The sequence below is a fragment of the Streptomyces sp. VTCC 41912 genome, from assembly GCF_045799175.1.
Taxonomy (GTDB): Bacteria; Actinomycetota; Actinomycetes; order Streptomycetales; family Streptomycetaceae; genus Streptomyces; species Streptomyces albulus_C.
In genome coordinates this window covers 1-54,492 of the sequence record NZ_JBJMAB010000008.1, presented here as the reverse complement: position 1 = coordinate 54,492, position 54,492 = coordinate 1, and the positions used below count along the sequence as shown (strand labels likewise).

General features: G+C 69.0%; 58 protein-coding genes and 3 pseudogenes. 36 read left to right on the top strand and 25 right to left on the bottom strand.

Annotation, left to right across the window (positions count from 1 at the left end):
- Nucleotides 1-343 precede the first annotated feature (343 nt).
- The 11 genes and pseudogenes from ACJ6WD_RS14325 to ACJ6WD_RS14275 all read left to right on the top strand — a co-directional run bounded on the left by ACJ6WD_RS14325 (nucleotide 344) and on the right by ACJ6WD_RS14275 (nucleotide 14,782).
- Nucleotides 344-1,486 carry a C40 family peptidase gene (locus tag ACJ6WD_RS14325; RefSeq protein ID WP_376558394.1) on the top strand — a complete coding sequence of 381 codons (1,143 nt, stop codon included), beginning with the start codon at nucleotides 344-346 and terminating at the stop codon, nucleotides 1,484-1,486.
- A 220-nt stretch (nucleotides 1,487-1,706) separates the two neighbouring features.
- Entirely contained in the window at nucleotides 1,707-2,459 is a 753-nt protein-coding gene (locus ACJ6WD_RS14320) for a TnsA-like heteromeric transposase endonuclease subunit (protein WP_407615890.1), read from the top strand.
- Nucleotides 2,456-4,507, top strand: coding sequence for a hypothetical protein (locus ACJ6WD_RS14315; protein WP_407615889.1), 2,052 nt, complete (start codon nucleotides 2,456-2,458; stop codon nucleotides 4,505-4,507). Before ACJ6WD_RS14320 ends, ACJ6WD_RS14315 begins: the two co-directional genes overlap by 4 nt.
- Nucleotides 4,504-5,592 carry an ATP-binding protein gene (locus tag ACJ6WD_RS14310; RefSeq protein WP_407615888.1) on the top strand — a complete coding sequence of 363 codons (1,089 nt, stop codon included), beginning with the start codon at nucleotides 4,504-4,506 and terminating at the stop codon, nucleotides 5,590-5,592. Before ACJ6WD_RS14315 ends, ACJ6WD_RS14310 begins: the two co-directional genes overlap by 4 nt.
- On the top strand, nucleotides 5,589-8,621 hold the full coding sequence (locus ACJ6WD_RS14305) for a TniQ family protein (protein ID WP_407615887.1): 3,033 nt from the start codon (nucleotides 5,589-5,591) through the stop codon (nucleotides 8,619-8,621). Before ACJ6WD_RS14310 ends, ACJ6WD_RS14305 begins: the two co-directional genes overlap by 4 nt.
- 95 nt (nucleotides 8,622-8,716) lie before the next feature.
- Nucleotides 8,717-9,025, top strand: coding sequence for a DUF6112 family protein (locus tag ACJ6WD_RS14300; protein WP_376558396.1), 309 nt, complete (start codon nucleotides 8,717-8,719; stop codon nucleotides 9,023-9,025).
- Nucleotides 9,025-9,711 carry a hypothetical protein gene (locus ACJ6WD_RS14295; RefSeq protein WP_407615886.1) on the top strand — a complete coding sequence of 229 codons (687 nt, stop codon included), beginning with the start codon at nucleotides 9,025-9,027 and terminating at the stop codon, nucleotides 9,709-9,711. The genes ACJ6WD_RS14300 and ACJ6WD_RS14295 overlap by 1 nt, the downstream gene beginning before the upstream one ends.
- A gap of 27 nt (nucleotides 9,712-9,738) precedes the next feature.
- Nucleotides 9,739-11,152 (top strand): annotated as a pseudogene (locus ACJ6WD_RS14290) (ATP-binding protein).
- 141 nt (nucleotides 11,153-11,293) lie between these two features.
- The gene (locus tag ACJ6WD_RS14285) at nucleotides 11,294-12,763 is read left to right on the top strand and encodes an SCO6880 family protein (RefSeq protein ID WP_376558403.1); all 1,470 of its coding nucleotides are present in this window, start codon (nucleotides 11,294-11,296) and stop codon (nucleotides 12,761-12,763) included.
- Nucleotides 12,764-12,797: 34 nt separating this feature from the next.
- On the top strand, nucleotides 12,798-13,250 hold the full coding sequence (locus ACJ6WD_RS14280) for a DUF6238 family protein (RefSeq protein ID WP_376558405.1): 453 nt from the start codon (nucleotides 12,798-12,800) through the stop codon (nucleotides 13,248-13,250).
- 26 nt (nucleotides 13,251-13,276) lie between these two features.
- Nucleotides 13,277-14,782, top strand: a complete 1,506-nt coding sequence (locus ACJ6WD_RS14275) for an ATP-binding protein (protein ID WP_376558407.1) — start codon at nucleotides 13,277-13,279, stop codon at nucleotides 14,780-14,782.
- A 93-nt stretch (nucleotides 14,783-14,875) separates the two neighbouring features.
- On the opposite strand, the gene ACJ6WD_RS14270 is transcribed toward ACJ6WD_RS14275, so the two are convergent.
- A complete protein-coding gene (locus ACJ6WD_RS14270) occupies nucleotides 14,876-15,115 on the bottom strand; it encodes a hypothetical protein (protein ID WP_376558409.1) in 240 nt (79 codons plus the stop codon).
- Nucleotides 15,116-15,293: 178 nt separating this feature from the next.
- Between ACJ6WD_RS14270 and ACJ6WD_RS14265 the strand changes: the two genes are divergently transcribed.
- The 17 genes and pseudogenes from ACJ6WD_RS14265 to ACJ6WD_RS14185 all read left to right on the top strand — a co-directional run bounded on the left by ACJ6WD_RS14265 (nucleotide 15,294) and on the right by ACJ6WD_RS14185 (nucleotide 29,186).
- Complete coding sequence (locus ACJ6WD_RS14265) at nucleotides 15,294-16,001, top strand: hypothetical protein (RefSeq protein WP_376558411.1); 708 nt, start codon at nucleotides 15,294-15,296, stop codon at nucleotides 15,999-16,001.
- 309 nt (nucleotides 16,002-16,310) lie between these two features.
- Nucleotides 16,311-17,081, top strand: coding sequence for a hypothetical protein (locus ACJ6WD_RS14260; protein WP_407615885.1), 771 nt, complete (start codon nucleotides 16,311-16,313; stop codon nucleotides 17,079-17,081).
- 26 nt (nucleotides 17,082-17,107) lie between these two features.
- Nucleotides 17,108-17,605 (top strand): hypothetical protein, encoded by a 498-nt coding sequence (locus ACJ6WD_RS14255; protein WP_376558415.1) that lies wholly within the window; start codon nucleotides 17,108-17,110, stop codon nucleotides 17,603-17,605.
- 44 nt (nucleotides 17,606-17,649) lie between these two features.
- The gene (locus tag ACJ6WD_RS14250; protein ID WP_376558417.1) at nucleotides 17,650-18,537 is read left to right on the top strand and encodes a hypothetical protein; all 888 of its coding nucleotides are present in this window, start codon (nucleotides 17,650-17,652) and stop codon (nucleotides 18,535-18,537) included.
- Nucleotides 18,538-18,622: 85 nt separating this feature from the next.
- Nucleotides 18,623-18,931 (top strand): hypothetical protein, encoded by a 309-nt coding sequence (locus tag ACJ6WD_RS14245; RefSeq protein ID WP_376558419.1) that lies wholly within the window; start codon nucleotides 18,623-18,625, stop codon nucleotides 18,929-18,931.
- Between the two features lie 471 nt (nucleotides 18,932-19,402).
- A pseudogene (locus ACJ6WD_RS14240) lies at nucleotides 19,403-21,191 on the top strand (type IV secretory system conjugative DNA transfer family protein).
- Nucleotides 21,188-21,418, top strand: coding sequence for a hypothetical protein (locus ACJ6WD_RS14235; RefSeq protein WP_376558421.1), 231 nt, complete (start codon nucleotides 21,188-21,190; stop codon nucleotides 21,416-21,418). The pseudogene ACJ6WD_RS14240 and the gene ACJ6WD_RS14235 overlap by 4 nt, the downstream one beginning before the upstream one ends.
- Nucleotides 21,415-22,587, top strand: coding sequence for a DnaB-like helicase N-terminal domain-containing protein (locus ACJ6WD_RS14230; RefSeq protein WP_376558423.1), 1,173 nt, complete (start codon nucleotides 21,415-21,417; stop codon nucleotides 22,585-22,587). Before ACJ6WD_RS14235 ends, ACJ6WD_RS14230 begins: the two co-directional genes overlap by 4 nt.
- A gap of 202 nt (nucleotides 22,588-22,789) precedes the next feature.
- Complete coding sequence (locus ACJ6WD_RS14225) at nucleotides 22,790-23,383, top strand: DUF4913 domain-containing protein (RefSeq protein WP_376558425.1); 594 nt, start codon at nucleotides 22,790-22,792, stop codon at nucleotides 23,381-23,383.
- Nucleotides 23,380-24,147, top strand: a complete 768-nt coding sequence (locus ACJ6WD_RS14220; RefSeq protein WP_376558427.1) for a glycosyl hydrolase — start codon at nucleotides 23,380-23,382, stop codon at nucleotides 24,145-24,147. The genes ACJ6WD_RS14225 and ACJ6WD_RS14220 overlap by 4 nt, the downstream gene beginning before the upstream one ends.
- Entirely contained in the window at nucleotides 24,144-24,620 is a 477-nt protein-coding gene (locus ACJ6WD_RS14215; protein WP_376558429.1) for a hypothetical protein, read from the top strand. The genes ACJ6WD_RS14220 and ACJ6WD_RS14215 overlap by 4 nt, the downstream gene beginning before the upstream one ends.
- Before the next feature lie 156 nt (nucleotides 24,621-24,776).
- Nucleotides 24,777-25,286: a hypothetical protein gene (locus ACJ6WD_RS14210; protein ID WP_376558431.1), complete on the top strand. Its 510-nt coding sequence runs from the start codon at nucleotides 24,777-24,779 to the stop codon at nucleotides 25,284-25,286.
- Nucleotides 25,283-26,116, top strand: a complete 834-nt coding sequence (locus ACJ6WD_RS14205; RefSeq protein ID WP_376558433.1) for a large ATP-binding protein — start codon at nucleotides 25,283-25,285, stop codon at nucleotides 26,114-26,116. The genes ACJ6WD_RS14210 and ACJ6WD_RS14205 overlap by 4 nt, the downstream gene beginning before the upstream one ends.
- Before the next feature lie 23 nt (nucleotides 26,117-26,139).
- Nucleotides 26,140-26,682: a hypothetical protein gene (locus tag ACJ6WD_RS14200; protein ID WP_376558435.1), complete on the top strand. Its 543-nt coding sequence runs from the start codon at nucleotides 26,140-26,142 to the stop codon at nucleotides 26,680-26,682.
- Nucleotides 26,683-26,736: 54 nt separating this feature from the next.
- Nucleotides 26,737-27,579, top strand: coding sequence for a winged helix-turn-helix transcriptional regulator (locus ACJ6WD_RS14195; protein ID WP_376558437.1), 843 nt, complete (start codon nucleotides 26,737-26,739; stop codon nucleotides 27,577-27,579).
- Nucleotides 27,580-27,700: 121 nt separating this feature from the next.
- Complete coding sequence (locus ACJ6WD_RS14190) at nucleotides 27,701-28,627, top strand: DUF317 domain-containing protein (RefSeq protein ID WP_407615884.1); 927 nt, start codon at nucleotides 27,701-27,703, stop codon at nucleotides 28,625-28,627.
- 70 nt (nucleotides 28,628-28,697) lie between these two features.
- Nucleotides 28,698-29,186 (top strand): hypothetical protein, encoded by a 489-nt coding sequence (locus ACJ6WD_RS14185; protein ID WP_376558441.1) that lies wholly within the window; start codon nucleotides 28,698-28,700, stop codon nucleotides 29,184-29,186.
- A gap of 4 nt (nucleotides 29,187-29,190) precedes the next feature.
- Here ACJ6WD_RS14185 and ACJ6WD_RS14180 read toward each other — a convergent pair whose 3' ends face one another.
- Nucleotides 29,191-29,457 carry a hypothetical protein gene (locus ACJ6WD_RS14180; protein WP_376558443.1) on the bottom strand — a complete coding sequence of 89 codons (267 nt, stop codon included), beginning with the start codon at nucleotides 29,455-29,457 and terminating at the stop codon, nucleotides 29,191-29,193.
- A 214-nt stretch (nucleotides 29,458-29,671) separates the two neighbouring features.
- Between ACJ6WD_RS14180 and ACJ6WD_RS14175 the strand changes: the two genes are divergently transcribed.
- The 5 genes from ACJ6WD_RS14175 to ACJ6WD_RS14155 all read left to right on the top strand — a co-directional run bounded on the left by ACJ6WD_RS14175 (nucleotide 29,672) and on the right by ACJ6WD_RS14155 (nucleotide 32,561).
- Nucleotides 29,672-30,013, top strand: coding sequence for a DUF317 domain-containing protein (locus tag ACJ6WD_RS14175; protein ID WP_407615883.1), 342 nt, complete (start codon nucleotides 29,672-29,674; stop codon nucleotides 30,011-30,013).
- A gap of 72 nt (nucleotides 30,014-30,085) precedes the next feature.
- Entirely contained in the window at nucleotides 30,086-30,298 is a 213-nt protein-coding gene (locus ACJ6WD_RS14170) for a hypothetical protein (protein ID WP_376558447.1), read from the top strand.
- 91 nt (nucleotides 30,299-30,389) lie between these two features.
- Nucleotides 30,390-30,719 carry an esterase gene (locus tag ACJ6WD_RS14165; protein WP_376558449.1) on the top strand — a complete coding sequence of 110 codons (330 nt, stop codon included), beginning with the start codon at nucleotides 30,390-30,392 and terminating at the stop codon, nucleotides 30,717-30,719.
- Between the two features lie 373 nt (nucleotides 30,720-31,092).
- Complete coding sequence (locus tag ACJ6WD_RS14160; RefSeq protein WP_407615882.1) at nucleotides 31,093-31,410, top strand: hypothetical protein; 318 nt, start codon at nucleotides 31,093-31,095, stop codon at nucleotides 31,408-31,410.
- Between the two features lie 227 nt (nucleotides 31,411-31,637).
- Entirely contained in the window at nucleotides 31,638-32,561 is a 924-nt protein-coding gene (locus ACJ6WD_RS14155; protein ID WP_376554910.1) for an alpha/beta hydrolase, read from the top strand.
- A 312-nt stretch (nucleotides 32,562-32,873) separates the two neighbouring features.
- Here the strand turns inward: ACJ6WD_RS14155 and ACJ6WD_RS14150 are convergent, their stop codons facing one another.
- The 8 genes from ACJ6WD_RS14150 to ACJ6WD_RS14115 form a co-directional block, all read right to left on the bottom strand.
- On the bottom strand, nucleotides 32,874-33,278 hold the full coding sequence (locus ACJ6WD_RS14150) for a hypothetical protein (protein ID WP_376554913.1): 405 nt from the start codon (nucleotides 33,276-33,278) through the stop codon (nucleotides 32,874-32,876).
- Nucleotides 33,279-33,384: 106 nt separating this feature from the next.
- On the bottom strand, nucleotides 33,385-35,151 hold the full coding sequence (locus ACJ6WD_RS14145; protein ID WP_407615881.1) for a relaxase/mobilization nuclease domain-containing protein: 1,767 nt from the start codon (nucleotides 35,149-35,151) through the stop codon (nucleotides 33,385-33,387).
- Nucleotides 35,151-35,558, bottom strand: a complete 408-nt coding sequence (locus ACJ6WD_RS14140; RefSeq protein ID WP_376554919.1) for a plasmid mobilization protein — start codon at nucleotides 35,556-35,558, stop codon at nucleotides 35,151-35,153. Before ACJ6WD_RS14140 ends, ACJ6WD_RS14145 begins: the two co-directional genes overlap by 1 nt.
- 254 nt (nucleotides 35,559-35,812) lie before the next feature.
- Entirely contained in the window at nucleotides 35,813-36,031 is a 219-nt protein-coding gene (locus ACJ6WD_RS14135) for a hypothetical protein (protein ID WP_376554922.1), read from the bottom strand.
- A 103-nt stretch (nucleotides 36,032-36,134) separates the two neighbouring features.
- Nucleotides 36,135-37,130, bottom strand: coding sequence for a DUF2637 domain-containing protein (locus tag ACJ6WD_RS14130; protein ID WP_376554924.1), 996 nt, complete (start codon nucleotides 37,128-37,130; stop codon nucleotides 36,135-36,137).
- The gene (locus ACJ6WD_RS14125; protein ID WP_407615880.1) at nucleotides 37,127-37,720 is read right to left on the bottom strand and encodes a WhiB family transcriptional regulator; all 594 of its coding nucleotides are present in this window, start codon (nucleotides 37,718-37,720) and stop codon (nucleotides 37,127-37,129) included. The genes ACJ6WD_RS14130 and ACJ6WD_RS14125 overlap by 4 nt, the downstream gene beginning before the upstream one ends.
- Nucleotides 37,721-37,818: 98 nt before the next feature.
- Nucleotides 37,819-38,604 (bottom strand): ATP-binding protein, encoded by a 786-nt coding sequence (locus tag ACJ6WD_RS14120; RefSeq protein ID WP_376554929.1) that lies wholly within the window; start codon nucleotides 38,602-38,604, stop codon nucleotides 37,819-37,821.
- Complete coding sequence (locus tag ACJ6WD_RS14115) at nucleotides 38,604-39,629, bottom strand: hypothetical protein (RefSeq protein ID WP_376554932.1); 1,026 nt, start codon at nucleotides 39,627-39,629, stop codon at nucleotides 38,604-38,606. The genes ACJ6WD_RS14120 and ACJ6WD_RS14115 overlap by 1 nt, the downstream gene beginning before the upstream one ends.
- Before the next feature lie 734 nt (nucleotides 39,630-40,363).
- Between ACJ6WD_RS14115 and ACJ6WD_RS14110 the strand changes: the two genes are divergently transcribed.
- Nucleotides 40,364-41,248, top strand: a complete 885-nt coding sequence (locus tag ACJ6WD_RS14110) for a helix-turn-helix domain-containing protein (protein WP_376554935.1) — start codon at nucleotides 40,364-40,366, stop codon at nucleotides 41,246-41,248.
- 51 nt (nucleotides 41,249-41,299) lie between these two features.
- Here ACJ6WD_RS14110 and ACJ6WD_RS14105 read toward each other — a convergent pair whose 3' ends face one another.
- Nucleotides 41,300-42,568, bottom strand: a complete 1,269-nt coding sequence (locus ACJ6WD_RS14105; protein ID WP_376554938.1) for an MAB_1171c family putative transporter — start codon at nucleotides 42,566-42,568, stop codon at nucleotides 41,300-41,302.
- A 958-nt stretch (nucleotides 42,569-43,526) separates the two neighbouring features.
- Between ACJ6WD_RS14105 and ACJ6WD_RS14100 the strand changes: the two genes are divergently transcribed.
- Both ACJ6WD_RS14100 and ACJ6WD_RS14095 read left to right on the top strand, forming a co-directional pair.
- Nucleotides 43,527-44,186 carry an HAD-IA family hydrolase gene (locus ACJ6WD_RS14100; RefSeq protein WP_376554941.1) on the top strand — a complete coding sequence of 220 codons (660 nt, stop codon included), beginning with the start codon at nucleotides 43,527-43,529 and terminating at the stop codon, nucleotides 44,184-44,186.
- Nucleotides 44,187-44,600: 414 nt separating this feature from the next.
- The gene (locus ACJ6WD_RS14095) at nucleotides 44,601-45,110 is read left to right on the top strand and encodes a hypothetical protein (protein WP_376554944.1); all 510 of its coding nucleotides are present in this window, start codon (nucleotides 44,601-44,603) and stop codon (nucleotides 45,108-45,110) included.
- Nucleotides 45,111-45,506: 396 nt separating this feature from the next.
- On the opposite strand, the gene ACJ6WD_RS14090 is transcribed toward ACJ6WD_RS14095, so the two are convergent.
- From ACJ6WD_RS14090 to ACJ6WD_RS14025, 14 genes and pseudogenes are all read right to left on the bottom strand, one after another.
- The gene (locus ACJ6WD_RS14090; protein WP_376554947.1) at nucleotides 45,507-45,839 is read right to left on the bottom strand and encodes a hypothetical protein; all 333 of its coding nucleotides are present in this window, start codon (nucleotides 45,837-45,839) and stop codon (nucleotides 45,507-45,509) included.
- Nucleotides 45,840-45,911: 72 nt separating this feature from the next.
- Nucleotides 45,912-46,214: a hypothetical protein gene (locus ACJ6WD_RS14085; RefSeq protein ID WP_376554950.1), complete on the bottom strand. Its 303-nt coding sequence runs from the start codon at nucleotides 46,212-46,214 to the stop codon at nucleotides 45,912-45,914.
- A gap of 16 nt (nucleotides 46,215-46,230) precedes the next feature.
- On the bottom strand, nucleotides 46,231-46,449 hold the full coding sequence (locus ACJ6WD_RS14080) for a hypothetical protein (RefSeq protein WP_376554953.1): 219 nt from the start codon (nucleotides 46,447-46,449) through the stop codon (nucleotides 46,231-46,233).
- A gap of 81 nt (nucleotides 46,450-46,530) precedes the next feature.
- Nucleotides 46,531-46,665, bottom strand: a complete 135-nt coding sequence (locus ACJ6WD_RS14075; protein ID WP_376554955.1) for a hypothetical protein — start codon at nucleotides 46,663-46,665, stop codon at nucleotides 46,531-46,533.
- Nucleotides 46,666-47,757: 1,092 nt separating this feature from the next.
- The gene (locus tag ACJ6WD_RS14070; protein WP_376554958.1) at nucleotides 47,758-48,558 is read right to left on the bottom strand and encodes a hypothetical protein; all 801 of its coding nucleotides are present in this window, start codon (nucleotides 48,556-48,558) and stop codon (nucleotides 47,758-47,760) included.
- Between the two features lie 16 nt (nucleotides 48,559-48,574).
- Nucleotides 48,575-49,474: an aldo/keto reductase gene (locus ACJ6WD_RS14065; RefSeq protein ID WP_407615879.1), complete on the bottom strand. Its 900-nt coding sequence runs from the start codon at nucleotides 49,472-49,474 to the stop codon at nucleotides 48,575-48,577.
- Nucleotides 49,471-50,655, bottom strand: a complete 1,185-nt coding sequence (locus ACJ6WD_RS14060) for a cupin domain-containing protein (RefSeq protein WP_407615878.1) — start codon at nucleotides 50,653-50,655, stop codon at nucleotides 49,471-49,473. The genes ACJ6WD_RS14065 and ACJ6WD_RS14060 overlap by 4 nt, the downstream gene beginning before the upstream one ends.
- Nucleotides 50,656-50,674: 19 nt before the next feature.
- Complete coding sequence (locus tag ACJ6WD_RS14055) at nucleotides 50,675-50,815, bottom strand: hypothetical protein (protein ID WP_376554967.1); 141 nt, start codon at nucleotides 50,813-50,815, stop codon at nucleotides 50,675-50,677.
- Between the two features lie 674 nt (nucleotides 50,816-51,489).
- A complete protein-coding gene (locus ACJ6WD_RS14050) occupies nucleotides 51,490-51,708 on the bottom strand; it encodes a hypothetical protein (protein ID WP_407615877.1) in 219 nt (72 codons plus the stop codon).
- The gene (locus tag ACJ6WD_RS14045) at nucleotides 51,705-51,959 is read right to left on the bottom strand and encodes a hypothetical protein (protein ID WP_407615876.1); all 255 of its coding nucleotides are present in this window, start codon (nucleotides 51,957-51,959) and stop codon (nucleotides 51,705-51,707) included. The genes ACJ6WD_RS14050 and ACJ6WD_RS14045 overlap by 4 nt, the downstream gene beginning before the upstream one ends.
- Nucleotides 51,956-52,147: a hypothetical protein gene (locus ACJ6WD_RS14040; RefSeq protein WP_376554975.1), complete on the bottom strand. Its 192-nt coding sequence runs from the start codon at nucleotides 52,145-52,147 to the stop codon at nucleotides 51,956-51,958. Before ACJ6WD_RS14040 ends, ACJ6WD_RS14045 begins: the two co-directional genes overlap by 4 nt.
- Nucleotides 52,144-52,590, bottom strand: a complete 447-nt coding sequence (locus ACJ6WD_RS14035; RefSeq protein WP_376554977.1) for a hypothetical protein — start codon at nucleotides 52,588-52,590, stop codon at nucleotides 52,144-52,146. The genes ACJ6WD_RS14040 and ACJ6WD_RS14035 overlap by 4 nt, the downstream gene beginning before the upstream one ends.
- Before the next feature lie 137 nt (nucleotides 52,591-52,727).
- Complete coding sequence (locus ACJ6WD_RS14030) at nucleotides 52,728-53,963, bottom strand: helix-turn-helix domain-containing protein (RefSeq protein WP_407615875.1); 1,236 nt, start codon at nucleotides 53,961-53,963, stop codon at nucleotides 52,728-52,730.
- Nucleotides 53,964-54,111: 148 nt separating this feature from the next.
- Nucleotides 54,112-54,397: pseudogene (locus ACJ6WD_RS14025) on the bottom strand (DNA-directed RNA polymerase subunit alpha C-terminal domain-containing protein); the annotation flags it as partial.
- Nucleotides 54,398-54,492: the final 95 nt, after the last annotated feature.

The window sequence follows — 54,492 nt, the reverse complement described above, 5'->3', positions numbered from 1 at the left end:
TTCCGTGTTGCCTCGTCCAAAGAAGCCGCGCGGAAGACTGGTTGCCCCCTCGTTCCCGAGGCCGTAAGGAGACGCGGTGTACTGGCTGAGATTACGAGCGCGGCTGGCTGCCGCGCATGACCCGAGGCCGGCGTCCGGGACCTACCAACTCCTCTGGCCCGGGCCCGCCTTGAAAGGCGGATTCACATCGGCGCGGTGCCGACGGCTTTGCATGAGCAGTCGGCGCCGCGCCTCCTACGAACTACCAAGGAGCCGCTGCGATGCAGCATGCCCTCATACCCCCGCGCCCTGGCCCAACACCGTTGCCCGGGCCGCGCCGAAGCCTCGGTGAACGGCGGGGGCGATGAAGAAGACCACCGGAGCCGTCGTCGGGCTCTTCGCAGCCGGTCCGCTGATGTTGGCCGTTCCGATCCTCGCTCTCGCTGCTGGTACTGCTTCGGCCTCCTGTTCGTCCAACGATGCGCAGGCTGTGGACACTTCAGCCGTTGCCGCTCAGGTGAAGGCGATCCTGGGCGGCGGCAAGGGGACCGTCTCCGTGCCGGGGTTGGATGTGCCAGCCGAGCAGGTGCCCAACGCCAAGACCATCCAGGCCACCGGTGTCGCGATGAACATCCCGACTCGGGGGCAGATCGTGGCCCTGGCGACCGCACTACAGGAGAGCGGCCTGCGGAACCTCACCTACGGGGACCGAGATTCGCTGGGTTTGTTCCAGCAGCGTCCGTCGCAGGGCTGGGGTACCGCAGACGAGGTCCGCGATCCGGTGCACGCCGCGACGAAGTTCTACGAGGCACTGCAGAAGGTCTCGGGCTGGCAGTCTCTGTCCGTCACCCAGGCCGCCCAGGCTGTGCAGGCGAGCGGGTTCCCCGACGCGTATGCCAAGTGGGAGCCGCTGGCCACCGCCTTGCAGAAGGCGATCGCGCCATTGCTGGCCAAAACCGACGGTGGGACGCCGAGCCCTTCGCCGTCCGACGCAGGCAGCACCAGCAGTCCTTCGCCGAGTACCGCGGGGGGCTGCACGAGTGGTGGGGACGGCACCGACTTCGGAACCATTCCGGCCGGCGCGGTGCCGGCCGGATACAAGATTCCAGCCGGCGCTCCGCCGAAGGTGCGCACGGCGATCCGCTGGGCGCTCGGCCAGCTCGGCACGCCGTATCAGTGGGGCGGGAGCTGCACCAGCTCCCATGGGCCCGACCCCATGGGGCGCTGCGACTGTTCCTCGCTGATGCAGCAGTCATACAGGGCTGCTGGGATCAGCCTGACACGAACGACGTACACGCAGGTCAAAGAGGGCAAGGCGGCATCCGTCGATGCTCTCCAGCCGGGTGATCTCGTCTTCACCGAAGGTACGGCCGAAGTTCCTGAGCACGTAGGCATGTTCATCGGCCAGGGCTTGATCATCAACGCCCCGCACACCGGTGACGTGGTCCGCATCGCAACCCTCGCGTCCTGGAAATCGCGAATTCTCGCGGCCCGCCGAGTCGTCTGACCGACGCTGTAGATTCTCATTGGAGATGTCGTTGTCTCAGCGTTTTGTCATCAACTTGTCGCCCAGAGCCCCAGATCCACGGGCCTGCTGTACGTGACCGACGAACGCCACCTCGGTTCGAGAACCAGCCTTTCGCTTGGTTTGCCGTGCCTTTCCCGCAGGTTACCGCTGGCCGCAGGCCATTGTCCCGGTGTCGGTATCACCTACACAGGGGGTCTTCGTGGCACGCGCTTCAAGCAGGAACGGCACGACAGAAGGTGAGACGGTTTCCGCCCGCTATCGGCAGGCGGATGGTCAGCTCGTTGAGACGGGCCTGGACCGGCTCGTCGTCGCCGAGGTGACCGGCGGTCTGCCGGTGCGGGATTTCCGCTGGTACAAGGGCCGTCGTCATTACTCGGGCTGGTACTACGCCGCCACGGTTGGTCGGCTGGTGGCCTACGAGAGCCTGCTGGAGCTGGCTCGCATTCTGCTGGCCGACTTTGACCCCGGGGTGGTGGAGATCGCCTCCCAGCCCTTCCATCTGGCCGGCCGCGATGGCGACCGGCTACGGCAGCACGTTCCTGACCTGCTGCTTGTCCACGCCGACGGTCTGGTGACCGTCGTTGATGTCAAAGCCCCCTCACGCATGAAGGACCCGAAAGTGACTGCACAGTTCGCATGGACGCACCATGTGTGCGCTCGCCGCGGCTGGGCCTATGAGACCTGGTCGGGCGGCGATCCCGTCGTGGTGGAGAACGTGCGGTTCCTCGCAGGCTTTCGGCGCCCTGAGCTGCTGGAGACGGACCGGATGCCCGCGGTCGTCGCCGCGGCCCGAGAGCAGTCGACCATTGGCGGCATCGAGGCAGCGTTGGCCGACGAGATGCCGCAGGAAGCGGTGCGTCCGCTGGTGCTGCACCTGATCTGGTCAGGATCCCTGGTCGCGGACCTGCGCCGGCCGATGGGCTCGGCGACGACGTTCGAGGTGGTGGCATGAGCGACCGGGCAGTGACCGTTTTCCCTGGAGTTCAGCTGCTCTACTGCGGCGACGTGGTCGAGGTGGTCGAGCTCGAAGGGCTCGTCGCCACGCTGCGCAATGAGCGGACGGGCGAGTTCAGCACGTTGCCTCTCGGGCGGCTGGCCGCCGGCGCCCGGTCCCTGGACGAGGGGACAGAGCCGGAATGTCAGGAGGCGTCCGTCCTGCTGGCGAATCTGTCTGCCGCCCAGCGCGCGAAGCTGCGGGAACGGGCCCGGCACGTGAGGGAAGTGCTGACCGGCTATCGGTCCGGCCACCCGGAATGCGCTGGGGCCAACGAGCCGCACCCACAGTTCCATCCCGATCTGCCGCTTGGCGACCGGACGGCGGCCAAGGCCGCTGAACTGGAGGTTTCGCACCGGACCATCGACAGGTGGGTGGCTGCCTACCGCGAGGCCGGCGAGGCCGGGTTGGTGGACACCCGGGCCCTCAAGGGCCGCGGGTCGCGGGTGGATCCGCGTTGGGAGGAAGCCCTGCGCCGGATGCTGGCCGAGTCGGTGAACGCCTCGACGCCGACCCGCTCAGCGGTTCTCCGCCGGGTTGAGGACCGGGTGGAGGAAGAGTTCGGTTGCTGGGTGCCGTTGCCGTCCCGCGCTACGGCCTACCGTCGCCTGGCCGAGCTGACCAAGGGCACAAACGCGGTCTCCGGCAGCGCCAAGGCCCGTCGTTCCATCGCAGATCGCCCACGCGGCACCTACGGGCGGCTGCGGGCGACGCGACCGGGTGAGTTCGTGGTGCTCGACACGCAGGATCTGGACATCTTCGCCATGGAGCCGGTCACCTGCCGATGGGTTCCGGTCCAGCTCACGGTTGCCCAGGACCTGTTCTCCCGTTGCATCGTGGGCCTGCGGGTGACCGCGTGTTCGACCAAGGCGGTCGATGTCGCCGGGGTGCTGTTCGAGGCGGTCTGCCCGCCGATGGAGAATGCCGCCCGTCCCGAGCTGGCTCCTTATCACGGGCTGTGGGACCAGGTGGTGTTCACCGAGGAAGACCTGGTGCCGGGAAGGGGGCTGTGTCCGCCGGAGACGCTGGTCATCGATCACGGGCGAGCGTTTATGTCCGCGCACGTGATCAGCGTCTGCACCCGGCTGGGCATGTCGATCCAGCCGGCCCAGCCGAAGAAGCCGACCGACAAGCCGACCGTCGAGCGGTTCTTCCGCACGCTGCGCGAGGGGCTGATCCAGCACCTGCCCGCCTACAAGGGCCCGGACGTTCACAGCCGCGGCGAGGGCATCGAGGATCAGGCGTTCTTCTACATCCACGAGGTCGAGGAGGTCATCCGCGAATGGATCGGTGAGGTCTTCCACCGTCGCGGGCATGAAGGGCTGGTCGTCCCGCAGTGGCCGAAGCTTCAGCTGTCGCCGCTGGAGATGCTGCGCATCGGCCTGCACCGGGCCGGACGGCTGCGGATGCCCGCCACTGCCGAGCTGGCCTTCGAGTTCTTGCAGGTCAAGCCGCGCACGATCCAGCACTACGGTGTCGACGTTGACGGGCTGCGTTACAACGGGCCCGCGCTGGACGGCTTGCGCGGGGCGACGAGCCCCTACGGCGGCCGGTTCGCCGGCCGGTGGCCGTTCCACGTCAACCCCGACGATGTCCGCTTCGTCTACTTCCAGGACCCCGACGACAACTCCTGGCACGCCCTCCAGTGGGAACACGCCCCAGGGCTGGAGTCCGCCTTCAGCGCGGAAGCCGCCGCCTACGCCCGGCGGTTGGCTGCCCGGAAAGGCCGGCACATCAACGCCTCCGAGGCCCTGGGAGATCTGCTGGCTCGCTGGGACCAGGGCATGGTCACCGGCCGGCGCGAGCGCCGCATGGCGGTGCGGTTGTCGGCCGAGCGCAACGTGCTGTCCTTGCCCACCCTGCCCGAACAGGCCACGGCCAGTTCGCCGCCCGAGCTGACAGTGGTGCCTGATCCGCCGGTCGGGGACAGCGACGACGAAGAGGAGATCTTCGATTCGCCGGACGGCGAGGACTACTACGCGGATGCCTTCGAGGTGATCGAATGAGGCAGCCGAACCTGTTCAGTCTCTCCCGCAAGGAAGGCTGGCGACGCTTCGTCGACGAGGCACCGCGGCTCCGGCCCGAGACGCTCACTCTGCGCCAGCTATCGGCCCTGGGCCAGGAGGCGGCCGAGGACTACAACGACGCCCGGCACGACTGGCACGCCAACTTCGGCATCGTCGCGACCCCGCAGCTGTCCGCTGTCCACGATGAGCTGGACCAGATCGTCGCATCCAACCGGCAGGACGGGGACCGCATCCGCTCGGCCGCGGTGATCGACGCCCTGCCGGGGCTGGGCAAGACCACCATCGCCAACCTCTTCGGCCGCACCTTCGACCGGGGGCAGATGCGCCGCCTGGGCCAGGTCACCACCGCCGGGCACGAACGCATCCCCGTCTTCCGTGTCGGGCTGACCTCCAACACCACCCTTCGGACCTTGAACCGGATGATCTGCGAGTTCTACGGCCACCCCGCCACCGACCGGGCCAACGCCGCCACCCTGGCCAGCCACGCACTGGACTGCGTGCTGTCCTGCGAGACCCAGCTGGGCATCATCGACGACGTCCACTTCATCGACCTCGACCGCCGCGACGGCCTCGCCGTCTCCAACCACCTGAAGTGGCTGGCCAACGAGCTGCCCGTCACCTTCGTCTATGTCGGCGTCGGCCTCGCCGAGCGCCGGTTCTTCGCCGACGGCCTGTCGGGCAAGAACGTGGTCCTGGCCCAGACCGCCCGCCGCTGGACCCGCCTGGGGGTCGCGCCCTTCAGCCTCACCGACGAGACGGGGCGCCGGCACTGGCGGAGCCTGCTCAAGGCCACCGAACGGCAACTCGTCCTCGCCGAGCACCGACCCGGCCAGCTGACACGCCTGGAGGGCTACCTCTTCGAACGCACCAGCGGGCACATCGGGTCGTACTTCACGCTGCTGATGCGGGGTTGCTACCGCGCCATCCGCACCGGCGGCGAGGCTCTCACCCGCGACCTGCTGGACGAGGTCCGCCTCGATGAAGCCTCCGAGCAGGCCCGCAAACAGCTGGCCGCGTCCCTCGCCCACCGGCGACAGAACGCCGGGACGGAGGCCGCGTCATGACACCGCTACGCGTGCTGCCTTTGCGCGTCGCTCCCCTGCCCGGGGAGGGCCTGGACAGCTGGCTGGAGGCGCTCGCTCGCCGCAACGGGCTGCCGATCCAGGCCCTGCTGAAGGTCCTGCACCTGCCCCCGTTCCTCGCCACCCGCTCGCTGGTCACCAGTTTGGAACCGCACGTTCTGCGGCAGTTGGAGCACGTTGCCGCTCTGCCCGCAGGGCGTCTCGATGCGGCGGTGCTCGACGGCGGATTCCCGCTGGGCCCGCAGCGCGAGCCCCGCTGCCGGTTCTGCCCGCAGTGCCTGAGCGAACGCGACGGCCGCTGGCTGCTGCACTGGTGGCTGCCCTGGACATTCGCCTGCACGACTCACCAGGTGCTGCTGCACGACGTCTGCCCGCGCTGTCACACCGCGCCTCGGCGAGCGATGCCGCGGCGGACGCACCGCAATGCTCCCGGCAGCTGCCTGCACACAGGCAGGGACACCTCGACCTGCGGCATCGTCCTGAGCACAGCGGCCGCGGTCGTGCTGCCGGCCGGGCATCGGCTGCTGGAGGCGCAAGCTTGGATCGATGGTCTGCTGGCCCAGCGGGACCGAGCCGAAGCCCACGCGGTCTTCTCCGACTTGAACGCCTGCACCACCTGGCTGCTGCGCTCGATCAGCACCACAGACCTTCACGGCCTGGGAGCCATGGTGGTCGACGACTGGAGCCGTCAGCCGCCACCGTCCCACAAGGCCCGCCTTCGGCCGTTGTCCGCCACGGTCCGCGGCGCCCTCGCCCACATCGCTCAGCCGATCCTGGCCGGCACAGACTCCGAAGCCGTCACGGCCATCCGTCACCTGCGCCAACAAGGCAAAGCTACGCTGGCTCCCGCGCCCCGGGGAATGGACTTCCAACCCTGGCATCAGCTGTCCGCCCGCGCCCACCGACGGTTCTTTCAGGCTGCCGACCCGGAGATGCGCCCGATGGACCGGCTGCGTCTGCGCTCCGCCACAGACCGGGCCGGCTATCCGTCAGCCGACTCCGAGGTCTCGACCAACCGCCTCCGGCACCTTCCCCAACTGCTCTGGTCCACCTGGACGGTTCGGCTCATTCCGCACGAAGGCACGGACGAAGACTACTTCCGGGCTATGGCCTCTGCACTGCTGCTCTTGCCCGGCCAGCCTCAGCAGAGCACCCGCGAGATCACCGACCGCCTCCACCCCTACTTGTCCGACACCATGGGCCTGGTCCTGCGACGGAGCATCGAGAAGCACCCAGACGTGCTCACCGCGCTCAGCCGTCTTGCCGACTTCCTCGATGACGACGGCAGCGCCATCGACTACCAGCGACGCCGGGCTCTCATCCCAGGGGAGCCCATCACCTGGGACGCCTGGAAACAGCTCTGCTTCGACACCGGGACACAACCCGGCGAATCTCCCGCCAGCACCTCCCAGACGCCCCGCTTCGTCCAGGCCCAGCGCTACCTCCACCAGCTGCTGACCGGCTCCGCCCTCGCCGACCCCGCCCACCCCCTGGCCTGGCAATCAGCCGGCGACCGCAGCCGTTACCTCGCGTTCCTACTCACCCTCACCCTCGATCAACGCCATGCCCTACACACCCACGCCCGCTCTCTCCTCGACCAACTGGACATCGTCGAACCCCTCACCTGGGAGCCGCCCGACCAGTGCGCCGCCGACTTGTCCCTGCCCGGCCGACCACTCGCCGACGTCGACCTGGGCGCCCTTGAGCGCATCGTGTTCACCGAGCGACGCACTCCCGGCGATGCCGCCCAGCAACTGGGCACGACCATCACTCACGTCCGTTTCGCCCTCGAACGCCTCGGCGCCGAGCCGCGGGAATGGACCAGCCGCACCTCGCCGCTGGTCTCCTGGCGACTGCGCGAACGAGCCCGCGCCATGCTCACACCCGAGTTCTTTAACCGCGAATACACCCAGCAGGAGAAGACCCTCACCCAGATCGCCCAGGAGATCGACCTCCCTTGTCACATCGTGATCGAACAGGCCGAAGCCGTCGAGCTGACCATCTACCGCTCCCGCCGCCCCTTGCCCATCGACGAAGCCTGGCTGCGCGAGCAATACCTCACCCACCACAGCTCCACCTTCGCCATCGCTCAGCAGGTCGGCACCGAAGACGAGACGATCCGTCGCCGACTCCAGCAACTCGGCATCCCCCTGCGACCGCAGGGCGTTCACAGCCGGACCGTCATGGTCGCGAAGCTCGCCACGTCCATCCCACGCGACATCCGCGCCGCAGTCGAGGGCACCCTTCACGGCTGGCTTCGGCTGCACCGCTTCCACATCGCCATGGCCTTCCCCAACCTCACCACCGCTGGCGACTACCTCGGAGCCATGCAGACCGCCCTGACCACACAGTTCCAGCGCCTCGAAGACGACATCGGCCACCGCCTCTACCACCGCTCCGTCCAGACCACACCCCAACGCCTCACCGCACGCGGCAAGTCACTGCTGCGCAGCATTCAGCAGCCCGACGTCCAGACACTGATGCACGATGCCCTCTCTCCCGCCCAGATGCTCCCCCCACCCGACGCGGGCACGATCGCCGACGCGACAGCCGCATTCCGCCGCCGGCGCAAGCGCGGCCCCCTGAAGCCCTTCGACGGCATCGCCGCCCAGCGCATTCACATCCGCCGGGAAACCCTCACGCTTCTCCACGACCTCCTCGACCACGCCGACGAGGAGTTCTACGGAGCGCAGGTCCACACACGGACCGACCTGCCGCAGGGAACCGTCTCAGACCAGCTCCGACGACTCCGACGAGCCGGCTGGCTGACCAGCCGCCCCGAAGACGACGACAGCTGGATGCGTCGAGCAACACCCGGACGCGGCCCTGGACGTCGCATCACCTACTACTCGCTCACCCCCGAGGGCCGCAGCGCCGCAGCCTACGAACTCCACACCCGCGGGTTCCCGGCCCCTAGGAATTCGACAGAACGGTGGGACGAAACCGCCGACAAAATGTCGAGACACCCGTCCAAAGCCGCAGGTCACCCCGACCGCGGACGACAGAAATAACGGGAACCTACAGACGCTTCCCCTCCTCTCCCCCTTCTCGCACCGCCGCTTCGCCGACGGGCTTCAGCGTGCAATAGATCGAACTGGAGTTCGTAATGTATCTCGCCGACAAGGTCGTCCAACTCGCCTACGACCCTGGGATCAAGCCAAACGAGGGCGGCCTGCCCGGCCTGCCGGTCCTCAAGCATGTGATGGGCAGCGTCAACCTCTTCGGAATCATCGCCGTAGTCGGCGCACTCGCCGTCAGTGCAGGCGTGTGGGCATGGGGCCACCACTCCGGCGGCCACCAGGCCGAGGCCAACGGCAAGAAGGGCGTGCTGGTCAGCGCCGGCGCCGCTCTCCTGTTGGGTGCCGCGAACGGTGTGGTCGCGTTCTTCAGCACGCTGGGATCCCAGGTCCACTGATGGCTTCCCGCTCCACGAACCCCCGCGGCGCATCTCGCGTGCGCCGCCGGGTGCTGCTCGGCACCGCCGTCCTGGTGGTGCTCGTCGCCCTCGCCGGCCTGGCCGCCTACCTCACTCGCGATAGCAGGCAAACCTCCAAGACCAGTGAACCGCATCAGAGTTCGATCGCTGCCTCCTCGGCCGCTTCACCCGCCGAATCGCCCTCACCGAGTAAACGCGCTCACGCCCTTCCGGTCCCGCCGAACACCCACGATCCGATCGCGTTCGGGAAGGCAGCTGCAGCCGCGCTGTGGTCCTATGACACCCGCGCGTACTCGCAGGCCGAGCTGCTGACCGCCCTGCACCGATGGCTGACCGCCGAGATCAAGTACGCCGACCCTGCCTCGGTCGACGCGGTTGTCCCCTCGCCTGTGCTGTGGAAGGAAATGGCCGCCAACGGCCAGTTCGCCACCGCCAAGGTGACCGAGGGGCACTTCCCGGACTCGTTCACCCGGGCCCTGCAGGCGGATCCCGGAACGGTCACGCAGGCGTATGTCTACGCCGTGACGGTCTCCGGCAAGCAGTCGATCGCCTGGAAGGGCTCGCCTGCCGGCGGTGCGGAAAACCGCGTCACCACCCTCGCGGTCCAGTGCCGCCCCTCCCATCCCTGCGCCCTGGCCGGTGTCATGCCGTCCGTCGCGCCCTGACAGCCAACCCAGAAAGGAGGTATCGCCATGGGAGTCTGCGACTTTCCGCTGATGGACAAGGTGTGCGGTGCTGTTAACTTCGCCACCAACCCGGCCGGGGCCGTCACCGACGGCATCGGCGCATGGATCGCGAAGTCGGCGGGCGAACTGGCCGCCAGCGCTTCAGATCTCGCCGCGAAGGCTGTCAACAACACCACCGCCATCGATCTCAACGCAGGATGGTTCCGGGACAACTACCAACTCCTGCTACCCATCGGGCTCGCGCTGACGGTTGGCACGTTCTGCATCCAGTTGATGTTCGCTGCCTGGCGGCGGGACGAACGCGCCCTGGCTCAAGCCGCGATCGGCACCATGACCGGCGTCCTCTTCAGCTTCTGCGTCGTCGCCTTCACCACCGTCGCCATCACCCTCGTCGATGTCTTGTCCGACGGCCTTTTCCAAGCAGCCAACACCTCGGTCGACGACGCGATTCGCCGTGTGGTGAAGGTCAACGAACTGGGGGCCATGTTCGGCCTCGGCTGGGGAGTTCCAGCTCTTGTCGCCCTGGGGTGCGCGATCGGCGCGTTCATGTACTGGGGCGTGATGGTCGCCCGTAAGGTCGGTGTCCTGATCCTGGTCGCCCTCGCCGTCTTCGCCGGATCCGGCGGAGGCTGGGAGGTCGCCAAGCGATGGCGGCGCGGCTGGATCGAGGCCACTGCCACGCTGGTCGTCTCGAAACTCATGATGACCGTCGTCTTCCTCATCGGCGTCTCGGCGATGGGCAAGTCGGATGCTCACGACGGCATGTCCGCGCTGTCCGACGCGCTGGCAGGCATCGTTGTGATGGTGCTGGTCCTGCTGTGCCCGTACGCCACCTATAAGTTCGTCCACTGGGCCAGCGACGGGGGCGGCCACGACGACCTGCATCGCACCGGCGTTGCCGGCATGGCGGTCGCCGCGGGGGCCGCGAAGACCGCGGGCAGCCTGGCCATGCAGGCCAGCACCGGCACTCCTGCACCGCAGGGTCCGAGCAAGGTCCCCGGGGCAGGCAGCGACGGCGTCGCATCCGGGATCAGCCCCTCTGGTGGCAACCTGAGCAAGGAGGGCATCGATGCCGGATCGTCCAAGCCGCAGACCCGGTTCCGGTACGGCGAAGACGCGAACGCCTCCGGTGACAAGGGCCGATCCCTGATCCAGCGTCCCGGCATCGCGGCCACTCATCACGCGGCCGGGCGAGGACCAGTCGGGGGGCACCGAAGGGGCCACCCCGGGTGGTCAGTTCGTCGGTGCGTCGGCTCCAGGCGTCAGCATGACCCGCGTTGGCGCCGCGCCGCCTGCCAGCCCTGCACCTGGGCGCACGGGCAGCCCTGCCGCACCGCCACCCTCCACCGGTCCGTCGCCAACCGGTTCCCCGACGCCGACGAGCTGGGTGTTCCCCAAGCAGCCTCCGTCGGGGTCCTGACCAACCACAGCAGGGGCGGGCTGCATCCTGCAGCCCGCCCCGTCCCCCGCACCGCGGATCACAGAAACGGAGCCTTGCCATGGCCTCCAGAAGAGCGCCGCGCGCCTCGCCCTCCACCCGCTCTCACCTTCTGGAACCACCATGTCTGATAAGCCTCAGGCCGAAGCCACGGCCACCGTGAAGTTCCCACACCGCAGCAAGCGAGGCATCCTGCTCGGCCTGACCGCCCCGCAGCTGCTCGTCGTCAGTCTCACCGGCCTTCTCCTGCTCGCCGTGGTCCTCACCCGCGGCGTGGTCGGTGCGCTCGAACTCATCCCTCTCTGGGCCGTCATCGCGCTCCTCACCTTCGTCCGCCACCGAGGCCGCGCCCTGGCTGACTGGGCTCCGATCGTCGCCCGGTACGCCCTGCGCCGGATGCGGGGCCAGCTGATCTGGCTCACCCGCCCCTCCCGCCGTCCAATCCGCGAAGGTCTCCTCCACCTGCCCGGCACTGCGGCCAGCCTGCGGGTGGTCACGGCCCCCGATCGCCGATACGGCGCGGTCCACAACCCCCACACAGGCACCCTGACCGCCGTCGTCAAGGTTTCCTCCCGAGCCTACGCACTGCTCGACCCCGGCACCCAGAATGCCAACGTCAACGGCTGGGGACGCGCGCTGGCCGCGCTCGCCCGCACCGGTCAGGTCGCCCGGATCCAGGTGATCGAACGCACCGTCCCGGACTCCGGCGACGCGCTGCGCCGGTACTGGGAGGAGCACGGCCAGCCCAACGCCCCTGTCGCTGGCGCGATATACAGCGAGCTGATCCAGAGTGCGGGCCCGGCTGCGGCGCCGCATGAGGCATACGTCGCGGTGTCTCTGGATGCCAAGGCCGCGCGGCGTCTGATCAACCAGGCCGGAGGCGGCCTGACCGGGGCCTTCAGCGTCCTGGCACAGCTGATATCCACCTTCGATCAGGCCGCGCGAACCGCCGGGCTCAACCCCACCGGCTGGCTCACCGACCAGGAGATCGCTGCCGTCGTGCGAACGGCGTACGACCCCAAGGCCCTTGCAGCGCTCGACCGTTGGTCCACCGCGGGACGCCCCGCGGCCGCCCCCGGCGCTGCCGGTCCCGTCGTGGTCGTCGAGAAGTCGGACCACATCGCGACCGACTCGGCCGTCCACTCCACGTACTGGGTGGAGAACTGGCCCCGTACCGAGACCTCGGCGGGCTTTTTGCACCAGCTCCTGTTCACCGCCGGGGTGCGGCGCACGCTGTCGCTGTCGTACGAGCCGAAGGGACTGGACGCCGCCCTGCGTGATGTCCAGCGCAAGAAGGCCAGCGTGATCGCCGACGCTGCCGAGCGAGCCCGGCGCGGCCAGGTCGACTCCGAGGCGGACTCGATCGAGTACCAGGACATCAAGTCCCGTGAGCGGCAGCTCATCGCGGGCCACGCGGATGTCGCCCTGACCGGCCTTCTGACTGTCTCGGCCGACTCCGAGGAGGAGCTGCGTTCCGCCTGTGCGGTCGTGGAGACCGCGGCCGTCGGTGCCCAGATCGACCTCCGGCCGCTGACCTGGCAGCAGGCCGAGGCGTTCACCGCCGCCGCTATGCCGCTCGCCCTCGCCGCCTGACGCCGGCCTTCCTCCCCTCCGAAAGAGCACCCCCATGTCCCGCACCATAAGCCCGACCGCGCAGGACTTCGTGCCCTTCGCCACCGCCGCGCTCGACTTCCACCGCGCGCTCAACATTCCAGGCGGCCCTCTTGTCACCACCCGCGCCGAGCTGGACGCCCTGCACGCCCATCTCGTCTCGCTGCACGGGCTGCTCGATGCTCATGCCGCCCGCACCGGCCAGCTTGTCCCGACCGAGGGCGACGAGCTTCGCGCCGCCCGCACCCGAATCTGGCAGGCCGCCGATCACGTCCACACCGCGTACCACGCGGCGCCCCGGCCGGACTCCGGCGAGGTTCCCGGACGCGAGACGTGCCAGGCCGGCCTGCCCGAAGGGGCGCCAGAGCTGACCATCTGCCAGCGCCACCAGCGAACCGCGCACCTCGTGCGCCGCCGCACCACCCCGGCCGACCTGCACGCGCCGTTCACCGGCCTCATCCGCCACTGACCTGCCTTCCGTCTGGAGAAACCTTCATGCCCCGCACCCGCGCCAGCGCCTCCCACCTGTTCGTCCCCCGCAAGACCTCACGCGCCGAACAGCGAGCCGCCCGTGCCGGCTTCGCCGAGGCCCGCCGTCAAGCCCGCCTCGCCGGCGCCCCACCGAAGCACCGCGCCGAGGCGAACCTCGACCCGGAACTGCGGCCGACGTACCCGCCGTCCGGACGCCCCGGCGCCTCCTCCGCTCGGGGTGGCAAGCTCAGTCTGCCCGCCCACCGGATGACCACAGCCACCGTCAGCGGCGCCTACCCCTTCCTCGCCGAGGGCGGCCTGGGCGCCGAAGGGATCTTCATCGGAAGGGACGTGCACGCGGAGGCAGCGTTCTGCTACGACCCGTTCTCGCTGTACAGCAGCGGGCGGATCGAGGGCTTCACCAATCCCAACGCCGTCCTGGCCGGGATCATCGGCATGGGCAAGTCCGCGCTGGCCAAGAGCATTGCCACCCGGGCGATTGCCCATGGCTACCGGGTCTACGTTCCCTGCGACCCCAAGGGGGAATGGACAGCAGTAGCGCAGGCACTCGGCGGTTACAGCATCGCGCTGGGACCAGGGCTCCCGGGAAGGTTGAACCCTCTGGATGCTCCGGCTCGGCCCGCCTCGGTGAGCGAGGGCGACTGGGCGAACGAGGTCCGAAAGCGCCGCCTCCTGCTCCTGGCCGGCCTGGCTCGCACCGTACTGAAGCGCGACCTTCTGCCGATGGAGCACACAGCCCTGGACCTCGCTCTTGACCTGGTCGTCGCCGAGGCCGACGCCAGTGGCACAGTGCCGCTGCTCGGCGAGATCGCGCACGCCCTCGGCACGCCCGAGCGCCTCGACCGAGCCCTCGGCGACCAGGCCGGACACATGGGGACCGCCGCACAGGACCTCGCACACGCCCTGCGCCGTCTTGTGCACGGCGACCTGAGCGGCATGTTCGACGCTCCCTCGACGGTGGCCTTCGACCCGACCACCCCGATACTGTCCATCGACCTCTCCCGCCTCGGCGGCTCCGGCGACGACACCGCCTTGGTCCTGGCCATGACCTGCGCTTCGGCATGGATGGAGAGCGCGCTCGCCGATCCGAACGGCGGCCGACGCTGGGTGATTTACGACGAGGCGTGGCGGGTGATGCGGCACGTCGGCCTGCTCGAACGTATGCAGTCGCAGTGGAAGCTCTCTCGCGGGCTCGGCATCGCGAACCTGATGGTCATCCACCGCCTCAGCGACCTGCTCAGCGCAGGCGATGCCGGCTCGCGCGGCCGGGTGCTGGCCGAGGGCCTCCTGGCTGACTGCTCCACCCGCATCATCTACCGCCAGGAGCCCGACCAGCTCGCCGCTGCCGCATCGCTGCTCGGACTGACCGGCGTCGAGACCCAAGCGGTATCCGCCCTGACCAAGGGCCGGGGCCTGTGGAAGGTCGCAGGTCGCAGCTTCATCACACAGCACATCCTGCACCCGGCCGAACGCGAGCTGTTCGACACCGACGCCCGCATGTCGGCATAGACCAACTGGCCATATTCCACTGCGAGTTAACCAATGCCATCAACCGTATTGCGACCAGGCCACCGAGCCCATGAAGGGGCCCTTGCCCCGCCCTCAAGTCCGGGCGCCGTCGCATCGGCCGTCGACTGGAACGACCGTCTCGCCGCCGCCCGACCCGAGGAGTTCACCGAGCTGTTCCATGAGGCAGTCACGGACGACTTCGGTGCTGTGGCCCGGCTGCACCAGATGCTCGAAACCGCCTCGCAGTGGTGCCGCGCCCGCGGCGCCCGGGGCAGTACCTCCGAGCTGGACATCCTCGCCAGCCGTCTGACCGACCTCGGCGAGGAGCTGCATCTCGTGAGGGAGAGGCTGGGCCGCGAGCTTCACTCCCGCTCGCATCGCACGACAGCAGCGGCTCGCACCTCTACAGCCATGTCGGTCCGTGCGTCTTCCGGCGGCCGGCAGAACACCGCTCCTGCCTCTCCCCCACCCACCGTCGGTTCGCTGTCGCGTTCGCGGTGAGCACCAGCACATGAACGAGGACTCATCATTGCCCCCTACTCCCCCTTCTCATGAAGGCCAGCCAGCGGCACCCATAGATCAGCCGGCCTGGCAGCAGCGCGTCCCCGCGCTGGCCTCCGCCGCCGCCGGTATCAGGCAGGCGTCCGACGCCTGGGACACGCTCTCGAACTCCCTCTGCGGCCAAGACGGCTGGCCCATCGATCGGAAGGGCTATGCGGACGGCAAGGTGAAACGCAACGCCGAAGCCTGGAAACACGTCGAGGTCTTCCTCGACTACGGCCCCGAGGTGCTGACCGGTGTCCGCGCTGCCGCCACCGGCGCCGACTACGTCGAGGGACCGGTCAGCGAGGACCTTCGACGACTGCGCGGAATCGAGACCACTCTGGAACGTGCAGGCCAGATCCAGCACGAGTGGGATCAGGTCATGGCACTCATGGACGCGTCACTCCCCGGATCACGGGATCTGTACGCGAGCCGGGCGCAGGAGATCCGCAACTCCGAGGGCTGGCGCTACGCGGATGAGTTGTCGTTCCAGGGCCCGGCCCTTGCTCGGGCTGCCGACTACCTGGCCAGCCGGGCGGACCCCGATCAGGCCGGTCGGGCCGAACGTACTCAGGTGGCCCTTGCTCGGTCCACCTCCGGCAACCGCGGGGCCGCACCCGTTTCGCCTCCCGCGCCGGCAGCGTCGAATCCGCCGGCCCCGCGTCGTTCGCGCTGACACCTCTAGCACCGAGTCCCGGCCCGACCAAACCGGCCGATCGCCGGATCCTCATGGAGCCCACTACCCCCAACGCCCCACCATCCTGCGGATCGCGTCGTCGGTGCTTGGGGCACCCGGCACAGCGTATGGCCCCAGCACCACTGCCAGCGGCTTCGTCCGTACGGCCTGCGCTGCCGCCGGCCCGCCCCTCGTCCGTTCCCGGTCGCTGACCGCTTCCCGCCTCGGAGCGCTCCATGTCCTGCACCAGCAGAACCATCCCGGCCCTCGACCGCCCCTCTTCCCAAGCCTGCACCGGATGGATCTGCCATGCCCACCCACTACGACTCGCGTCCGGACGTCGCAGTCGGCCGCCACCCCGACTACGGCATCGTCGCCGCGAACCCGAAACAACTCGCCGCCAGCACATGGATGTTGAAGGGACTCGACTTTCACCCCGTCCCAGGCCAACCGACGCTGTACGCACTGGCCGACCAGCAGCGTGACGGGCAGGACCGCGCGACCCAGGCCGTCGCGATGCTGCGTAGGGCCGGCTACCAGGTCGACGTGGACTCCGCGTTCGACCCCTCGCTTGCCTCGGATGCGGCTCCCGCCCGGAACCGGCTCCCGCGCGTAGATCCCGACGTCGCGTTCGCCGAGCATCCGCAGCTCGGAATCGTCGCAGCCACCGATGACCGTTCCTCCGCACTCGGCGGCCGGCTCATCCTGGAAGAACACGGCTGGCGGCACAACCCGAACCTGGACATCTACACGCTGCCCATCACCACCGACCGCAGCGAGGCCATGGAGAAGGTCGCCAGCGCCACGGTGTCGATGCACCGATCCGACCTCCAGGTCGCGGTGCAGCCCCGCCTCGCCCACGACATAGCAGCTCGTCGCCCTCCTGCAGCCACAACAGCCGTGCGCCACCAGCGCAGTCAGGGCTTCACCGCCCATAAGTCCCCCATCAGCGCCGCCGCGCTCGCCGCTAGCTCAGCCCGCACCCGCATTCCGGGCAAGGCGCCGGTGCCCGCCCCCGCCTCCTCCGTTCCGACCACCCGGCCGGTCGACCCTCGCATCGCGTTTTCTCGCAATCGCTAACCCAACTCCCTTAAGGAGCAGTTCCCATGGCTGTGAAGACCATCTGGCAGATCACCCACTCCTGCGGCCACCGGGCCGAGCGTGACCTGTCCAACCGGACGGCCGATCGTCGCGCCGGCTTCGCCGAATGGCTCGCCCGGAAGGAGTGCACCGACTGCTGGCGGGCAGCCAAGGAGGGCGACGAGCAGGACAAGGCCGCCTGGCTGGAGGCCAAGCAAGCCGAAGAACAGGCCGAATCCGAAGCCTCGTCAGAGCAGTACCGGATGCCTCCTCTGGAGGGCACCGAGCGAGCCGTCGCCTGGGGTGTGCGCTGTCGCCATCAGGTTCTGGCCGCTGCCTACACCGCCCTGGTCCTCGAAGGCGAAACCAGCGAGACGCAGTGGGAGGAGATCGAGGAGGCCGCTCGCACCATCACACGCGCCGGCTGGTGGCTCGACCAGCGCTCCTCCGAGCCTGAAGACCTCACCGAACTGCTCCGAGCCGCTACCGAGGCCGACCGGCCCACCGAAAACCCCCACTTCTGACTGCTCGGTGCCGCCCTGCGCAACCAGCCCCGACAGTCCACGTCGTGGCGACCCTCGTTCGTGAGGACGGCAGCCTCCACAACGCCTACCGCGACGCCTTCCGCCTCCAAACCGAGCGCCGTCGCCTCGCCGCCGAACTGGTCCACCTGCCCACCGCTCCACACCCGATGCCCCGCGACCAGGAGACCCAAGTGCCTGCCCCTGCGATCACCATCACCTCAGAGCTCAGCGGCAGCGTCGTGGCACAAGGTGCCAACGACGATCTTTCCGCCTTGATCCTCAAGCACGCTGGCTTCCAGCAGATTGAGGACTGGTACGGCCGACGCCATCGTCTTCCCACCACCACCCCGATCACCGACAAGGTCGCCATCGCCACCCACGCCGCCGAGATGCTCCGCACCGCCCACTACCGTGTCGAACTCGCGCCTTCCCTGGACACAGCCAGGATGAGCGCCCCGGCACACCTCGTCGGGCCTTACCCCGCCGGGGCGGAACTCCTCCAACTCACCGACCGGATCAGGTCTGCCGAGAACGGTGAGGACCTTCGACGGGCGGTCGACCACCTCCTTCATCCAGAACACGGCGCACTGGAGCGTGTCCGGGAAGCACTGGAGGCAGCAGGCGAACAGATCACCGACCTCGACGACGAGGCGTACCAACTCGCCGACCAGTTCGGCTTCGCTGCGGACTTCGTCAGCTCGGCGCAGTCGGAACTCGTGGACTCAGAAGCCAAGTTGCGCCGCGTCGGCCGCTCGCAGCAGCCCGCGGCCATGACACGAACGCACCGGCCAAGGCTCCCCGACTCCCGAAGCGCCGCTCTCACCACCTCGCCTGCAGCGGCAAAGGCCAAGGTCTCCTCGGCCTCCGCCGGGGCGACGGAGGCCACCGTGGCCGTACGTCCGCCGCAGGCCCCCGGTCCTCGGACGCGGTGACTCAGATGACCTCTTCGCGCGCTCTCACCTCCAGTCTGCCGCGTCCCCCTAGCTGGAAATCCACCACAACGACCGAGGAGCCACCGTGCCCGAGTGCTGCCCGAGTAACGGCGATGCCGTCGGCGCCGCGATGCAGCACAACAACCGGCTCGCCCATGGAAGCGAGGCGCCCCGCTCCGAGAAGCCGTTGCAGGTCCGCTACCTGTCCCACCCTCCTTCCGACCCGCACTCCGTTGCCGGGATGATCGCCCGGCTCACCGAGATCGCGACGCCCGACGAAGTGGCCGGCATCACCGAGGAGGTCAAAGGTGCACTTGTTGGGGCTCTGCCGCAGCTGACCGAACTCGTCGCCGCTGCCGCCGGCTGGACCCGCGCCCGTCTGGGCGTTCGATGACCCGAACCACAACCCCGCCTTCGAGACCTGGACGCGGCTGGCTGCCGCCCACGGCATGCTCCGCGACGTCCAGGAACAGTTGGAGATCGCCGAGGACGGGATCGCCGCGTGCCCTGCCGAACTCCCCGATCCCAGGAACCACGAGCCGGTCAACGTCCTGCGGACCAGGGAGCTGCTCAGCGACGTCCTCGGGGCCGACCCGGTCGCCCCAGCCCGGACAGCCTCCAATGGCAATCCTGAATCGAACCGCCAGCGCGCTGCCCGTACCTCTTCGCCGCATGCCGCCGCCCGGCGCACGACGCCCCGGACCAGTCCCGCAGAGACGTCGCCGCGCACTCCGCCGCACCGGGCCCCCCGCTCCCGATAACCCTGCCAACCCCTCTCCCGAACAGGAGCTGCCCCGATGACCAGCAGAAGAGCGCCACACGCCCCGCCCTCATCACTTGCCTGCACTCGCTTCCAGGACCCACCATGCCCGCACCGCGTACCAGCGCGCCCTCGACCACCACCGGGTCGGACGTGCTCCTCTACCTCCTCTTCGGCATACTCGGCATCGCGCTCGCCTTCGGTTCGCTGGCCTGGCTGAGCGGCAATCTCATCAACTCCTTCTTCGGCAGCGGGCCTTGGACTTCGTTCCGGACCGTCGACGCGCTGCTTCACCCCGATATGCTGTGGCCGCACCTGAGCCCCATCGCGCTGCTGGTCGGTGCGCGAATCATCCCCGGTCTGCTGTCGGTTTGCCTCGCCGTCCTCGGCCTGGTGCTGTGGATGCGGCTGCGTGGCGGCCCGCAGAACGGCCTCGCCCGGAAGGCCGACCTCGCACCGCTGCTGGACAAGGAGATCACCACCAAGGCCAGGAGCCTGCGGCCGTCCTTGAGCGGCCGGGAGTGTAAAAGAGGTCGCCCCTGCCGACCGCGGCATCCTGCTCGGTGCCCTCTCCCCGGGGCGGGCCAACGTCCGTGCGTCCTGGGAGCACGTGATCGTCGCGATCATGGCTCCGCGAAGCGGCAAGACCTCCGGACTCGCGATCCCCGCGATTCTCGCGGCGCCCGGCCCCGTCCTGCTCACCAGCAACAAGGCCGCGAACGATGCCTTCACCGCGACGGTGGACGCACGCTCGGAGGTCGGCACGATCTGGACTCTCGACCCCCAGCAGATCGCCCACCACCCGCGCGAGATGTGGTGGGACATCCTGGCCGATGCCCGCGACCTGGCCGGGGCGAAACGTTTGGCCGGACACTTCGTCGCCGCGAGCGTGGACGACTCGAACGGGTCCGACTTCTGGTCCACCGCGGCAAGTAACACGCTCGGGGCTCTGTTCCTAGCTGCCGCCAGTCACCGACGTCCGATCACCGATGTCCTTGCCTGGCTCGCCTCCCCCGCCGACCGGACCCCGGTCGACCTGCTCACCGATGTCGGCCACCACGCGGTCGCCGCCCAGCTCCAGGGCACCGTCTCCGGCGCGACCGAGACCCGCGACGGCATTTTCGAAACGGCAAGGCAGTACGCGAGCTGCCTGCTCGACCCCGACGTCGCGGCCTGGGTCACGCCCAGCAAGGACCTGTGCGAGTTCAAGCCCTTCGCCTTCGCCACGTCCCACGACACCTTGTACCTCCTCAGCAAGGACGGCGGAGGCAGCGCGAGCGCGGTCATCGCCGCGGCTGCCGACGCCGTGATGCGGGCGGCCGTGGTCGTCGCCGAGCGCTCCGGCGGACGACTCGACCCGCCCGCCCTGTGCGTCCTCGACGAGGCCGCGAATGTGTGCAAGATCAGCGATCTCCCGGACCTGTACAGCCACTTGGGCAGCCGCGGCGTCATCCCGATGACGATCCTGCAGTCCTACCGGCAGGGCCAGCGGTGCTGGGGCGATGCGGGAATGGATGCCCTCTGGTCCGCCGCCACCGTCAAGATCGTCGGTAGTGGCATCGACGACTCCGACTTCGCCGACCGCCTCAGCAGGCAGATCGGTGACCACGACGTCCAGACCACCTCGGTGTCGACCAACGACGACGGTAAGTCCACCTCGGTGAGCATGCGCACCGAGCGGATCCTGCCGCCCGACGCGATCCGTGCCCTGCCCAAGGGCAAGGCACTGCTCCTGGCCACCGGCATCCGGGTTGCCATGCTCGACCTCCGGCCCTGGTACAAGGGGCCCTCCGCCAAGGTGCTCGGACCGGCTTCCGCCCGTGCGACGAAGGCCATCACCGAACGGGCCAATGCGAAGGCCCACGGCCGCGACGACTTCGGGCTGTCGGCATGAGCGCGGCCACGCCGCGTCCCGGTCGGCTCGGACACTCGCCGGTCGTTCTGCACGACGGTCAGTGGCGGTTGGTCAGTGGGCCCGGCTCGATAGTCGTCACGGACCCCACGTTCACCAGCCTGCTGGGCGAATTCGCCCAGGCGATGGCCGCTGCCGACGAGACGGTCGCCGACCTCCGTGACCGCCGCAGCGAACCACCCGCTTCCAAGGCAGGGGGTCAGCGATGAACCCGCTGCTGGGCGCTGAGCAGGCGGTACTCGGCTCCGTACTGCTCGACCCGGGCCAGCTCTCGCATCTTGACTGGCTCACGCCGGATCACTTCTACCGGCCGGTCCACCAGGCGATGTTCGCCGCGCTGCGCAAGCTCCGAGACGACGGCCACCCGGCGTCGGCAGCCGAGAAGTCCGTGCCATTGTCATGGGTGACCGACGCGGTCGCTGAAGCCAGCCTCCACGTACGGGGACTGACCACGACGTACGCCCACACTCTGGTCTCTGTCTGCCCGCGTCCCGCGCACGCGCCCGTGTACGGCCGCATGGTGCTGGAGGGCGCGATCCATCGCAGCATTACGGAACACGCGATCCGCCTTCATCAAGCGGCTCGCGCCGACGCACTGCAGGGCGGAGTCGAGGGAGCCCTGCACCACGCGGACGTACTGACCGGAGTGCTCAGCGACCTCGCACAGCGGTGGGGAACCGAACCGCGCCCGATCGAGCCTGCTGCTTCGCCGGCCACCGCCCCGGTCACGCCGCCGCCGGTTCGGGCCGATCGGGTCGCCGAGGACGAGCGGTTCCTTCTCTCCGTCCTCGTTGAGCAGCCGAAGGCCATGGGCGAGGTAGTCGGCTGGCTGCGGCCGGGCGACTTCGCCGACCCAGCCCACGGACAGCTCTACCGCTGCCTCGGCGCGCTGCACCACCGGGGCGAGCCCATTGATCGCATCACCCTGCTCTGGGAGGCCCAGCGCCGTGGTCTGCTGGCCGACGACACACTGTCCGGCGACCAGCTCGCCGCCATCTGCGACGGCGTGGGTCCAGGCAGCGCCGAATGGCTCGGCGAGTCGGTGATGCGCTCCTCGGTCACCCGCACCGCGGCAACCTCTGCGCGCACCATCCGGGCCTTGGCGGAGGACGAAGCCCTGGCACCCGGGCGGCTCATCAATCACGCCCTGCACGCGCTCGGTCCACTCGACGAAGTGCGTACCCGCTGGCAGACCGCGAACGGCCATCCCGCTCCGCCGCCGAAGGCCCGGGTTCCTTCGCCGAACGGGCCTCCCCCTGCGCAGGTGCAAGCCGCCCTCACCCGCAGCAGGCCGCGCCCACTCTCGCCGCCCTCGGTTCGGCCCGGCTCTGTGCCCAGCCCGGGCGCCGTTCGACCGCCCTCACGCAGCCACGGCTGACCCCTCTGCTGCCACCGTCGCGCAGGCTCTCCAAATTCCGCAACAGGTCCTCCAGGCAGAGGAGTTATGGCGGGCCCTTGTCGCGTCGCCTTGCTGCATGGCGGCGCAGCGCCTCGCTACCGGATTTTTCCGGCCGGGCCAAATCGCAGTTTCTCCGGATCCTCTTCCCCATGTCGCCGTCCCACAGATGGAGCACGCCCCCATGTCCGACACCAGCAAGACCGCCCCCGTCCCTGAACCGTTCCGCGTCCCCGACGAGGACCTCGACGACCTCGCCAGCACCCTCGCCAAGACGATGGCCGAGGTCAGGCAGCACGGCGTCATCCTCGACCGTCTGCGATCCGAGCCCGCCGCACCCCAGACGACCGGCAACGTCCCAACCACGGAGGCGGCCGACTCCGCACAGGAAGACGGCCCCACCTCGGCGTTCATCCTCGCCTTGGGCGGTGAGGCGCACGCCGTCGAACTGGCCGCGCTCAGCGACTGGGTGAACTACCTCTTCCTCCCGGTGTATGGCCGAGAGATCAGTACAACTCGCCCGTGGTGCGCGCAGTGGCGCGAACACCCTGAGGCTGTCGCCCGGCTGCATGCTCTCTGGCTCGCGTGGCAGCAACTCACCGATGCCGAGGCTGGTTTGTCTGGTCCTTCGACGTGGCATCGCGATCACCTGGACCAGGCACTAGTTCATCTCCGTGCTCCCGACGGCCCCTTCGCCGCGTGCACGACGAGCCCGACCCGACCCAATCACCGCGTGCTGACCACCCCCGCGCCCGAGCAGTTGGCACTGGCAGCATGAGCAACGAACTCGACTTCTGTCTGGATGACTTCGAGCCCGCTGATGCGGCCTCCGAGTATGCGGAGCAGCGGTTCTGGGGCGATGACCTCACCGTTCTAGCCGAGCACCACACCGCTCCCAACGGCTCTCACAGCTTCGTCCTCGCCCACCACCGCTCGGTCACCTGGGGCCCTCCCGGCGAACCCCAGATCCGCGCGATCAAGGTCGCTCGGAATCTCAGCCAGAACACTTTCACGTTCGAGTCGGCCTATCACCCGACCGTGTCCTTGGCTCAGAACTGGCTGATCGAGCGTGGTTGTCCGCCCGAGCGGATCTCCCAGATCGACGACGGCTTCATGAAGCCTGCCGACGATCTCACCGCGCGGATCGAGCAGCGGCTCCGCACGTCGGGCAACCGGTACGCGGTTCTCGACAGCTATACCTCGGACTTCGACCCGTGCGAGACGTGGACGTTGACCCGCGACTCCATCGCCGCTCAGGCGCCGATTCGCGTCTTCCTCGAAGAGGGGGACTTCGACTCCCACACGTACACGATGCGCGAGGGCGCCTTCGCCGACGAGGCCACCGCCAGGCACTGGCTGGACAACCGCAGCAGCCCGCTGCCGCGGCCACCGGCCCACCTCGGCGACGCCGCCGCCATCCGGGCCCGAACCGCCCTCACCCGGTCGGCCGGCGCCTCCGGGATACGGAAGACCAGCCTCGGTGACCACAGCGCGCCGTCGACGGGAATGCCCCAGCGGTCGAGCCTTGGGAGGTCGGTGTGAGCCGCGCCCGCTTCGCCTTCGCCGCACACCCCGACGCCATCGCGGATCTGCGAGAGCTTCCGCATGAAATACGCGACTTGGCGCTTCTGGAGCTGCAGAACCTGGTCCATGGCAGCGACGACTGTCTGCCGCTGAAGGGCCGCCTCGCGGGCTTCCACAAGGTCTACGTCGACCCGTCCGTCGCCTACCGGATGGTCATCCAGTTCCGCCCGGCCCCGGCCGCCTCGCACCACAAGCGCGAGATCTACCTCGTCGCCGCCGGTAGCCGTCAGGACTACGCGGTCTACCGCACGGCACACCTCCGCACCGGCCCCCGCCAGGACGCCGAGACGGCCCCTGCCGCCGAAGCGCGCGTGCAGGCCGCTCGATCCCGCTCTCCCCATGCGGTCGACCAGCCGACAACCGCCCCAGCAGCTCCTCCAGCAACAGTACAGCCCACTACCGCCACTCCCCGAAAGGCTCCCCAGCGATGACCACCAACCGCACCCCTCTGGCCCGTACCCAACTGGCGGCCCTCCTCACCGATGCCGCGCAGAGCGTCTCCGGGATTCCTCACAGCCGAGTACCTGACGGCCGCCAGCCGCTCCTACCTGCGCCCCGCGCTTGGAGCACTCTCAGCCGGACCCCGAGTGGTCTGCGAACTGAACCGCAGCCTCGAAGACTTCGTGGCCAACGAGCCGCTCCCCGCGACGCCGGCAGGGCTGTTCACCCTGGCCTCCTACGCCTCCGCGCTGGGATGGCTCACCGCGTCCGTCGCCGAACTGACCACCTCGGTCGATCAGATCTGCACGCGTGTGGGCATCCCCACGGAAGCGCCGGACCCGACCTTCGCCGCGCCGGCAAGCGTGAAGCAGGGCACCGAGTTTGACTTTGCCTTCAGCGCCTTGGAGTTGGCGGCGATCCGTACTGCGGCCGAGGCCGCCGGTCTCGCACCGGGCGACTATGTCGAGGTGCTCTCCGAGTCCCTGCTCGCAGCCTCCCAGATCACCGATGCCTGCATGGAGATTTCCAACGGTCTCCTCGAAGACGCCGCGTACGTCCGCGGCAAGGCGACCGATCGTGTCTGGACCGGCAACGGTCCAGACAGCCTGCCCACTCTGGTCCGTTCGCTGCTCGCTCGGATGGAGGCGACCGAATGAATCCCCACGACCCGGCCAAGCGACCCGGCGCACACCTCATCGCCGAGGAGTTCGGTGTTGCGGACCCCTGGGAACTGAGCGGCAACCGCCCGCTGCGCGAACCCCTCGGCCTGGTCGGCACGATGGTCGCCGAGGCCGCCCGTGATGTCGACGAACTCCACGGCGAACTGGCCCGCTCCGCCCAGTCCGCCATCAACCTGCTTGTGCCCGTTGCCCAGGGCGATCCCGCGGGCATGCACGGTCGGTACGGCGTCCTGCGTACCACCGGGCCGCAGATCGAGCTGCTAGTCGCCCGCCGGGGTGCGGCCTATGAGCAGCTCACTCGGTCCATTTCCGCCTTCCGTCGTCTCCTGCCCGAACAGGAAGTCGGGGCCCCCTCGAAGGCGGCAGTGCATGACCTGGGTAAGGAGCAGGAACAGGGTCCTGGCCGGGACGATGACTGGGCCATCTCGGATGATCGCCCGCTCAGGGCCCTTGAAGCCGTCGAGGCCGGCGGACTGCGATTCCACCAGAGCGGGGTCTACGGCTTCATCTACCTCTCCGACGGGCGAGGCCAACGCCCCAGCCCGGAGATCTGGCCCGAAACCGTCCAGCGGCTGGTCGCCGACGGGCTTTTGGACCAGGACACCAGCGAGGGACTGTACCGACCGGGGCAGCTCCTCTCGCTTACGCCTCAGGGCGAGACGGTCCTTCGTGCCGCTCGTACGGCCACGCCGCGCGTATCCGCCGCCCTCAGCCGCAGCAACTCTGCGGTGATTTCAGGCGACACCGCCGTTCCATCTGCCGCACCCGTAACAAGTGTGGCCACCCAGCCTTCCCGTTCCCGCTGATTTCCGCAGAAAGGACCTCCCTCATGTCCACCGCGATCTACACCCGCCGCCTTGTCGAGCACCGTTACGGCCGCCCCTTGGAGGAACTACGGCGGGGTAACGCCTCCGATCGCTCCGACGACCCTGTCCTGCCGATCCTGCTGCGACGGCTCGGCGGCCTCTCCCAGACCGGCGCCAACGCCCGATCTGCCCGCCGCAACCTCGTTGCGGCCTGGCAGCAGTGCCGATCCGGCGAGCACACCCTCAACGACCTCGTGATGCCGTACGCAACCGAAGTCGGCGACCTCGAACGCCAGGAGCAGACCGAGGCGGAAGCGGTCTGGGACCTGCTGGATGTCCGCCTCCTGCTGGACAGCCCTTCTCCTCAGCGGCCCTCAGCCCATGGAGCGATTTGCGCTCCTGACAATCAGGGTCTGTTGGCCATCGCCCGCGAGGTCGCCGCCGGCCTACAGCGCCTCAACCGCGAGGCGCTACGCCGGGGCCTGCGCGACCGCGGCATCCGCGCCAGCAACCGCCGCCTCGGCGCAGTGCTCCAAAGCCTCCGAGCCGAGAGTTCCTCCCGCTGACCACTCGACCTCACCACATACCCGCACCCCCTTGTCTCCACCGGAGTTCGCACCATGCCCACCACCGCGCAGCCCTCCGTCGCCTCCATCGGCTCGGTCGATGCCCAACGCGTCGAGCACGCGCTTTCCCTGATAGCACCGAAATGGACCACCTGGTCGGCGCAGACCCTGGCGCAGCAGGGGCGCCCCATGCGTGTGCATGAGGTTTCCGCCCAACTCCCCTTTGTCAGTGCGCAGTTGATTGGGAAGCGGCTGGTCCAGATGCACTCTGATGGGCTGGTCACCCGCGCCGACGATCGCCACGGGGCTCCGTACCAGCTCAGCGCGTTCGGCGAATCGCTGTCTCGGGTGCACCGTGCCCTTTCGGTCTGGCCCCAGACCACCCTGTCGCCCGGCGAGGTAGCCGGTGCCGAACGCGTCGAGGACGCTGTGCGCCGTCTGCACCTGCGGCATTCGACCGCCGTGATCCAGGTTCTCGACGCGGGCGGCCCCATGCGGTTCGTCCGCATCACCGAGGAGGTCGGCCTGGACAACAGCGTCGCCCAGCGACGGCTCAACCGGCTTCAGGCCGATGGCCTGGTCGCCCGTACCGGGCCGCGCCACGGCGACCCCTATGTCCTGACCGACGCCGGGCGGGCACTGGGCCCGGTCTACGCAACCGTCGAGCGCTGGAGTAATCCTGTCGCCAAGCGGGAGCACTCGGCGCCCCCGGTCCCCGTCGCCTCGGCACCCCGTACTCACACCGGCACCTCGCTGGCCTCGGACAGCATCCGCACCACAGTGGCCCTGCGCCGGAGCACCGCCACGCCGAGCGCCCTGTTCAGCCACGCACCCCAGCCACAACCACGGGTGCAAGGAGCCGTCACCGCCCAGTCGGCCCCCTCTCGGGGCCGGTGATCGGGGTGGCACTGAGAGCCCGCCGCGTCTCCCCATCGCCATGGCGCCCGCGTGCCGCCGAGCAGCCTGTTGCGCTGCGCACGCGGGCGCGTTCCCCTCCTACGCGCTCGGAGCCTTGACTATGACCACCCAGCAGTACCAAGAGGTACTGGTCAGCCCCAGGTACCTGGCCGGCTCCAACGGGACCGGCGACGCCGGCTTCGCCCCCGTCGCTCACTGGCCGCACCACTACCTCGACGAGGGCCCCTGCCAGCTCCTCGTCACCTCGCCCGACCAGAGGATTCGCATCGGCTGGTTCGGCGACGACTTCGAGCTGTGGAAGAACACCGCAGCCGAGGACGCCGTCTCCGCACCCCGCTGGACGGCAACCTTCAACCATGTCATCCCGGCCGAGCTCGTCGCTGGTCTCACCACCGCTCTGGCCCACGACTACGCCGAAGCCGACGCCTACGACGACAACGCGCGCTTTCTGGCGAACCCGTCGTTGCACTGGGCCGACACCGTCCGACCACTGACCGATGCCGGCTGGACCCGCGACGGCGGGGCCGAGCGCGGCACCGTCGAGATCATCGCCCCTGACGGACAAGCAGGCATCCTGATCGACAACCGCCTGTCCGGCTGGGACGACGAAACCGTCACGCTGTGGGCCGGTCCACCGGGCTGGGGCACCCGCGCGGAGGCGGTCTTCACAGCCCGCACCCCGTCCCACTTGATCGCCTCGACGGCGGCCGCCATGGTCGATCCAGCCCCGGTGATGCGGGAGCGGCACCAGCTCGATCGCAAGGTGGAGAAACTGGTCACGCTCACTCCTGTCGGCCCGACCGTCCCCCAGGTTCCTCGGGCTCCGTCCCCACTCGACGTGCGCCGCACTGCCGTCACCCAGGCCGTCCAACGGGCCACACGTTTCCCGCAGACAGCCGCCGACCTCCGGGTCATGGCCGCCCGCAGCCGCGCAGCGCCTTCGGCACAGAGGCGGTCGAGCAATCCCGCACCCGCTCTCGGGGCCCGGCCGCTGGCCAGCCCGTCGACCCCACGCCGTAGCCGCTGACCTCGGCTCCGAGCCTTCCGGGGCATCCCCTCTGACCGAAGCACCATCTCCGAGTGCCAGGAGTTCCGCCATGCCCGACGCCACCGCGCTCGACCAGGCCACAGCCCTGATCGAGAACGCCTGGGGCCGCCCTATCGAGGCTCTGGAATCCCTCGCGGCCCGCCGCCCCAGCGACGACCCGCTCCTGCGCTCAGCCATGCTCATCCGCTCGGCTCTGGTCGTCACCGACAACGCCGTAGCCGTGCACCGGGACCGTCTGCACGCTCTTACCCGGCCCGGCCACGTGCCGGCCCTCTACGACCTGGAACGGATCACCAGCTCAGCGGCGGACCTTCGCGTCGCCCAAGCGGAGACGCGCACTTCCTTGCAGGCCATCAGCCACGTGATCGAAGCGCGTAAAGCCGCCGGGATCGCGGACCGGGTCCCAGCAGTCCGGCTGGCGCAGGCCGCTGTCGCCCGCTCCGGGCGCGCGCCACGCACCTTGGGTCAGGCGCCCGATCAGCCTGCTCCTTCGGCCGCTGTCGGCCCGCAGGTGGCGGGTCTGGGGCCGCACCGCTGATCGGTCAGGTGGGGTCGTCGTCGCAGTGGGCATCCTCGGCATGGGAGCCCACTGCGCGGGCCAGCTCCTCCAACGTCAACTCGACGCGACGCCCATCCGCGATCCGATCCGCTACCATCGCGCCCTCATCCTGCCGTCCGTCGGACTGCGCTCCGACAGCCCACTGGCCGTCGGCGACCATCGTGATGTCGCCCACCGTCCACGGCCGCCCGGCGGCGCGGATCTTGCACTCCAGCCCGGCTCCGTCCCAGTGTCTGTTCGGCTCCGCCATCCCTGCTCCCCCTTCGGTCCCCTGCGGCCCGTTGCCGCAACTCAGTTAGGACAACCGCGCCCGCCAAGCCATTCCCGGGCTGCGGATTCTCTGTTGTCGCCTGCCAGTTCGCCCACGGCAGACGCCGCCGGGAAAGGACTACGTACTTCGGCACACCTCATGCCAACGTACGGGGGTTGGGAAAACTGCAGGTCAACGAAGGGTTCGTCCAACCGTGAACGCCGCTGCCGCTCTCCTGCCCGCCGTCGTCCGCCCAGCCGTGGAAGACCGTCGCTGGCTCTCCTCCGACCACTGCGCAGACCCAGTGCTCGACCTCCTCAACGCCCTCGGCTGGGCAATCGTCGACACCCCAGAAGCCAACGTCCACGCTACGAGCCCGGACGGTCACGTCTACGTCGGCTGGCTCCCCGAGGACACCGCCGCCTGGAAGCGCGGCATCGTCTGGCGAGTCCGGGTACAGCCCGCCGGAGACGCCCCGTGGGTCCAGGAGTTCGGCCTCCACACTCCCGCCGAGGCCGTTGCCGGATCCATCGTCGCCCTCGTCACCCACTGCTAACCGCACCTCCACACCGCCTGTTCCGAACAGCACCAAACGCCTTGCCACCCCATACCGCTCTCGGAGGTTTCCGTGCCCCACTACCTGACCGTCGGCCACCTGCTCAGCCAACTCCAGGACCTTGACCCCAACCTGCCGATCCGCCTCGCCATCAACCCTGACTTCCCCTTCACCCACTACTTGGGAGCGGAGGTCGTCGTCCGGAACGGCAGTGCATTCATCGCCGACGACGGCCAGGAGGGCTACCTCCCGGCAGCGGTCAGCGACGCCCTCGCCTGGGCCTGACCTAGTTCCGCAACACACCCCGGAGGCTGCTATCTCGTCGCGATCCCACCCTTCGCACGTCCTTCCTCTACACGGCCTCGCCATACGGCCCATGCCGAGCGGTGTGCGCGGCGCGCTCGTGCAGCGCGTCTCCGCCCTGCCCGACGGCCCATTCGGCGTCACCTGGCTCAACGCCGGAACTCCGAGACTCCCCCTTGGCCGCATTCAGCTTCGCTGGGAGCCAGCGTCCCCCGCCGGCTGGGACGTCACCGCTCACCTGAGCCTGGCCACCACCGAGGTGCATCTCGCCTCGTGGCCTGCCGCCCCGGACGACTGGCCGCGCCTGGTCCGCCCGACCGTCCACGAGGTGCTCGGCCTGTCCACCGCCCTCGCGGTAGCGACCGCCGCCCTCGACCTCTCGAATCGCCTCGCCCAGATCTGACAGAACCGCAGAAGGCCGCCCCGCGCCGGACAGGTGAGGGCGGCCTTGCCATACGCCCCGGCCCGGCCGCGCGTTGCGTACGCTCATCACCGGCGATCGAGGAGGACTCGATGGTCGACGACCAGCAGTTCTGGGGGTATCCGGAGGTCGCCGCCCACCAGGGCATCAGCGTCCCCGCTGCCCGCAGCCGAAAGAGCAGGGGGCCTGCGCCTGACGACACCACCGTGCCGGACCGACGCCGTTGGAGGCCGGCCACGTTCCAGGGCTGGAAGCCGGTCGGCCGAGGATTCCGGAGCGACCTGCGCGGCTCCTCCTCGCCCGGGATCTCTCCGTCTGGCTGACTGGGGCTCGTGCCCGCCCGGAGGCTGCGGCCATGACGTTCGATTCGCCGATGCCGTCCACGCCGTTCCCCTCACCCGACAACGCTGCGCTCGGGGTGGTTGTCGGCAACGCCATCGCATCGGTCCGCAACGGCGAAGCCACGGTGGAGGAGGCGATCCTGCACGCGGCCGTCCACGGCTGGTACGAGGGTCATATCCAAGGCGAGGACGCGTGCCCCGGCTGCGACTTCCGGGGTGGGCTGCCGAAGAACAGCAACCGCGGCTGCCCCCTTCCACGACCGAGGAGCGCCACCGACATGTCGGTGGCGCTCCTCGGCATTTGGTACCTCGCTCGCCGGACGTGTCAGTGACTTTGTGTAAGTCGTTGGAATTTACCTGGCGTTGAGTCGATCCTCGAAGTAGTAGCGCAGCAGGCGCCGGGGCGTGTCGGTTCGGTGTGCCAGCTCTCCGATGCGCATGTGAGCGAACCTACTGCGTCAGCGTTTGACCTTCACATTGATGTGAGCGTTCGAGACTCGCGGTGTTCGTCGGCAGTCGGCACGAAGCCGCTGTTCGCCTGTGCGCGAGGAGGACCGTTGTGGTCTCGATACATGTTTCCGATTTCTACAAGGAGTGGGCGACCCGCAGTGGTGATGTCATCGACGCGGCTGCAGGGGAGGGGCCCGACTCCCTTGAGGACGCACGGCTCGCTTACCGGAAGTTCTTCCAGGACAGCTTTCCCGCGCCGGACGGGGTGGCGTTCCACGCGGTGGACGCCGACGGCGTCGCCGCCGAGCGCGTGATCACGACAGGTGCGGTCGACGGCCGCTACATGGTCTACCTCCACGGTGGCGCGTACCTCGCGGGCGACCCGCAGGGATACCGCGGGCTGGTCGGCCACCTCGCCCGGCGCCTGCGCGCGCATGCACTCGTGCCGGACTACCGGCTGGCGCCCGAGGCGCCCTTTCCGGCCGCGGTCGAGGACGCGGTGACGGCCTACCGCTGGTTGCTGGAGCAGGGCGTGGAGCCGGAGAACGTGGTGTTCGCCGGTGACTCGGCCGGTGGCGCGCTGGCGGTCAGCGCCCTGGTCGCGGCCCGCGACCAGGGTCTTCCGATGCCGGCAGCCTCGATCGCCCTCTCGCCCTGGGCCAACCTGGAACACACCGGAGCCACGATGTTCTCCCTGGACGGCGTCGACCCGTCCGTCGGCCGGGAGGGGCTGCGCCGCGCCGCGGGAATCGCCCTGGGGCAGGCTGCGGCGAACAGTCCGTTGGCCTCGCCGGTTTTCGCCGACACCCGCGGTCTGCCTCCGGTACTGATCCAGATCGGGGGGCACGAGGTGATGCTCAGCGACGCCCTCCGGCTCGCCGCCAAGCTGGCGGAGGACTCCGTGCCCACGCGCCTGGACGTCGCCCCGGAGGCGGGGCATGTGTGGCATCTCCTCGTCGGGCATCTCCCCGCCGCGGACAAGGCCGTCTCCGACGCCGTCGCCTTCGCGCTGGAGCATCTGACAGCGGGGTGAGACGCCGAGGGTCGGCCCAGGCCCACCGCTACGAGACCGGTGCGCCGGAGCCTCGACCGTGCCTTGACTACCAACGTGGTCGGCCACCTGGTGCCGACCGGCCGCCTCAAGACCGGGCCCGCCCTGGTGATCCTGCTGTCAGCTGTGCTGCCGCTCGCTGCCGCCCTTGCCGTCCATCTTGGCGCCACCACCAACGCGTACCGGGCCGAGGCCGCAGATGACAGCGGGGAACGGCGGGTCGGCGCCACCGTGTTTCCCACCTCCGCCACCTCACTCACCTCCTGCGATCACGGACCCCTTGGAACAGATCATCTAGTCCAGGTAGGTGCCGGCGAAGGCGCCGTCGAAACCGAGCGCGGCGAGTCCCTGCTCGACGCTGGGGTACGTCGTCCCGTCCGGGGTGGCAATCAGGGCGTCGAAGTCGGCCCGGCTGATTTCGGGTTCGGGCCACTGGTTGCTGCATCGGCAGACGATCCAGACGTTGCGGCCGTGGTTGATGAGCAGCCAGTCGCGCCGTGCACGGCAGGCCGTGCACATCACCGGGATCCCACGGAGGGCCAGCTCGCGCGGGTGACTGAGACAGCGCGTCACGCCGGGGCCGCTGGGCGGCTGCGTCTCGTATTGGAGTTGCTGTAGAGGATCGGTGCCGACGGGGAGGGCAGGCAGCACGGGTGTCGGCTCTGCGGGGCGGTCGGTGGTTCTGAGCACGAGCGTCATCTCCCGGTCGAGGTCCTTCTGTTTCCATCCGTAACAGCCGGTGGAACCGGTTGTCCACGGGTTTCGCGGAGTCGGGCGGGCCGTTGACTGACCCGCCCGACTCCGGTCAGCGGCGGGGTGGGCGGTTACGCGAGGTGGAGGCGGCGGGGCGATCTGCGGCCGTGGGCGCCGTCCGGTTGTTGGTGCGGTTGGCCGGGGGCTTGGGCTGGTTGGTGCCGGCCTGCCGGCGGCGGGTCGCTTCGCCTGGGTGGGCAGGGAGATGGGCGAGACGGCGCAGTCGCCAGACCAGGACGTCGTTCACGTCTTCGGCGGTGTCGAGTTCACGCATGTCGATCGCTTGCTGCAGAAGGGCCTTGGGGTCGTGGCCTGCCTCCTCAGCCTGGGCAAGGGTGGCGGCCAGGGCGTCGGTCTTCGTCGATGTGCTGTCTGCTCGCAGCCCCTCTGCCGACAGGGCTACACGGATGGTGGCCTCGTGAGTTCGGCGTTCGGCTTGGGGTAGAGCGCGCCCTTGATCGCGCAGTGCCTGCATGGGCGTGGCGGCGGCCTGGCGGTAGGCGGCTCGCAGATGCGCGGCGGCCTGTCGGGAAGCGTGGGCCTGCTGGGCATGGCCACGAGCGGAGTGCCAGCGGGCGGCAGCCAAGGCAGCGAGGATCAGGGTGGAGACGAGCATTGCGGTGGTGCCGCCATCCTCGCCCCGGCCGAGGGCGCTGCCAGCTTGGATGATGCCCCGGGCCGCCGAGCGGATCGCCCGGGTGTCAGCGCGCTCTGCTCGCACGTGGCTGCGAGTGGCACGCTCGAAGGCGCGAGCGGCGGCACTCACCTCGGCGCGGGCGGCGGCCGGGGAGGTCTGTGCGACCGCGTCCAGGAGTTCGCCGACCCCTACGAGTTGAGCGGCGGCTTCGTCGTCGTCGCTGTCGAGCAGGATGGCGGCGCGCTCGGCGGTACCGGTGGCGCTCCGGCGGGCGCGGGCGGGCGGTGACCAGTCCGGGTTGCCGCTGGTCAGGGTCGACGGCTTCGTCGGGTCAGCGATGCTGTTGGCCAGACGAAGGCGGATCTTCGGCAGGGAGAGGTCCGGGGCCAGCTTGGAGCCGGGAAACCAGATCGGCTTGCGGTCGCGGTTGCGATCGCCGGGGAGGGCGACGTTGTAGCCGATGGCATCGCCGGATGGGGCGTTCCGTATTTTTACGCGTAGGCCCGCCTCGCGCAGCCGGGTGAAGAATTCCTCTTCGGTGGCGGCCCCTGTGAGGGCGTGGCGGACGGCTTCACGGAGCGTCTCCCGTGGAGCCTCAGGTCGGCCGGTGCGTTCGGCCTTGAAGCGTTCGGCGCTGGTGGGGGCCTTGGCTCCGGTGCCATCGCCTGGCTTGAGCTGGCGCAGGCCCCACTCCTTTTCGATGCGGCGGCATTCGGCCTGGGCCTTCTTGAAGTCGTAGTTCATCCTGGGCCGGCGTAGGTCGCCGCGGACCATGGTGGCCACGATGTGGATGTGGTCGTCCGCGTGCCGCACGGCGACCCATCGGCAGCCGTCCGGATCGCTGTCGGGGGCGAGGTTGACTGTTTGGACCAGGCGTCGGGCGACGGTGTTCCACTCGGCGTCGGTCAGGGGCCGGTCGCCGGGGTCGGTGCGGACCGAGCAGTGCCAGACGTGCTGGGCCGGGGCCGCCTCGCCGGCCTGCTTGACGCGCAGGTCCAACGCGGCGGCGAGGCGGGCGAGGGTGGCCTTGGGGTCGCGGCTGGGGTCGCGTCCGGGGTCGGGGGCGAAGCCGTCCCAACTTCCGACGAGGTGTGCGTCGACGTGTTCGTCGCGTTTGCCGGGGCCGTACAGGTAGACGAGCAGGCCGTAGGTTCGTGAGCCGCGTCGGATCTTGGGGACCATCAGAGTCGCTTCTTCACCAGGGTGTCGGCCGTGTCGTCGATGCGGGCCAGGGTGTGGGTCAAGGTCGTGAGCGCGTGGTCGAGTTCGCCGGGGCGTGGCTGCCCTCCGGCGTTGTGGATGTAGGCGATCTGGTTGATGTTGTTGCCGATCCGGGAGAGGGCGGTGCGCAGGGCTGCCAACTCGTCTATGGCGGTGTCGAGTTGTTCGTTGAGATGCAAGGTGGTGGAGCCGCGGGCGGCGGCGAGGCCAGCGGCGGCGAGGAATCGGGCGACGGTGACGCCGCGCTGCGCAGCGGCGGCGACGATCTCTGCTTTCTCGGTGTCGGAGAGGCGGGTCGTCGTCTTGCGGGTGCGCTCGCTCAAGTTGCGGCTGCGGCGACGCGGCTTGCGGTCGGGAAAGGTGGGCATGCTCGGGCTCTGCTGCTCGCGTCGGTCGTGGCAGTCTGCTTCTCCCCCTGCGACCGGCGCCCCCTGGTGCCGGGGGTCCGGCTGATCCCCGAGCGCCCTCGCTCGGGGACCAGCCGGGCTTCCCCCGCCCTCCTGGGCGGGGGCAAGTGCGTGCGACGGGCCGTAGGACCGTCGTATGCGACAACTTGCTCCGCTTCGTGCCGGGCAGTGGTCATCTCCCAGGTCAGGTGGTGTGCTGGCGGTCTCGTCGGCAGTCATCGGGGAAGCTCCGGGGCGTTACGACGCACCTCCCCCTCGGCGACGTAGTCGAGGGCGAGGGCCGAGTAATGGAAGGTCCGGGGCTGGCTGATCGCGGTTCGCTGCACCGTCCAGGCGCCTTCGGGTCCGGGTTCGGCGCTGTGCAGGTGTCCGTGGTCGCGAAGCACGGTGATCCAGGCGTCGACCTCGGCACGGGTGGCCGGTGTGGTGGGCATCGTGGTACCTCCGCTGTGTGGAGGGTTGGCTGGTGGGGTGTGCGGGGGCGGGTGACCGGGCGGTACGAGCGGGGTCGGGTCACCCGTCGACGGGTCGGTTCGGTCAGCCCGTCCTGCTGAGCGGGGCTCGGCTGGCCTCTGTGCGGAGTTGCTGCATCAGGCCGGTCAGCCGGTCATTGGCGAGGGGAAGGTTCTGTCCGCGGATGGCGTCCGCGACGACCTGGCGGGTGACCTTCCCCGCCTCGGTGACCGCCTGGCGGGCGATCAGTAGGAGATCGTCGGTCACCGGATTGGCGTCCGGAGTCCCGTTGTCCGAGGCGCCCGGATCAGTGACCGGGTAGGTCTCCGGCTGTTCGGAGGGAGGCGCGACCATGCGCGGAGGGGTGGCCGAGACGGGGCTGGCGACTGGCTGTCCGGCCGGGTCATCCTTTCGGTCACGGTGCTCAGGCTCTGGCTCAGTCAGGCCCTCCTGGTCGGTCAGGTCATCCCTGGCCACGGTCACCTGGCTGTCCCGACCGACCGTGACCGCCGGACGGCTGGCATGCGGTTCCGGCAGCGGGGCCAATTGGTGCTCGCCCTGCCGGACCCTGGTGTCCAGGCAGTCAGCGGTGCTCCGGTCAGTTAGGACACCGTTGGCCTCCGGACGTCCTGAGACGGAGGTCCCACGGGCCCGGCGGGCGATGAGGATGTACAGGTGGACGGCTCCGGCCAGGGCCAGCGGAGCGATGGTGGACAGAATACCGACGGTGATGTCGCCGAGCCGGAGAGTTGCGCCTTCGGCCTGTTGCTGGTTCAGGCGTACGGCGTGCAGGGCGTTGGCCCAGATGCTCGCGGCCGTCGCGGTGCCGAACAGCGACCAGACGTAGCAGCGTGCGGCGAGCGGTGCGGTACGCAGGACCAGGAGGGCGCGGACGCCGTAGGCGATGAATCCGTCGATGACGAGGGGGAAGAGGTAGGTCAGCAGACCGCGGATGTGGATGGCGGCGGCCATCTGCTGGAGGGCATCGTAGGAGAGGGCGCACCCGGCGCCGCCGAGGGTGACGATGGCGGCGCGGTCCCAGGCGGTGATTCGGGCCGGTGTCGGCGCGAGGTGTTTCATGCAGCCTCCCCGAGGTCGTCGCGCGAAGGGGCGTGCACCGACGGTTTCTTCAGAGCCGCGGTCCGACCCTGCGGTGTCTGCTCGCCTGTGTTGGCCTTCTTCTGCTGGTCGATCGCTCGGTCGCGGAGCTGGCGGCGGGTGCGCCGGTAGAGCTTCTGGGCGTGCTCTTTGGTGACCTTGAGCATGCGGGCGAGCTCTTCAGCCGAGGTGCCGGCCTGGTAGGCGGCGCGGGCGGCGGCCCGGCGTTCGGCGGCGGTGAGGTGGATGTCGCTGCCTGCCAGGACGGCGTTGACGCGGCCGTAGTCGAGGCGGAGCTGGAACTTGCGGTGCACGGAGTGCCGTTCCTCTTCGGTCATGCCGCCGCGGATGCCGTCTTGGTCGCCGTTTTCCAGGGCCGAGTCGAGGCAGGTGGTGCGGACGGGGCACCGGTCGCACAGCGCCTTGGCCACGCGGATGCGATCCATCTCGTCCGGTTCAGGGAAGAACAGGTCCGGGTCGGCCTGGTCGTGGACAGTGAAGCGGCAGGCGGCGCGGTCATGCCAGGAAACGTTGCCGAGGGTGCGGGGAGTGGGCTTCTCTGTGTTGTTCATGGGGGGGGTGTCTCCGATCGCCCCAGGTGCGTTTGGGCAGGCGCGACCTGGGGGTTGGTGCGTGAAGGCGATCCGGTGGCGGCGGTCTCGAAAGGCCGCTAGCGGCTGCGGCGCCGAGTTGAGGATCCGGCCGTAGGGGCAGCCAGGTCGGCCAGTTCGGTGAAAGGCGGTGTCTCAACCGTGGCGGCGGGGCTGCGGCGTTGGGCTGCGAGGGCACGTCTACGGTCGGGGCCGTCGAGGATGACCTTGTCGCTCATCTCGGTCAGGCGGGAGGCGACGCGGTCACCGATGTGTGCGCGCAGGTCGGCCATGCCGAGGTTGGTGGTCACCAGGGTGGGGAGCATCTCGTTGTAGCGGCGGTTGATCAGCCGCGTCGTGATCTCCTCGGTCCACTCGCTGCTCTTGGCCGCGCCGAGGTCGTCGATGATCAGCAGTGGGCAGCGGGCCAGGTCCTTGAGCTCCCGCTCGCCGTCGTGTCCGGCGCGGGGCCGCAGTTCGGCGTAGAGGTCGGCGGCCGTGACCGCTTTCCAGCGCAGCCGGACTCCGGCCAGCAGCAGGGAGCGGACCGCGCCGTACGCCTGGTGGGTCTTGCCGGTGCCGGTGGTGCCGACGATCAGCAGCGAGCGGCCCTGGGCGATGCCCGGAGCGCCGTCGGGCCCGGGGCGGCCTGCCTGGGCGACCTCGCTGACCCAGGAGGCGATGGCGGGGTGGTCGGCGACGGCGTCCTGGTAGCGGGCCGGGATGCGAGCTTGCGCCGCCTGCAGGGCGGGGATTGGCTCGGCAGCGTCGGTGACCGTGTCCGCGGGGTCGATGCCGCGGGAGGTGAGGATGTGGGCCAGGCGGCGGGCGATGCCGCCGACGGGCTGGGCGTCGTGGTCACGCATCACAGTTCCTCGGCGTAGGCGGCGGCAGGGTCGGCCGGGTTGGCCCAGGCCCGGTGGCCGGGCAGGTTAGGCCGCGAATCCGGCCGCACCAAACCGGCGGGCGAGGCGTTCATGGCCTCGTTGACCATGCTGGTCAGCACGCTGGGGTGCTTGGGGTTGGCGGCGAAGCGCTGTAGGCCGCCGCGGACGTGGTCCGGGGAGATGCCTTCGCCCAAGAGTTTTTTGACGATGCGTCCGAGGTGGCCGATCACGTCACCCGGCGGACGCTCGTTGCAGGCCGCGAGGTACTCGCGAACGAGGTCCTGCGCAGAGGGCGTGGGTGTGGGTGTGGGTGCTGTGCGCCCCGTAGGGAGAGGAGATCCAGGATCCAAGATCCTAGATCCAGGCGCCGAGCCCTCGGGGAGGGTTCGGGGAGCCTTCGGGGAATCCGCTGCGACAGGCTTGTGACCTGCATTTTTCTTCGTTGCACGCAGGAGGTCCTCCGTTGTGCCTTCCGCGGTGGTCTGCGGGTCGGCCTTACTCCCGGACCGGCCCGCGGGAGGTGTCGCGGGGGCCTTCGACGGCTGATCGAGGGGTCGCGGAGCCTTCGAGGAATCGTCGGCGAGGGTTCGAGGGGAGGGCGGCGAAGCCTCGCGGAGCGAGGTGCACTCGCCTTGGCAGACACCGCACCGCGCCCTGGCGTGGTGTTCCGGGCAGGCTGGGACGCGGGACTGCGAGGGCTTGTCGATCTTCTGGTGCTGGAACCAGGTGACGATGTGGAGGTACCGGCGGCCGTCGCAGCCGGTGTACCGGCAGATGAGGCGCGCGTCGGCCAGCTGTTGCAGGTCGTCCTCGACATGCACTGGAGTGTGCTCGGCGCGCAGCGGCCAGAGCAGTCCGGCGACGATGGCCGGGTTGTCGCGGAAGCGCCCGTGGTCGTCGGCTTGGGTCAGGAGGCCGAAGAAGGTCCGCTCGGCGTGAACGCTCACTTCGGCGAGCGACTCGCTGGTGAACGCTTCGGGCTTGATGGTGCGGATCCTCGCCACGGTCAGCAGCCCCCGCCGGTAACAACCTGGTGCTCGGCGGGGCGAGGCACGAGGTCGGCGAGCGCGGTCATCAGTCGGTCCCGCCGAGAGCGGGAAACGTGCCGGATGGTGCCGCTGGGCGGGGCGCCGACGGCGGTTTCGCTCCGGTACTTGGACATGCGAGAATTCCTCACTCGTAGGTGGGGTGGTCGGCCGTTCTCGTCGAAAAGGTCAGCCGACTCATCCCGGTTATGAATCCGCCCTACTTTGAGGGGCGGTCTTGGCGCCCGGAAGCTGCAACTTCTGGGCGCCGTTTCTTCTCCCGCCGGAGATCAGGCACTTGGTGTTGGCACGTCACTCCTCATGGCCGCTGGACCGGGCAAGTCCCGTCGAGGGACGACGAACATATGCGGAGGCTGCGGCAAGATCCAGCGCTGGCTCTGGGCCTCCCCCACAGCGCTTGCCGACCCCGCAGACGAGCCGGCGACCGCGGCCGGCGTCGCGGGGACAATCGCCTCACGGAGGCCGAGCTGCCCGTGAGAAGGCGTCTTGCGAAGCTCATCGGGTCTCCAGGGGCGGAACGGGTCCTCGTCGGTGCGCGAGCAGTCATCGCCGAATCCGCCGACAGCACCGCTCGCCACGACAGGCGAAGGTTCACGCCGCCGCGATGCGAAAACCTACGCCAGGTAGACGAGCGCATCAAGTCGGGCGGTAGACTGCCTGGCATCCGACACCCACCACCGAGGAGCAGCCCTGTGCCGGTTCGCCAGTTCGACGGACGGCGGCTCTTCGCCGCACGACGGGCGGCCAACCTCACCCAGAGCGAGCTCGGCGCGGGACTCGGGCTAAGCAAGACCCCGGTCAGCGAGTGGGAGGCGGGGAAGAGCGCTCCTCCCCCGGAACGGTTTCCGGCCGTCGCACGCGCCCTCGGACAGAGCCTGGACGCCCTCTTCCCGCGACTGGGACCCCCTGATCTCAAAGACCTGCGGTGCGATGCCGGCTTCACGCAGGCACAGGCGGCAGAAGAACTCGGCATCAGCCGCGTCCCGCTGGGGAACGCCGAATCCTCCAAGCGCAGACTGAACCACACCTACGTGCAGCCTCTGGCGGATCTCTTCGGAGTGAGTCCGGACGATGTCCTCGCGGCTCAGGACCGGTCGTTCGGATCGCCTGCCAGCGATCCCGCGCCGGCCGAACCGGCTCCCCGGACCCTCGGCGAGAAGATCACCTACCTTCTCAAACACAGCAAGGCCCTCTCGGACCAGCAGCTCGCTGACGCGATCAACCACCGAGCTGGCTTCACCGCCATGAACGCGGCGGCCGTCGAAGCACTCCGGACGGACTCGGAGACGGCCACCCGAGTACAGGCCGCGCTGCCGCCGGACAGTCTGCACCACGGCCTCGGGGACGCCTTCGACGTCAAACCCTTCTTCTTCGCCTCAAGCGAGGAGATCGAACAGCAGATCCTCGACCGCCTGGATTTCCTCAACCTTCTCCGCAGCGAGGGCGTCAGCGTGGCGGCCCGCGGTGCCACCAGAGGGATCTCCTCCGAGATGCTGGCCACTCTCAGTGAGGTCCTCCTACGGCACGAGAGTGCGGTCGAGGAGCAGGACAAGCAGGGTCCCGACTCCGCCGCGTAGGCGCCTTGAGTCGCCGTCCCTCACCAGGAACCGGTCACCGCGAAGCACCGGTCAGCGGGTGTCGGCAGGCTCACCAGCGTGCACCGGACAACGGACCGCCTCACCTGCACACGGGTAGCCGGCGGTGGCACACAGCCTCCGCACCTGCTGAGGACTGATCTTCGCGTACACCGCCTGGACCCGAACCAGCCAGAAGGCTTCCCCCTGGCTCGTAGCGAAAGGTTTGTCGGGCAGGGGCCGGACTGGAATAGTCGCTCCGCACGACTGCCGCGCCGACTCCAGGGCGCCTTTGACCCAGAGTGCCTCGGCAGCCGGCTCCGGATCGGAGTACCAGAGCCCTTCCCGCTCCGCGACAGCCCACAGGTCGTCGGTCGCGTGGTGGCGCAGGATATCGACGGCGTCACCGATCTCCTGGGTCCACCTGTCGAGTCGTACGTCCATAGGCGGCGACAGGCGCGTCAATTCCCTGATACGCGAACGAACCTGCTGAAGAGCGACTTCCGGGAAAGCGGTCAACAGATCACGCCGAAGAGAATGGAGGCGCCAAAGGCATCGCCATGTCCGACCGCGTTCCGCGACGACATTGGTGGTGGGAAGGCTCGCTCCCGTCAAGAAGAGGAGCGCGACCAGCAGGTTGAGCGCATCACTCAGATTCTCGACCGCCCGAGTGAGCGTCGCCGGAACAGCAAGGAACATCGCAGTCCACATGTACGCGAAACGCACCGCTGCGTATGTGGCATAGAGCCAAGCAGCGGCAGCCCCCAACGCCAGCCCGATGCGAAAGACCCGGGAATCCGCCCGGCGGCTCACGTGGGTCCACTGATAGGCGACGGTCCACGCCGAGGCTCCGAGATAAAGATAGAAGCAAGACATGAACAGCGCCGCGGGCCACTCCCCCGCATGTTCATAGGCGAAGTCATGACTGGGCCGACTGCGATCGATGACGAAGAAGAACAGTGCCACCATCAGCGGCACCACGACGAAGGTGGATCGTTGCGCGAAGTGCGCCACCCTTCGCGAAATGGCAATGTGACGAGGTGTCTGATCGCCGGCCAACAGATAGCCAGTCACCGAGTAATTCGCCATCGAGAGTGCCGCGGCGATCGAGATCAGGTACTTCACCAACGCGTCGAGATCGACGATGCCGAGCGCACCGATCGCTTCCCTCACAGGGGGATACCGGGACCACAACGCTATGGCGAAACCAGTGCTACAACCCCACAATGTCCGTCGAAGCGGATCTCCATGGCGTGCCCCCGGCAGGCGCCACAGGGCCACAACGCTCATCGCCACGGCGATGGCGAACATGATGGTCTGCACGGCCTGTCATCCCTGCCGACGGCGCAGAGAGGCCAACGGGTGAGTAAGGCTGGCCTCGACCATGCTGATGAGATCCGTCCCAACGGGCTGCCGACGCCAAGCCATGCTCTTGATGAGCGAGGCCGACAGTTCGGCTTGACGCTCCTCCTGGGTGGCGTAGTACGTGCGCGCCTGAACAGTCCCCCCATGTCGGTGCTCGGCGATGAAGTCACGGAACAACGGTGCGAGCAGCTCCCGCTCCTGCGCCTGTGACAGAGACCTTCCGTGCCCGAGCCAGAGGTGCGCCAACTCATGGAATATCGCGTGCTCAGTCTGATTAGGCGTGGGACGCGGGCGGTAAAGAATGAACGTCGTGTTCTTCTGCTCGACAGTGACACGGAGTGCGCAGGCAGTGCGCGTATCACCTCGTGGGTCAGCCACCGGAACAAGATGGATTCGGCAGCCTCGCGCTCTCTCCATCTCAGCAACCATCCCGGAAAGGCTGAACGGAGAGGGGACCGGCAGATCCGCCAGTTTCCGCTCACAATCCCGACGCAGGTATCGCATTTCATCGCGCCTAAACCGCAGCAGTCCGGCCCTCATCGCTGCACCTCTCCAAGCCCAAGGCTGCCGTTACACGGAATACAGCGCCGACAGTTCGAGCCTCCGGCCCGCCGCCGACAAGTAAAAGAATCTTCGTCCCGAGCAGATCACGAGCATAGGGCACACAAGCAGCGGCCGATCACGAACGCCACTGCACACCATTCGTCACACAACGTGGCGTCAGGCCCGGGAACTGCAGGATTACCGCCCACCAACGACGCCTAACCCTCCCCTCGTTGAGGAAAAGTGTGCGATACGCCTCATCGAAGTCGTGATCAAAACACGCTTCCCCCGCACTGACCTGCGAGTTGACGACCATCTGGGCTCGTTTTTCTCCTGTCGCTCGAACTGCGACGGACCGGTAACCTCGATGGACATGAGGTTTTCGGTCGATGCTCTCCTATTCGACAGCGATGAAACGTTGGTTTCTTCACTGGCGTCCGTCTCCCGCTGTTGGATTCGCTGGGCAGCCGACCACGGTCTCACGCCAGCGGAGGTCCTGGCGGTCCAGCCACACGGCCGGCCAGCAGCAGCCATCGTCGCGGATCTGCTGCCGCCCGAGCGGGTGCCTTCGGCACTGGCCGCGCTGCAGCAGGCGGAGGTCGACGATGCGGCCAACGGAGGAGTGGTTGCTGTGCCGGGCGCGCAGAAGTTGCTTGCGTCGCTTCCCCCGCACCGTTGGGCGGTGGTGACCTCAGGAACCCGTCGTATCGCCGGCGCACGCCTGGCCGCTGTGGGCGTCGAGCCGACGCATCTTGTGACGGTCGACGACATCACGAACCACAAGCCACATCCGGAGCCCTTCCTGGCCGCTGCCCGACTCCTCGATGTCGCCCCTGAGCGCTGCATCGCCTTCGAGGACGCGCCCGCTGGTCTCGAAGCAGCCCGCGCTGCTGGCATGCGGACGGTGGCCGTCACCACCACGCACAGTGCCCGCGACCTGGCACCCTCAGCCGACGTGGTGATCCCCGATCTCTCCGCTGTAACGGCCTGCCTTACGGATGCCGGCGTGGAAGTTTCCGTCACAGTCCAATAGGTCGCCAGCTCTGGAGCCACGCGCTACCACTGCCCGCATGTCTGAGGGGCACTCCTTCACCGTCCGCGCCCGCCAAACCGCCACGCCACCAGCTTCTCCGACGCGTCCACGAACGGCTCCGGTGGCAACTGGAGCCTGTTCACCTCTGCCAGCAGGCTGTCCAGCCCAGCACGCAGGGATCCACCTTCGGCTCGGTGAGAGGATGCCCCGCAGCCCGCGCTCTGCGCGTCCGCATCGGTGTCCTCGGCGATCAAAGTCGTCCAGTCGGGACCGTGTAGCCGCCGACAACCAGCCCACGGTGCCCAGGCAGAGCCGCTCCTCGAAGGTGCTACGCCCTAACTGGATGAAGGCATGTCCACAGCTGCACGGTTCGCCTAGGCTTGGCTGATCGGCCCCTCGGAGGACCCTCGCTTCATGACCACACCCATCACCGACCTCCTCTGCGAGGAAGCGGTCGTCTCCTACCTCCGAGAGGTCGCGAGGCTTTCCGAGGGCAACTACATGACGGGGAACTGGGTCTTCCCGACCCAGTACCACCTCCTGCTCAGCCACGGCCGTCGCTTCACCGCAACCCCGCCCCCGTCAGACTTGGTCGGCATGCCGGACCGGTACTGCTACAGCAACGCTGCCCAGTACGCACTCGAACACCGGCACACATGCCTGGTCTACGCCGAGGGCTACGCCCTCCCGTACGGCGTTGAATTCCCCCTCGCGCACGCCTGGTGCGTTCGACCGGATGGGACGGTCCTGGACCCCACCTGGGACGATGCGCCTGGCCGTGCCTACGTTGGGGTCGCGATCCGTGACCCACAGTGCTGGCCGCGAGACGGAGGCGGCATCCTTCAGGATCCGGAGAGGGGCTTCCCGCTCCTGAAGGGCGGCCTACCTGAAGGCGCCCTGGTAACCCTGGGGCGTCCGATCTGACAGATCCGGCAGTGCCGGCCGGAGGGCTCCCCAGGCCGGTCTTTGGCTCACATGGCGACCGAAGCCGCTCGCGCGTTCTGGGGGTCAGACCCCCACCCTGCGGATACCTCGTACAACCGGCATAGCGCGACGATCACCGTTCGTCAGCCCCTACGACAACCCGCCTCCAAGGTCAGTAACCGCCGACCTCACCAGCCGGGCAATACGCCTCGGCGTCGTCGACTCCAGCCGATTCCTGTTCAACTCCACTCCACAGAGCGTGACCGTCAGCCACTCGGCGAGCTGATTCTGGCCCTCCGAGCTACTCCCGGCACCCACCTTTGACCAGTCGCAGCACGGCGGGGTGGAGGGACGTCGTCACGCCCCGACGCGCAGAAGAGGCCCAGGCGCAACGGCTCACGGGGTCGCGCCGTTGGTTTGGTCCTGGCGCAGCCGGACGGGGTTGCCGGCGCTGTCGAAGAGGCGGGTGACGAAGATGCGGAATCCCAGCTCGTGAAGCTTCTTCTCGGCGTCGTTGGTGTTGCCGGTGTAATCATCGACGATGGCGCGCATGAGGGGCAGAGCAGGTATCAGGCGGCCGCCGATGTGGACCACGACCCAGAAGTCGTTGCGGCCGAAGGCGGTGTACTCAGGGGCGTCGAGTGCTGCGGTGGCCACGTCGGCGCGGGTGACGGTGACCGTGGAGCCGTCCTTGGTTCTGACGGTGACTTCGGCCTTGGGGGTAGTCACGGAGGGGCCTTTCCGCTGCGGGCATGGGTGCGCCCCGTCGGCTTGGTCCGAGAGGGCGTTTGACGTCGGGGGCTATGCGACGCTGGCGAGCCCTTCGAGGGACTGCCGGTGGGCTTCGTCCACTTCGATGCGGACAGCGCGGGCGCCGGTGTGTTGATAGATGGCGTGGGCGGCGCGCGAGGCGGCGTCGAAGAGGGAAATGCCGGGGGTGAAGCAGTGCGACGAGGACGGCCCGGGGCCGCCGAAGGTGCACGACAGCGACCCGTTGTCGGGGTCACCGAGATCTTCGCCCAACTCGTCAAAGGCCCGGGTGTCCTCTTCGCTCAGAGTCCGGTCCAGAATCAGGGTGAACTCCCACTCCACCGCGGTAGTCATGGCGTGCTCCTTCTCATCAGGCGTGGGCGCGCTGGTGCTTGCGTACGAACTCGTCGATCCGCTTCGCGGCGACATCGGCGTCACGAGGGGTACAGAAGATACGGTCTCGCTCACCACAGTTGCAGCAGATGATGATGCCCCAGGTGTGGCCGCTGTGCTTCTCCTCAACCTTGAAGCCCGCGGCTTCGGCCTGCTTGATCGCCTTCGCGATCTGCTTCTTTTGGTGTGGACTCACAGATCCCCCGGGATGGACTATGCGGCAGTCAGGTCACTCTGCCCAGATACGGTCCCGGAATCTCCTCCCTCAACACCCCCTTCAATCACAGCAGTTCTTGAACTCCTCCGTGTCGAGGAGGATGCCGAGGCCGCGGATGCGCACCTCGTGGGCGTAGCTCCCGCAGAGACTGGGACTGCCATTATGCAGCCGCGCACTGCGCCGACTTGAGCGCATGCTCGCCAGCGTCTTCCACCATCAGGAAGCTGTCGCTGATGACACGCCGCTGGTCGTCGCTGGACCGGAATGCGACGACGGCCCCACAGTGCAGGAGATCACGACCGCGGCCGCGGAGCGTGAGGAGTACAACGCTGGGCCGCGCGGGCAAGCGGAACGCCCGCAAGATCCTCGACCGAAGTCCCACCGGCGTCTACGGCCCAGGGGCGCTGTCGTGAGTGCAGACTTCGCGCCGGGGGTGGGACCGGACCGCCACCGCGGCCGTCTTCGCCGAGCTCGGCCGGGAGAACCCGGCCAAGGCCGCGGCCCCACAGCCGAGGCTGAAATGGGTGGTCGCTGAGCACGAGCCGGATGCGCCGCAGCCGGCACCGGCGCCGAAGAGGTCGGCGCCGCGGGGCCGAGCGCGCCCCTCAGATCGCGTCGGCTCTCGATCTCGTTGACAAGATCATCGATGCTTCGAAGTCTGCCGAGGTGGCCGCATGAAACGCCGTCCGGACGTCGAGCGGGGCCGCTTCGGCGCGGTCGCCGCGTTCTTCCGGGGCGCGCGGTACGGCCGCGAAAGTTGGCCGGCGTCGGGGGGATGACCGCCGCCGCGATCCTCGAGGGGAGCCGGTCGTAAACGCGTTTCCGCACGGCTGCGACGGTGACACTCCCACCGCCCCCTGCAAGGCCGAAGGCAGCCAGTGGCGTCACGGCCCGGGCTGCCTAATCTGGACGTCGGTCCTGTCGGATGAGGAGCTCGACGAGATCCTCACCGCCTACCCGGTGGACTGCCTGCTGCACCGCTGACGTCGAACGCACCTGTGCCCCGCCGGAGCCCAGCAGGGCACAGGTGCCTCTCCCAGTCACCAACCTGACGCCGGGCCCCAGCGAGGGAGCGGCAGCTGCTCATTCTGGACGCGGGGCGGGCGCCGCGTCAGTCTTCCTCCTCCGGCTCCGGCTCCGGCTCCGGTTGCCATGTCTTCGCCTTGGGCCCCAGCCGCACCCAGTAACCCGTCTCCGCCCGCAGCGCGTTGCACTGAGCGTTGCTGCACCACCAACGGTGGGTCTGCCGCTGCTCGGCGACCGATCGGCAGAACCCGCAGCGAGACGTCAAGGCGTGGGGGGCCGTACGCCGGTGAGGTGGGCGGCCCGCTCGGCCAGGAGCGGCGCGAGCTCGGGGTACCAGCCGCGGCCGACGGCTTGCAGCATCTCGGCGAGGGCGATGAGTTCACCGATGCGGCCGGCGGGGGTGGAGAGGATGTCGGCGAACTCGGCGCGTGCTCGCTCGGCCAGGGCCGGGACTCGGAGGCTGTTGGCGATGAGGACGCCGGCGTCGTAGCCGACGGGTACAGCGCCCCACCGTTCCCAGTCCAGGAGCGTCAACGGATCACCGGTCAGGTTCGCCCATTGGATATCGGCGTGACCGGTGACGCGCGCGACGGTCGCGGGGGCCGAGATGCCCAGGTAGCGGGGAAAGTTCCGCTCGATCCAGGATTCTCGGATGGTGGTGCGGGGAGCCTGGTCGGTCTTGGCGATCGTGTCCAGAGCTCGGCGCAGGCCGGTCCACCAGTGTTCGGGGAGTTTGGGGTCGTGGTCGATGTCGGGGCGGTCCGGGGAGATCACGGGTGTGGTGATGCGGGTGATGAGTTCGGCCTCGTAGCGGTAGCCGTCTTGGGTCCACTCGGTGAGGGCATGCAGGCGGGGGCGAGGTACGTCGTCGGGAAGGAGTTGTTCGGCGGTGGCGATGCCGTGGCCGGCCGGGTCGCGGTCGGGCCGGTCAGGGCCGGCGGCGACGCGTAGCCAGGTGGTGCCGCAGGGGCGGCCGATGGTGCGGCCTTCCCATCCCCAGGCCGCGGGGCCGGGGCAGGCGACGCCGAGCGCTTGGGCTGCCCGCTCGTGTGCTTGGGTCATGCGGTCGCGGGTGGCGTCATCCTTCGGCGAGTACATCGGTGACCTCTCTGAGTTGGCGGCCGTCCAAAGGTAGGGCGAGCGCGGCGGCTGCTTCACGCCAGTGGGTTGGAGTGCTGACGGAGGTGAGGACTACGTCGAGGCTGGGGCAGGAGCCCGCGGCCAGGAGGCAGGCGGCGGCCGCGGAGAGTCCGGGGCGGATGAACTCGGCGAGCTCCGGGGTGATGAGTGGGGGGAGTTCGCCGCCGTGCAGGGGGGCGGAGCCGAAGGTCAGCAGTCCCCGGGCGCGGGCCTGGACGAGGGGGCCGCGGCCGTCGAGCGCGAGGGTGAGCGGCCGGGACATGACCAGGGAGACGGGGAGCTGCACGGCGGTGAGGTGGTGGTGGCTGGAGCCGGCCGCTTCGCGGGCCAGGGCCAGGAGCTCGGGGACTGTGAAGGCTCCGGAGTCGAAGCCGGACCAGGTGGTCACGCCGTAGCCGCCGATGCGGCCACGGTGGGCGTACTCCTCCAGCGCGGTGAAGGCGCCCCGCAGGGCTGCGTGGACGTCTTCACGGTCGGCTCCGGCACGCTCGGGGTTGTGGACGAACACCACGTCGGCGCGGCCTAGTTGGGTGAGTGTGCGGGCTGTTTGCCAGCGAACGAAGTCGGGCGTGAGGCTGTGTCCGCTCGCGATCTCCTCGTCCGAGAGGATGCCGGCATCCTTGGCGGCCTGCCCCTCCTCGCGGGTGAGGAACCCGGTCTTCGTCGCCACCTTCACGCCGGGGTGCTCGGCGAGCACGGGCCGCAGGGCGTGGTGTGCGCGGCCGTGGTCGTAGTTCGGTGCGGTGTCCACCCATGCGGTGCCGGCCGCGCATGCGGTGCGCGCGGCCTGTTCGACGTTGCGCACGCGGTAGGTGCCAAGTCCCAGGGCGGCGGTCACAGTGCGACCTCCACGACGGTGGCGGCCTGCCCTTGCACCAGGGTGGAGACGAGCGTGGCCACGTCCGTCAGGGGCAGTGATGCCCGCTCGGCGAGCTCTGCGAGGGTGACGGGGCGTCCCGGTAGGAGGGCGCTGAGGATGGGGTGGGCGGGGGCGGCGAAGTCCCAGGCGGTGCCGGCTGCCGACAAGGTGACGACGTCGCCGTTGCGGCCGAGGTGGGCGCGTGGACAGGTGAGTCGCACGCAGATCGCCGGGTTCGGCGGCAGGTCGCTCACGTAGGGCAGGGAAGGGCGAAGTCGCCCGGGATGGGTGGTGTCGATCGACGTCGCCCAACGCTCGATGATCCGGGGTTCATTGAGCAGACCGGCGAGTTCCGTGCGGAGGGTGGCGACGTAGGCCGCCTGCTCTTCGGCCGGCGCGAAGCGGGGGACGTCCAGGCGCAGCGCCAGGTCGGACCTCAGTTGGTCCACGGCCCAGTTCAGGAAGTCGGCGCCGGTCTGTGTGCCCAGGCCGAAAGTCAGGTGCAGGGAGGAGGTTCCCTGGTCGGCGGAGACCGAATGCCACCAGCCGCGGGGCAGGTACAGCATGTCGCCAGCGGTCAGGACTTCGTCGGCTAGGGGATCGCCTTCGGGCTCTGGTGATACTTCGGTGTCGCGCCATGCCGGCGCCTGCCGGGTCGGCCCGTACAGGCGCCAGCGCTTCGCACCGTACAGCTGGAGAACGACCACGTCGTGATCGTCCCAGTGGATACCGAAGCCCTCTTGCGCGGTCCACGACGCGTAGACGTTGACCTGAACCGTCGTGCCGGTGAACCGCTCCAACCCTTCGGCAGCCTGGCGAAGCGGATCGTGCATGTCATCAACGGAGTCCACGACAAGCGAGGAGCCGTCGGCAAGACACTCGTGGAAGGCAGCGGGTTCGAGACGTCGCCAGGACACCGCGCGGCGGGTGGTGACAGGGAGCGTGTACCGGTGCAGTGGCACCTCCACGCCGTCTCTGGAGAGCCGCAGCCGCGGAGGTTCGAGGCGCCGGGACGCGATGAGGGCGTTGAGGTCGTCCCAGGACAGCAGTCCGGCGAAGGCGTCGGCGTTGCCTTTGATGATCGTGTGGGAGCGGAAAAGCGTCTGGGCGAGGAACGTCTCCCCGCCCAGACGCGCCGCCCACGAAGCGGCGTCAATCATCGTGGTGTCGTGGCCTCTCTCAGTCGTTCATGTCCGACCGGCCGCCGGTGTTGTCCGACGGCTGCTCGGTACGGACACGAGCGGCAGCGATCTTCCGGGCCGCGATCAGAAGGCCGGCACTCTTCTCCGGGGTCGGCGTGGGAGTGGGATTCTGCTGCATTACTTCCTCCTATCCAGTGCGTCAGCGGATGCGGCTGCGTCCGCTGGGTGCCCCACCGCGCGGATTCGAGCACATACCCGCGCGGGGTAGTTCGGCCAACTGGGGTTTTCAGTTGGGAGTTCGAGGTGCCGGCGGCTGGAGCCCCCGCGCCCTCGAACGGTCCCGTCGCGTTTGCGACGGGGTGGTGTCCGCCCCACCGTGCGGGCGGGCGTGGGAGCGGCCCGAGAGGGTGGGACGGTGGTGGAAAGCCGGCGGGGGCTGGGGATGGTGCTGCCCAACGGCCGTCGGGGTCGGGGGGTCGGGGGCCTGCCTGAGGGGCCAACTCGGGCAGGCCACCGGCGGAGCTCTTGAGCCCGGCTGCACCAGGGGGAGGGCCAGGCCGCGGAGCGAGCGGGCCGGTGGTAGCGCGACCAGAGCGCGGAACGGCGCCACCACCGGGGTCTAGGGGCTGGGACGGGGCCCGCAGCGGCACGAGTGCGGCGGATCCGTGTGGGGGCCGCTGACGCCTTCGGAGAGCCTGTCGGGGATCGAGATCCCGACGGGCGCGGCGTGGGCATCCACGGCGCCGAATACGATCGCGGCGGGCGGCCCGAGGCCGACGAGGGCGAGGAGTGTAAGCGGCCGCCATAGGCTTTCACCGCGGGGTGCCGGTGGCCGGGCGTGGATGCCGGCGCTCACGATCGGACCCATTCGCCGCGGCGCGCTTCGACTGCGTACGACACGATGTCGACGTGATCGACGCGCAAGTGCTTCTTGCTGCTGCCGTGGAGCGGCAGCAGCAGCCACACCAGCTGGTTCGTTGTGGTGCCGTGGATGTCGGAGCACACCCATCTGCTGTCGGTCATGACCTGGACGACGAGGTCGCCGACCTCGGGCCGGCTCGTGGCGGTCACCGGCCGCACCCCTTGGCGAGGGCGGCCTCGATCTCGTCGGTGGCCGCGGTCCGCAAGGCGCCCGGCTCGGCCTGCCACGCCGGGGCGCTCCCGGCGAGCGGGACGACCAAGGTGCAGTTGCAGCCGATGCAGCCGGCCGGGTAGGCGTCGGGGTCGGCGATCCTGCCGACGTCCCCGGCGACGATGTCGTAGACGATCGTCCCCGGCGGGTACGGACTGTCCGTGGGGCGGCGGTGCAAGATGGAAGTCACGAAAGCCTCCAGGCGCCCCGCCTGGCCTCAATTTTGATCTTCGTGAGGTCCGTCGGGATCCAGGACTCCCCGCCGCCGAACAGCTTCCGCAGGACGGGCCGACCGCGGGAGATGTCGGTGACGACCGCCTTGGCGTCGCGGTCAGAGTCGTGGACCAGGTCGCCGACTTCGAGCTGCGAAGTGGTCATTGCAGTGCTCCCCACTCTGCGCCGCATCCCTCGTAGCCCGCGGCGGCGTCGGCGACGTCACGACGGCGTGCTGCTTGGGCCGGGGTATGACGGCTCGGGGGCGTCGGCGTGCCGTTCGTGGACCGCGCGACGCTCAGAAAGGCGTCGTACCCCTGCAACAGGCTGCGGGCGCCTTCGAAGTCGGCCCCCGATTCGGCGATCATCTGCGCCGAATAGGTGACGACGGCACCGACGGTGCCGGCGGCGAGAAGTTCGAGGATGCGGGTCCAGCCGGGGCGCGACGTCAGCGGGAGCTGCCTGTCGGCGTCCGTGACGGTGTCGATGACGTCCCAGTCGCGGGCGCCAGCGAACTGGCGGCAGTAGTCGGCGGGGAGTTCGGCCGCGTCATGGTCGGTGGTGATGTAGAGAGCGACCGGCACGCGGCGAGGAGATTCGCTGGTCATGCCGGTAACCGTCTCGCTACAGACGGTATAAGCGAAGCCGGGCGGCGTACGAGTTCGGGAACTCGCAAAACCCGAACTCGTACCCCTGATACGAGCGTTGAGGCGTCAACTACCGAAAGTCGTATGCCTCATGCCGGTCACAGCGCCGTGCGGGCCGTGGCGGGCGCGAAACCGTCGGCCCCGTGCCGCACCCCGATCAGCTCGGAAACACGCCGCAGACGCGCCGTGGACGCCCTCCCGACCTTCTGAACGATCACCCCCGGGAGGGCCTGGTGCCGCCCCCACTCCGGAGCCGCTCGCAGCGCGCCTTCCAGGGTCTCCAGGCTCGCATCCCACAGCTTCGCGTCAGCCTGAGCCATCGCCTTGTCCATCGCATACCGGTTCCGCGCCGCCGGAGTGAGCTGCGAGAGATCACCGATGGACTCGGCCAGACGAAGAGCCTTGCCCGCCTGCCCGAGCGCAACGTTGATGCCAACGGCCTGAGTTGTCGCCGTGACCGGCCCGAACAGGGTTCCGTGGGCACGGTGCTCGCCCCCCATCCGCGCCCCGGCGGCGTGGGACTGGCTCAGATAGTCCCCGACCCGATCCTTGTTCCCCATGCGGGAGGCGACCACGGCAGCGAAGTTGATGTGGCTGCCGTAGACGGTGAGCTCTTCCGCCGTCGCCGTCGAGAAGCGGGGTTCAATGGTGACGGCGGCCTTCTCCGCCAGGGTCAATGCCTCCGTCAGGCGCGCATCTCGCAGGTACACCCACGAGCGGCCAGACATCACCAGCGCGAGCCGAAGATCGTCACTGGCCCTCTCCGCGGTCGCCTGCGCATGGCCGATCGCAGCGTACGCAAGGTCGCGGTTGCCCAGCAGGTTCGCCACGTAGCCCGCGATCCGGTACGCGTCGCTCAACGCCCCCAGGGCTGCCGCCTGATCACCTACTGCCCGGTCATGCACGGCGGCAGCCGCCGCCGTGACGAACGGGGCGGCCATCGCACCGGCCTCGGTGTAACGGCCCTTCCAGTACAACCCCCAGCACCGGGCCGTCGCCTCCTTCAACTCTGCAAGCATCGGGGGCGCTTCGACGCCGGCAAAGACACCAGCCGCCGTGTCGTGCACCGCCAGCGACAACGCCCGCATGACCGCCCGGTCGCCCCGGTCCATCTGCCGGCGCGGCTCCTGCTGCCCCAGGATCACGCTCGTATCCGTCTGGAGGGCATCAGCGAGCGCCAACAGCGTTTGCAGACTGAGGGTTTTGTCTTGCCCGGCCGCCTGGATCGTCGCGACCGAGAGGCCGGTCATCTCCGCCAGATCGGTTTGCCGGATATCCCGGCCGCGCAGGAGCTTGATGCGCTCCCCTGTCGTGTACTCGGACCACTGCGCCATAATTCGGGTGTGCTCCTTCCGAGGTAATCGCCTACATCGGAAGGTACCCTCGCCGCACGCGGCGAAGGGACACACTTCGGCCCGCATTCATCTCCGAGTGCGGGCCGCCGGCGTCTCCAGCAACAACGACTCCGTCGTTCTCCTGGGGCTATATCAGGCGGCCCACATGTGATCTCTGGTCGGCCGGGCGGGCGCCGTACGAGGCGCGGGCTGAAGCCGTCGCCCCGGTTCCGTCCTGTTCGGTCTCGGCGAACCCGGCGTCGGCAGCGGCGGTCGGGGCGATTCCGGGCGGGCTGTCCCTAAAGAGACAGGCCCAGGGCGGCAAGCTTCGCCTTGACCTCGTCGATCGGCTTCGCACCGGAGTTGCGGACGCCGAGCAGATCCACCTCGGAACGCGCCACGAACTTACCCACCAAGTGAATGCCCTCCCGCTTGCTCTTCGCCATGGGGAAAACGGTCACCACGATCGCCATCGGCCGCGCCACCCGCCAGACCGAAGAAGGGGGCAGGGCGTGAACCAGTGGCTGAT

What these genes read in the sequence shown, in the direction of transcription:
- ACJ6WD_RS14325 (WP_376558394.1), top strand. Translation starts at nt 344, where the DNA reads ATGAAGAAGACCACCGGAGCCGTCGTCGGGCTCTTCGCAGCCGGTCCG.
- ACJ6WD_RS14315 (WP_407615889.1), top strand. Translation starts at nt 2,456, where the DNA reads ATGAGCGACCGGGCAGTGACCGTTTTCCCTGGAGTTCAGCTGCTCTAC.
- ACJ6WD_RS14310 (WP_407615888.1), top strand. Translation starts at nt 4,504, where the DNA reads ATGAGGCAGCCGAACCTGTTCAGTCTCTCCCGCAAGGAAGGCTGGCGA.
- ACJ6WD_RS14305 (WP_407615887.1), top strand. Translation starts at nt 5,589, where the DNA reads ATGACACCGCTACGCGTGCTGCCTTTGCGCGTCGCTCCCCTGCCCGGG.
- ACJ6WD_RS14300 (WP_376558396.1), top strand. Translation starts at nt 8,717, where the DNA reads ATGTATCTCGCCGACAAGGTCGTCCAACTCGCCTACGACCCTGGGATC.
- ACJ6WD_RS14295 (WP_407615886.1), top strand. Translation starts at nt 9,025, where the DNA reads ATGGCTTCCCGCTCCACGAACCCCCGCGGCGCATCTCGCGTGCGCCGC.
- ACJ6WD_RS14285 (WP_376558403.1), top strand. Translation starts at nt 11,294, where the DNA reads ATGTCTGATAAGCCTCAGGCCGAAGCCACGGCCACCGTGAAGTTCCCA.
- ACJ6WD_RS14280 (WP_376558405.1), top strand. Translation starts at nt 12,798, where the DNA reads ATGTCCCGCACCATAAGCCCGACCGCGCAGGACTTCGTGCCCTTCGCC.
- ACJ6WD_RS14275 (WP_376558407.1), top strand. Translation starts at nt 13,277, where the DNA reads ATGCCCCGCACCCGCGCCAGCGCCTCCCACCTGTTCGTCCCCCGCAAG.
- ACJ6WD_RS14270 (WP_376558409.1), bottom strand. Translation starts at nt 15,115, where the DNA reads ATGCAGCTCCTCGCCGAGGTCGGTCAGACGGCTGGCGAGGATGTCCAG.
- ACJ6WD_RS14265 (WP_376558411.1), top strand. Translation starts at nt 15,294, where the DNA reads ATGAACGAGGACTCATCATTGCCCCCTACTCCCCCTTCTCATGAAGGC.
- ACJ6WD_RS14260 (WP_407615885.1), top strand. Translation starts at nt 16,311, where the DNA reads ATGCCCACCCACTACGACTCGCGTCCGGACGTCGCAGTCGGCCGCCAC.
- ACJ6WD_RS14255 (WP_376558415.1), top strand. Translation starts at nt 17,108, where the DNA reads ATGGCTGTGAAGACCATCTGGCAGATCACCCACTCCTGCGGCCACCGG.
- ACJ6WD_RS14235 (WP_376558421.1), top strand. Translation starts at nt 21,188, where the DNA reads ATGAGCGCGGCCACGCCGCGTCCCGGTCGGCTCGGACACTCGCCGGTC.
- ACJ6WD_RS14230 (WP_376558423.1), top strand. Translation starts at nt 21,415, where the DNA reads ATGAACCCGCTGCTGGGCGCTGAGCAGGCGGTACTCGGCTCCGTACTG.
- ACJ6WD_RS14225 (WP_376558425.1), top strand. Translation starts at nt 22,790, where the DNA reads ATGTCCGACACCAGCAAGACCGCCCCCGTCCCTGAACCGTTCCGCGTC.
- ACJ6WD_RS14220 (WP_376558427.1), top strand. Translation starts at nt 23,380, where the DNA reads ATGAGCAACGAACTCGACTTCTGTCTGGATGACTTCGAGCCCGCTGAT.
- ACJ6WD_RS14205 (WP_376558433.1), top strand. Translation starts at nt 25,283, where the DNA reads ATGAATCCCCACGACCCGGCCAAGCGACCCGGCGCACACCTCATCGCC.
- ACJ6WD_RS14200 (WP_376558435.1), top strand. Translation starts at nt 26,140, where the DNA reads ATGTCCACCGCGATCTACACCCGCCGCCTTGTCGAGCACCGTTACGGC.
- ACJ6WD_RS14195 (WP_376558437.1), top strand. Translation starts at nt 26,737, where the DNA reads ATGCCCACCACCGCGCAGCCCTCCGTCGCCTCCATCGGCTCGGTCGAT.
- ACJ6WD_RS14190 (WP_407615884.1), top strand. Translation starts at nt 27,701, where the DNA reads ATGACCACCCAGCAGTACCAAGAGGTACTGGTCAGCCCCAGGTACCTG.
- ACJ6WD_RS14185 (WP_376558441.1), top strand. Translation starts at nt 28,698, where the DNA reads ATGCCCGACGCCACCGCGCTCGACCAGGCCACAGCCCTGATCGAGAAC.
- ACJ6WD_RS14180 (WP_376558443.1), bottom strand. Translation starts at nt 29,457, where the DNA reads ATGGCGGAGCCGAACAGACACTGGGACGGAGCCGGGCTGGAGTGCAAG.
- ACJ6WD_RS14165 (WP_376558449.1), top strand. Translation starts at nt 30,390, where the DNA reads ATGCCGAGCGGTGTGCGCGGCGCGCTCGTGCAGCGCGTCTCCGCCCTG.
- ACJ6WD_RS14160 (WP_407615882.1), top strand. Translation starts at nt 31,093, where the DNA reads ATGACGTTCGATTCGCCGATGCCGTCCACGCCGTTCCCCTCACCCGAC.
- ACJ6WD_RS14150 (WP_376554913.1), bottom strand. Translation starts at nt 33,278, where the DNA reads ATGACGCTCGTGCTCAGAACCACCGACCGCCCCGCAGAGCCGACACCC.
- ACJ6WD_RS14145 (WP_407615881.1), bottom strand. Translation starts at nt 35,151, where the DNA reads ATGGTCCCCAAGATCCGACGCGGCTCACGAACCTACGGCCTGCTCGTC.
- ACJ6WD_RS14140 (WP_376554919.1), bottom strand. Translation starts at nt 35,558, where the DNA reads ATGCCCACCTTTCCCGACCGCAAGCCGCGTCGCCGCAGCCGCAACTTG.
- ACJ6WD_RS14135 (WP_376554922.1), bottom strand. Translation starts at nt 36,031, where the DNA reads ATGCCCACCACACCGGCCACCCGTGCCGAGGTCGACGCCTGGATCACC.
- ACJ6WD_RS14130 (WP_376554924.1), bottom strand. Translation starts at nt 37,130, where the DNA reads ATGAAACACCTCGCGCCGACACCGGCCCGAATCACCGCCTGGGACCGC.
- ACJ6WD_RS14125 (WP_407615880.1), bottom strand. Translation starts at nt 37,720, where the DNA reads ATGAACAACACAGAGAAGCCCACTCCCCGCACCCTCGGCAACGTTTCC.
- ACJ6WD_RS14120 (WP_376554929.1), bottom strand. Translation starts at nt 38,604, where the DNA reads ATGCGTGACCACGACGCCCAGCCCGTCGGCGGCATCGCCCGCCGCCTG.
- ACJ6WD_RS14100 (WP_376554941.1), top strand. Translation starts at nt 43,527, where the DNA reads ATGAGGTTTTCGGTCGATGCTCTCCTATTCGACAGCGATGAAACGTTG.
- ACJ6WD_RS14095 (WP_376554944.1), top strand. Translation starts at nt 44,601, where the DNA reads ATGACCACACCCATCACCGACCTCCTCTGCGAGGAAGCGGTCGTCTCC.
- ACJ6WD_RS14085 (WP_376554950.1), bottom strand. Translation starts at nt 46,214, where the DNA reads ATGACTACCGCGGTGGAGTGGGAGTTCACCCTGATTCTGGACCGGACT.
- ACJ6WD_RS14075 (WP_376554955.1), bottom strand. Translation starts at nt 46,665, where the DNA reads ATGCGCTCAAGTCGGCGCAGTGCGCGGCTGCATAATGGCAGTCCCAGT.
- ACJ6WD_RS14070 (WP_376554958.1), bottom strand. Translation starts at nt 48,558, where the DNA reads ATGACCCAAGCACACGAGCGGGCAGCCCAAGCGCTCGGCGTCGCCTGC.
- ACJ6WD_RS14060 (WP_407615878.1), bottom strand. Translation starts at nt 50,655, where the DNA reads ATGATTGACGCCGCTTCGTGGGCGGCGCGTCTGGGCGGGGAGACGTTC.
- ACJ6WD_RS14055 (WP_376554967.1), bottom strand. Translation starts at nt 50,815, where the DNA reads ATGCAGCAGAATCCCACTCCCACGCCGACCCCGGAGAAGAGTGCCGGC.
- ACJ6WD_RS14040 (WP_376554975.1), bottom strand. Translation starts at nt 52,147, where the DNA reads ATGACCACTTCGCAGCTCGAAGTCGGCGACCTGGTCCACGACTCTGAC.
- ACJ6WD_RS14035 (WP_376554977.1), bottom strand. Translation starts at nt 52,590, where the DNA reads ATGACCAGCGAATCTCCTCGCCGCGTGCCGGTCGCTCTCTACATCACC.
- ACJ6WD_RS14030 (WP_407615875.1), bottom strand. Translation starts at nt 53,963, where the DNA reads ATGGCGCAGTGGTCCGAGTACACGACAGGGGAGCGCATCAAGCTCCTG.